The organism is Collimonas antrihumi, from assembly GCF_018304965.1.
GTDB classification, from domain to species: Bacteria; Pseudomonadota; Gammaproteobacteria; order Burkholderiales; family Burkholderiaceae_D; genus Collimonas; species Collimonas antrihumi.
Window position 1 is genome coordinate 1 of the sequence record NZ_JAGQED010000026.1, and the last position, 57,671, is coordinate 57,671.

Genomic DNA, 57,671 nt, shown 5'->3' on the forward strand with positions numbered 1-57,671 from the left:
GGAAACCGATTCAAGCCGTCACGCTCAATCCAGAACGGGATTCAGTCGTCGCAGCTGAATTGGCCAACCTTTCTATAGATCGATTGGCTGCATAAGTCAGGCGACAACTATCTTGACACGCGCCGATACCTAAATGTTCCTTCCCATGCTTAATGAATGCTTATAAAATAAGCACTTATTAAATAAAATATATAACGGCGGCGAGATTGTTGATGTTTATGCAATCAGCTGCCTTTTTTCATTCTGAAATGATAGAAATCAAAGCAGTCACCCAGCGCTTCAACGGCGCGCGCGGTCCGGTCGATGCGGTTCGTGACGTTAATCTGACGATACGCAAGGGCGAGATCTTCGGCATCATCGGCCGTAGCGGTGCCGGCAAAAGCACGCTGGTGCGTTGCCTTAATCTGTTGAACCGCCCTACTTCCGGCAACATTGTCGTCGACGGCAAAGACCTGACCGCGCTGAACGCCGACCAGTTGCGCACCGCGCGGCGGGAAATCGGCATGATTTTCCAGCATTTCAATTTACTGTCGTCGCGCACCGTGTATGACAATATCGCGCTGCCGCTGGAACTGGCGGGCTTGTCTAAAATCGATATCGAGAAAAAAGTCACGCCGCTGTTGGAACTGGTCGGCCTGACCGCACTCAAGGATAGCTATCCGGCACAAATCAGCGGTGGCCAGAAGCAGCGTGTCGGCATCGCCCGGGCGCTGGCCAATGAGCCGAAAGTCTTGCTGTCCGACGAAGCTACTTCCGCGCTCGATCCGGAAACCACCCGCTCCATCCTGGAATTGCTGCGCAAGATCAATCGCGAGCTGGGCCTGACGATTGTCTTGATCACCCATCAGATGGAAGTCATCAAGATGATTTGCGACCGCATGGCGGTGATGGAAGCTGGCGAAGTGATTGAACACGGTGAAGTGCTCGATCTGTTCCGCTCGCCTAAGCACGAAGTGACGCGGGCCTTGATTGGCGACGTGATTGCTCAGGAATTGCCGCAAGGTGTACTGCAGCGCCTGCGCGCACGACTCGCGCAAAGCGATGCCGGCAGCGGCACCGATCACCTGTTCCGTTTTGCGTTTACCGGCTCTGGGGTTGATCAACCTTTGCTGTCGGAAGCTGTCCGCAAATTCGATCTGGATTTCAATATCCTGCACGGCCAGATCGATGAAATACAAGGACAGGCGTTTGGCTCCCTGGCGATTCTGGCCAACGGCACCAGCGAAAACATTAGTGCCGCCATGGCTTACTTAACCGAGCAAGGCGTCACTGTAGAGGAATTGAATCATGTCATCTGAAATGCTCGATCTGTTTTTGTCGTCATTCGGGGAAACCTTGATGATGGTTGGCATCTCCGGCATTCTCGGCGCCCTGCTCGGCGTGCCGCTGGGAATCGCCCTGCACCTGACCGGCCGCGACGGCGTCTTGCCGCATCCGCTATTCAATCGGATCGCCGGCTTGATCGTCAACGCGGTGCGTTCCACACCGTTCATCATCCTGCTGGTGGCCGTGATCCCGTTCACGCGTTTTTTCGTCGGCACCTCGATCGGCACCGCGGCAGCCATTGTGCCTCTGACGATTGCATCCGCCCCATTCATCGCGCGCCTGGTGGAAACCGCGTTGCGCGAAGTCGACCGTGGCTTGATCGAAGCGGCGCAAGCCATGGGGGCCACCACCTGGCAAATCGTCTACAAGGTGCTGGTGCCGGAAGCATTTGCCGGCATCGTCGCCGGCCTGACGATTACGTTCGTCAGCCTGGTGGGCTACTCTGCGATGGCTGGCGCTATCGGCGGCGGTGGCCTGGGCGACCTGGGGATACGCTATGGTTACCAGCGCTTCCTGCCGGAGGTGATGCTGCTGGTGGTAGTGATCTTGATCGTCTTCGTGCAGTTGGTCCAAACCTTGGGCGATATCCTGGTGCGCCGCCTCAGTCATCGCTGATTTTTTTGAATCCTGCGCAGTCTCGTTGTACAGGATCGTCTTGATTTTTGAAAGGAAGAAAATGAATCGTCGTCAATTAGTGCAATTCTTTGCTGGCTTCGGCCTCCTCGCCGGCCTCAGCGCCGCTCCTGTCAGCGCCACCTTCGCGCAGGACAAACCGATCAAGATCGGCGCCACCGGCGGTCCGCATTCGCAGATTCTGGAAGTCGTCAAAAAAGTCGCGGCCAAGGATGGCCTGAATATCCAGATCGTCGAATTCAGCGATTATGTACAGCCCAATGCCGCCTTGGCGGCCGGTGACCTGGATGCCAACAGCTATCAGCATCTGCCGTATCTGGAAGCGCAAATCAAGGATCGCGGTTACAAACTGGTGAATGTCGGCTACACCATCACTTTCCCGATGGGCGTGTATTCGAAGAAAATCAAATCCCTCAAGGATCTGAAAAATGGCGCCCGCATCGGCATCCCTAACGACCCGACTAACGGTGGCCGTGCATTGCTGTTGCTGCAGGCGCAAGGCTTGTTGAAATTGAAAGCCGATGCCGGCTTGAAGGCAACGCCGCTGGATATCGCCGACAATCCTAAGAAACTGAAGATCGTCGAGATCGACGCCGCGCAATTGCCACGCTCGCTGGATGATCTGGATGCGGCGGCAATCAACGGCAACTATGCCGAGTCTGCCGGTCTCGACCCGACCAAGGATGGCATCGCTATCGAATCCGCAAAAGGCCCTTATGCCAACGTCATCGCGGTTCGCAGCGCGGACAAGGACAAGCCTTGGGTAGCCAAGCTGATCAAGGCTTACCACAGCCCGGAAGTCAAACAGTATGTAGTGACTCAGTTCAAGAGTTCTGTGATCCCGGCCTGGTAATTTAGCAATACCGATGCAAAGCCCGCGTTGTAAATGCAACGCGGGCTTTTTTTATTGCGGCTGGCCGGTAGGGTGGGCATGAATGCCCACGCGGAATTGACTCGTGGCAGATGCCTGTTTCGGTAACGCGTAAGTTTGCACTCCGGCTATCGCGGTCACGCGTGGGCATTCGTTTCCACCCTACTTTCTTTCCGCTTTTTACCGTTGTCTATCGGTAATCCGTGAAGAACTTTTTTTTTTGCGGCTGATCGAGTGCAGTTAAAATCGGAGGCAGCCGATAAAGCAGATTTAGCGATATATTTGTTACCTTACGATCAATTATTGATAGCAGCAACACTCTCTTAATTACTCACCTTCACCTGATAAGTCACCACCGTCTGCCCTGTCGGCGCCAGCGTCCCTGCAAAAGTCCATTGCACGGCTCCTTGCCCGCCAGCCGCAGGTTGGCTCGAAACGGTGCATGCGGTCAAACTGGCTGGCAGGCTGGCTGGGCAATTTGCGAGGACATAATTGGTATACGACGGTGTCGCATCGCTGACGACAACGTTGTTGAGCGCCGCGCTACCATGGTTGGTGGCGGTGAGTTGGTATTCCAGCGTATCGCCAGGCAGTGCATTGCTGGCAGTGCCGAAGCTGCCGCTTTGCGTGAGATTGCGAACTTGTTTCAATAAGGCCAGCGCTGCGGGCGTACCTACGGTGGTGATGTCGTTATGTACCACCACGTTGGCCAGCGCCGGGCTGGCGTTGGTGTAAGTGAAATTGGCCGACACCGTGACGGTATTGGTCGCGTTCAGTGGTGCTGTGGCGGGAATGAATTCCTTGACGATCAGGCAAATTGTTTGCCCCGCCGTGACGGTGATGCTGGTCGCCGGTAGCAATATCGGATCGGTGCTGGCGATGGTAGCACTGCAAGCGGTATCGTTATAAATCGCTTCCACCCAGCCTGAGTTGGCGGCATTGACTGGATTGGCGATAGCAGCACTGGAAAATTTTACTGTGCCACCGCTGCCGGCTACAAAAGTATGGGTATAAAACACGGTGCTGCCAGCTGGTGATGTTTGTGCGCCGTCTGTGCTGAAGTTGTTCACCGGGACATTGGCAAAGTTGACGCCGCTGTAGCTGCTGCCGCTGGTGTAGGTGAAACTGGTGCCGTTGCTGGTAGCCGTCGTGCCGCGCGTGTAGGCGCCGCCAGTCGTACCGGCACTGCCGCCGGTGGCTATATAACCGGCCGGAAAAACTTCATTGATGGTGACAGGGTTGGTGACGGTCTGCGGGAGCACCAAAGTATAACTGCCATTGCCGCCCGTGGTGGTGGTGGCAATCACCGTACTGCCAGACATCGCATTGATGGTGACATTGGGTATCCCGGCTTCACCGCCATTTTGTATTCCATCATTGGCGACGCCACTGCCAACGCCAGTATCGGCAAACACCGTGCCGCTTAATCCAACGGTGCTATATAAGCCAAAATTTTGTGCCAACGGAGCGGTCGCGCCTATCGTCAGTTGACGAATTCCACTCACCGATTCACTCACTGCCCAACCGCTGGGAATAGCTGCCGTAGTATTCGGTAACGTGCTTTTATTGGTCAGGATCAAGCAGTAACTACCTTGCGGAACCAGTGGCAAAGCATACGTGCCATCAACGGCGCTGACCGCCGCCACCGCGGCCGGTGCGACACTGCTGCTTTGGCAAACGTTATTCACGGAGGGCGTCAACGTGACATATAAGCCACTCAATCCTGTTCCGACTTCGTTGTTGTCTTTTTGCGCGTTGCGATTCAGGTCGTTGTAAACCGTACCGCTGATGTTCGCCACCACCGCGGTATTAACGGTAGAGATATTATTGGCCGAATCGGTATCGCCAAAACCATTCGGCGGAATCACTTGGCCTGTATTGGTAATCGTCGTACCGATGGCAGTATTGGCAGCGATCGTGCCCGTCACTGTATAGGTAGCAACCGCACCGGAATTTAACGTCACTGTGCCGCTGATATTATTACCGCTGCCACTGGCGGTATTACAAGTGGCGCCGGCCGTGGTCGCCGCACAACTCCAGGTAACGCCGGTGATACTAGCCGGAACTGCATCGATAATCGTTGCGGCGGTGGCTGTGGTACCGCCATTATTGCTGACTTTGAGGGTGTACGTAATCCGATCGCCCGGCAAGCCCTTGGCACCGGTAGGATCGCTCGTGGTTGCTGCAGTTTTAACGATGCCGAGATCGCCGTTGACCATCGTAACAATCACATTGCGTAGCTCATGGACATTGTTGGAGCCGCCAGTGGATCCGGCAAAACCAATCATGGCATTGGCAGGCAATGCCAGACCACTGACCGTCTGGGTAATCAAGTTCGAGAAGGTGCCATTCTGGGTCGTCATCCAATTGACCGTGAACGTATATTTATTGTTACCCAGCGGCGTAATCTGCACCCGGACACGGCGATAATAACTATCCAGACTTGGGCGACTGCTTGACTGGGTTTTATAATCGATAGGGGTTCCCGTCGTCTTTCCGCCCAGATAATCCCAGCCGCTACTGGCTGGCCCACGCAATACTACCGCCTCCGGTGCAGCACCAGGCCCGCCAGTTGTACACTTATCGCCGGGATTACTAAAATTGCCGTATTCATCCAAACCGACAGCGACCATCCCATAAGATAAACCGCAATATCCAAGACCACCACCGTAAAGGCCGTTATTGGCAAATGGCTGGGATGCATCGAACATGAACATGGTAAGGCCATCCGCGCCATTCCCTCCCCAACTCAAGTACTCAAAGTCAGCAATGACGCCGGATGACGTTGGAAAGCTTTGGTTGTAATACGCATATCCCTGTTTGTTGCCTAAGGCATCTGTCAAGCGTAAATAACCCGTAGAAGCGCCGTCGGCACCGCTGGCGCCGGTATTATTATTCGGCCCTCCCGCAGTCAAACGTGCGGCGCCTCCCAAAACCCAGCCGGGGGCGCTGTTGGTCATGAAAGATTGGTTAATGGAGAGGAAGCCGGCATTGGCGGGAGATGAAACAAACAGTAATGCAAATGCCATCCAAAAAATTGAAATCAGGCGCATCAATTATTCCCCAGCGAAGTCAACGGCGCTTCTGCACCACGCTTGGCTTTAAATAGATTTTCATCAAATTTGAAACGCAAGCGCAGGAAAATGCCGCGTTGCGTATAGTCAGCGCCGGCCAGATCTTTATCGGTAAATCCAAGTACGTTGTAACCCACGGATGCCCACATGTTTTTTGTCACCAGATAGCCGACCTCGCCACCTATCGCGTTTTGACGCGAAGTCGAACCGTTACCAAACATGGTGAACGCGGCAACCCCGACATCCCAACGTTTGTTAACGTCCAGGATTGCTCTGCCACCGACAATTTGCGTTGTACCGCGACTTTGCAATCCATTGGAATTGTCGATGACATGTTTGATGCCATAACGTCCCGATAAAACAAGATCAGGGCTGGCTTGATAATTGATATTGGTCGATAAAATGTCAGCCGTTTCATCGACATCCATGCCAGTACCCAAGGTATTGTCCTGGTCACGTTTCAATTCCATCCGAAACAGTGCATTCAAGTCATCGTGTCCGACGGGTCGAAAGGCAAATCCGAGTTGCGCGCGGGCGATACGATGAGCGCCAGGCGTCGTGCCATTTTGCGCCAAATTCTGTTGCAGGCTAATCAACCCCTTACTCAGGAATGTCCAGCTATCGTCTAGCTTAAAGGCTGCGCCGACCGAGCCAAGATAGCTATCGGTAGTAGTCGATTGACGCCACTCAGCGCGCGCGGAACCTTTCCAGTCTGGATTGGCGGTGTAATCAATCGCTGCTGTGAGCGCAGTCGATTTGTCAGTTGCTGCGCCGGCAATCGGCTTGATATTTTCTGCAGTGGTGGTGACACGCACACCCGGAGCGATACGCCACAAATTACGCAAACCCACGGCAGTTTCGGCCGTACGCCCATCAATCGCATCGGCGACGCGATATTCGTTAAAAACATGGCCGTCTTTCATGTAATCGGTATCAATCCCGAATACAGTGGTGTTATTGCGCTCGGTCGACGACAGATCAACGGCACTGACTTGATTGGCTAAAAACTCATGACGGAAATACAGGCGGCCGCCTACCGGCAAATTGTAAGTACCGCCGACAGAGACGATTTCACGGCCGCTGTCATCAATCGCATGTTCATATTCGCCGTAAATGGTAGCCGCTGGCAAAAACGGTACCGGCATCGACAATTTGGCACGCAAACTGGTGTAATGCACATTGCCGTTAAGAGCGCCGCCTAAGGTCGGCAGGCCTGCTGCTAGCGTTTCCGACGATGCGCTACCATTCTTGATACCGGTTTCCAGTTTCATATTGTTAGGCAAGCTGTGTTCCAGCGTCACATTGCCACTTTGCTGTACCGCTTGCGTAGTTTCATTCTCACTGCGAATGGCGTCGAGTACGATGCGATTATTTTCATCGATGCGATACGCCGCCTTAGCGCCATATTCAGCACGGCCATTGTTTAACAGCGCATCGGTATTACTAAACGCAACGTCGGTCTTTCCTTCATACAAACGCACTTGCAGTTGCTGGCTTTCATGCTTGAATTCGACCCGTTGAGCAGTACCGGAGCCTTCAACATCGGCGTCGGTTTTGGCAACTTCACCGGTCAACGCGGTTTTTTCCGAGAACTTATAGGTAAAGTTAGTTGCGCTGAGCGTTTTGCGATCTTGTGGATTGCCGTCGTGGATAGCCACACCGCCAACCGTTAAATCTTGCGTCAACTGATAACTGGCAGCACCGCCACCGACCCAGAATTTTTGACCGCCGTTATCGACTTCATAAATAATCTTGATCGAGATCGGGTTCAGATCGGCATCAAGACTTGGCACTGGCGCTTTGAACAATATCTGACCGGTCAACGGCTCAATTTCATAATCCACAAAGCGCGCCAGCATCACATCGCTGAGGATGATCGCGGTTTGATAACGATCGCGCGTCAAGATATGCACTTGCTCGCTGTTCACCAAGCCGCTGCTGTTACTAAGTTGATACGGGCCGGAAGTGCCATTGCCGCGAATTTCATTGGTGACCTGTGTGGAACTGGTATAGCTGGCAAAACCGTCGGCTTTAAGAGGGCCTTGATCAATATGGCCACGAACGCCGTTGAGCGCCCGATTGTATTGACTCAAGGTACGCGCAGGATCGGTGCTTTGCGTGCTGAAATCACCATACATCGCATACGACATACCGCGATCTAAACGCGCATATAGACGTTTGGTTGATTGCGCGTCAAATGCACGTTCGGACGAATCGCCATACACCGGATAAAACTGCTCCGGCTGAATATCGCGGAACAAAACTTGATCGCCGGGCTTATCGGAGTCGTAGGATAACGTCAGCAAAGTGCTGTCGTTGATTTTCCCTTTAAGGAACATCGCAGCACGCGAAGCTGCAGTGGCTTTGCCGTTATCAAAACTCTGCGAAGACGATACGATTTCGCGTTCAAAGGTGTCGCCGCTTTGGGTCGGCGATAATGCATTCGGATTCAAATTACGCAAGTTCAGCACACCTTCCAGTAAACCTGCCGCCAACATGGGGCGCAGTTCTGGCATGAAGTCCAGCTTGGCTTCATTATGAACGATCCCGCTGCTTACTTTGATTTCGGCACTACCGGCAACGTTCGGCGGCAGCAAGGTAAAACTGGCTTTTCCGCCTTCTACCATCACATTCATCAACTGCAATAGCTGCTGCGACTGCGGCAAATTGGCACTTTTTGTCATCAGGCTGGCATCCTCAACGGCTTGCCATTGCCCCAAAGTACTAGCCAATGTCACCGCGGTTCGCGCCGTCACTGGCGTACCATCTTTATCGGTCAAATGAATCTGTACCGACACCGCGCTACGGCCATCGGCGCTGGCTTGTTTCGGGATGTCTATATTGATGTGCGCCAGATTACCCGGCGCCATCACATGCACGGTCGCGCTACCGCGTTGATTGCCAAAATTATCGGCAGCCGCAACAGTCAGGGTGTTCACGCCCGCTTTCAAATTGACGCCGATATATTCCCATGCGGTGACGCCCTGATGTTCTGCACTGGCAGGTAGCGAACTTTGTTGCCCCACCTGTTTCATCTCCACTGCCACACCGTTGACGGTCAAATGCAACTGCGCGCCCAATGCGCCTTTTACCCGCACCATGGTTTGCGCGGCGGCCAATATTTGGCCTTCTTGTAAATTGATGAAGGCAACATTAGCGTCAAGATTTGGCAACAGACTTTCCAGTGATGCTACCGGATTGGCCGTGTCCAATGCTGTAGATGGCGTCGGTGTCGACGACACTTGCGCCATTTGCTCCGCAGATAATGGCGTCACCAGATTCGAAGATGCTGTCGGCGCATTGTTGCCAGTTGCACTCGAAATTCCTTTTGCATCCAGTTTGCCCGATGCTGGCAAGGTGCGCGGATCAGCAGTTACCGTAGTGGTGGCTGTCAGCAATGCGCGTGCGGCAGAGGTAGTTTCAGTCGGCATATTCGCATCTTTTAGTGCGGCATGGCGGTTGGCTATTTCAGCGCGAATATCATCGGTGCAATTGGACAAAGCGAAATCGGCTTTATGCAGTTCGCCGTTTTTCAGATCAAGGAAACGGCTGCCCGGATCACCGGCATTCCGGTTGGCCAGCACCTCCAGCATTGCGCCGGCAGGTAAGGTAATCGGATCTACTTTAGCCACATGCGTGCGCGCCAGCAAACCATACAAGCTGTACTTACCTTCTTCATCGGTAGTGGCGCTGGTGCCATCTTCTAAAAAAATACGCACACCTGGAATACCGGGTTCATCGCCATCTTGTTGTCGATTGGCGTTACAGTCGGCATAGACCTTACCGATCAGATAAGCACGATCAGAGAACACGCCGCCTTGAGAAATCTGTACCTTGACGCTGGCCTGATTCGATTTGATAACGCTTGCACCAAGGCCTGCGCTCGCTTGTGCACGGTTGACGCCATCGCCTTGCTGCGCGCCGGGACCTACACGCAAACGGTAAGTCAACACCACCTGGGTATTGCTGCCGATTGCACCCACTGCAAAATTCAACGCGGAACCAGATGCGCCGCCGTAACTTACCGGATTGGCCATCACAGCGCCATTCAAGCGCGCGGTTCCGCGCTGAAAGCTAAAACCGGCCGGTAAATTATCGGCCACCTGCACATTCGACACCGGACCTTTTCCGGTATTTTTGATAGTGATGCTGTAATCCACAAAATCACCGATCTCTACCAAACTTTTTGACGCGCTTTTTTCAATAAACAAGCTATTCGTCGTGGCAGCAGCGCCAGGATCAAGTGGCACATCAAAGACCCACGAGGCTTGTGATCTCACCTGGAAATCACTACCAAACGACGCAGTCAGGTTAATCGTGCGCGATGGCGGTAATGCGCTGACAGATACTTTGGATGGGAACGAATAACCAGCTGGCGGCGTCACCACCACTTTGTATGTCACGCCGGCGCTATAAGCTGCTGCCAGCTGCGGAAAGGAGAAACTACCGTCAATGCCGGTGATTACACTATTCGGAACAGATACGCCATTGACGATGACAGAGCTTGCCGCCGAGCCGGCAACGCCACCGGACGGATTGCTGATATCAATTAACTGCACCGTGGCGCCAGAAATAGGCTTGTTGGTTTTGCTATCGAAGATCACGCCGGAAGGTTGCACCAGAATTTCCGCACCGGCCTTGTTACCGCAACCGATCGCAGTCGCAGTGATAACATCGTTTTTTAACGTTTGCAGAATGCCATCGCCAGCAATGATGGAATGCGTTGAAGCATCGATGGTAGGCACATTCGGCATGATGCGGAACACCCCTGTATTGATCCCGGTTTCAGTGGCAATGAAGTTTTCAACGTCACCGGTCAACTTGCTATTCAATTGCACTGCTACGGTGTTTATCTTGTTGGGAATGATCTTGCATTGCGATGCTGTTACCTGCACAAACAAAGGCACACCCAGATCAGATTGGGGTAGCGTGCTGCTATAGTCGGGATTGTAAAAATTCACTGCTGGCGGTTTCGCCGGCAAAGCCAGTTGCACCGCGTTCGATGCAATGCTGGTGGTGACATTGGAAGCAACGCTGGCGTCAACATAATCGGCATAGGCCGTATTGTTGATCGAACCGCTGGCGCTGGTTAAGACCGTGACACTGAAACTGCCGCTTAATTGTGCGCCGCTGGCTAAACTCGGCACGCCCCAGGCGACGACATCGATATCGGCTAGCGCCGGTGCGACTGTGACATAGCGCCCGACAGGGTCGCCCAGCTTGTGATACAACACCGTCGCAATGCCGCTGGCGCCATTCGCAACAATGCCGGCAAAAGTTGTATTCGCCGGAATATGGTCACGCAATAAAAATAGCGCCGTGCTGTTGCCGTCAACGGTTACGGCCACTGGGGCTGCCACCATATTGCCGTTATTCATCACGTGCAAGTCGTAGGTGATAGCACCGCCGGGCAGCGGGGTTGTGGTGGAAGCTCTCTTGTTGACCACCAGCGATGCGCCGTTACCGATGGTGATCGTATCGGTATTGCTGACCGTGACGTTTTGGGTTTGACTGGTAGCCGTCAGTTGCAACTGCGTCGCCAAGCCAAGCGCAATATTAGTGGGCGGTACATTACCGCTGACGAGTATCGCGATACTGGCGCCTGGCGCCAACGTAACCGTGCCGCCATTAGCAATCACGGCTTCACCCGGATCAGGTAGGCCATTGCCATTTTGATCGTTGATCAAATTCAGATTGATTAAATTGAAACTGCCGCCGGCAACAGGCGTCAATTTAATGGTGTAAGTGCCGATGAAATTACTGTTGTTGGTCAAGCGGTGCGCCAACACCACCTGTGCGCCGGCAGAACGCAACAGGCTTTGATCACTGGTCAAACTGATTATTTCTTGCGGCTGTACGATAGCGCGCACACGCAATGAAGTGAGCGTCACCGGTAGCTGACTGGCGCTATCAACGTAAAATGTTTTGGCGTAACTATCAATGACACTTCCCGCAGGCACCATTGACGCCGATGCATTCGCCATACCCGCGCACCAACACCACAGCATCAACAAAATCATCGATACAGTCGTCGATGATAATGCCAGTCTGTGTGCGGTGTTACGCAGCAGTGAACGGCGTGGCGGTTTCAAGGTGAAAACTTTTTCAGAAAATGAGATGCATACAGGTGCTAACGCTTACCAAAAAATCCTTTGCAAGAGTTTCAGGTAAAAGAAAACCCACGACATCAACGTCGTGACGAACATCATGACTAAAGAATCGGGGCAGCACGAATGGCTGCCCCTGTGCGACTTAGATCAAAATCAAATTTGCATCAATATTTCGCATCAATATTTTGCATTGATACTTCACACTGATACTTATTGAGCGATCTTGACTTCAAACGTCACCACTGCCGATGCACCTGGAATCAAGGTACCGACGGTAGCGGAAACAGTGCCAACCGAGCCAACAGTTGGCGCAGTGATGGTGCCGACCGTGGTTGCAGCACCACCCTGATACACGGTGTAAGCCGGAGTAGAGTCAGATACCGCAACGCTGGTGGCGTTAGCAGAACCAACGTTGGTCACTGTGATCTGATAACCGATACATGCACCCGGCACTGCACCAGTAGTGATGTTGGCCGCGGTGTATGTCATGGCAGGATTGGTGCAATTTGCATCCAATGCTTGCTGTTTCACAATCGAGACATTACCGGCGATGACACTGGTCGAATCAGTTGCCGTCGCTGCTGCAGGTATCGTTGTAGTGTACGTACCGTTGCTGGTAGTAACAGTTACTGTCGTCGCATTGATACTGCCAGGCGCTGAACCCGATGGTGCGGTGACTTTTTCCAGAATCGTAATCGACGCACCTGGCGCCAAACCAGCGGCCAATGCAGCGATGTTATTGATGCCGCCTGCAGGAACTATAGGATCGTTAGCCGCAATCACACCGCTGTTGTTGGCGTCGTAATACTGCACCGAAGTCCAGTTTGCCTGGTTATTAGTGCTAGCCAACACGATGGTGCTGAGCGTGCCGTTACCTTCAGTGACGTTACCGGCATTGGTCAATGTGTGCGAGTAAACCACGATGCCGCCTGGATAAACCTGACCCGAATTGTTTGGTGAGAAAGTGAGTGAACGCACTGCACTGATCGTCAAATTATCGTGAATGATGTCAACAGCGCCAGTCGATGGCGATTGTACGCGGAAGTAAAGATCATTCGCGCCAGCAGCTGCGCCGGAACCCGTTGCAGGAACCGTCACTGCAGCACAATACGCAAAACTGGCGCCGGCATTGACTACGCCGGTATTCGTAATGGTAGCGCCTGCAGCAGCACAGCTACCGGCAGTAAAAGTGACAGTCCAGCCAGTTGGCAAGCTTGAAGTGGCAAAGGTTGATGAAGTGCTGGCTGCCAGATTGTAAGTATCCGCAACACCACTGGTGTTGTTCGCATACAGCGTGAAATTGCTCGTGCCATTTGGAGCGATGGTGTTTGTCACCACTGGTGATGCTTCCGGGCCTGCACCGGTACCCAAGGCACCGCCAGAACCTTTGGCCGCATTATTGGTCACATCGACTGTGACTGCTGCGATGGCATTCAAGGTATCTGCGCCAGTGTTGGTCTTGGTTGAATCAAACACGGAAGTCGCCGTTTTGTTGACCGAGAACGGACCAGCGCCGGAAGCATTCGTTGGCAATGTCGCTTTCAAGATCACGTTATAACTTGCGCCTGCCGCCAATGGTCCGGTATCAGGAACGCCATCGCCATTTGTATCGACCAGCGGTGTAACACCATCAGCTTTAAACAGTTGGAAAGTGGTTCCGGCCGGGAAAGCACCAGTACTTGGGTTGGTGTAAGTAATGTTGAAAGTGTCAGTGCCGTTACCAGTATTTTTAATCACGTTGACGAAACTGATGCTTGCCCCCGGATTAGCCGATACCACTGCTGCCGGCGGTGTCAACGTCACGCCACCAGTTTGTCCCACGGTGAAAGGGACTGTGTTGGTATTACCGGTAACCGTTGCGCCAGAACCGTCGTTATACGACACATTGGCGATGTTATTGATCACACCCGGTGGTTGTGAAGCCGCCACATTGACTTTGAATGTCAATGTGCCTGATTGACCTGGTGTCACTTGCGCCAGGGTAGCTGTGATAGTCGTACCTGTGACGCTATAGTCAATCGTGTTCGGTGCCGTACCTTGTACGTCACCGGTAGCATCCGTCAAGACCGTAGCGCCTGTAACCGACCACAAACCAGAACCTGCAACGTAAGTCAAACCGGCTGGAATCGCGTCTGTCAATTTGACAGCCGTCGCGGTGCTGTTACCGGTGTTGGTATAGCTCAAAGTGTAAGTGTAAGGACCGCTGCCCGCTGCACCACTGGCGGCGCTCACCGATTTGGTGACGTTAATGACCGCATTGGTCGACACCGTCGTCACGTCAGTAACCGAAGCCGTTTGCGCTGGCGCAAACGTGCTGGTACCGGTAACGGTCATGGTGTTTGTGCTGGCAGTTGTTGCTGTCGCTGGCACTGTGCCGGCGACCACAAACTTGAATACAGCACCTGCCGCCAGGACGCCGGTTGACGTCAACGCCGGACCGGTTGGTTGACCGGAGCCATTGTCAGCAAAAATCTGTAAATTAGTCAGATTGAATGCGCCGCTGGTGTTAACGTTGGCCAGGTTATACGTATCGCTACCGTTACCTGTATTGGTCAACGTTTGCGGGTAATAAACTGTGCTGCCAGGCGCCGAAGTTTTTGCACCGTTGGCTGTCAAAGTCAAGCTGGCAACCTGTTGCACGATGGTTGACACGGTATTCGATGTCACTGTGCGTGAAGTGCCGGAGCCATCGGTGTACGAAGCAGAAGCCTGGTTACCAATGGAAGTGCCGGCCGCTGGAGCTGCCGCATGGGCCAGATTAGGAATTGTCAGTGCAACAGTCAACGTCGCCAGCGTGGCGAGTGCGGCGAATCGTGAAGAACTGCGTAAAAAACGTTGAGCTTTGGCGACGCTTTGACGCCAAAAAGCCTTATTACTAGGGCTGCTATCAGGGCATGTATTCATGATTGATATGGATAGTAAAATATTGAAATGCAAAGGTATTGCGACTTTTGATTTTTATTGCTGTTTTAACTTTGCGTCGCACCAGATTACAAACATGATCCCCGGCAGATACCCGCAACAGCACACGACACGAAGCCACGAATGGTTCGTGATAGAGGCAGTTTGAATATTGCGAGAACGATTTGCGGTAAAGGTGCAAGACTAGATAACGGATATGCCACGTTTTGCTCCTCTTCCTCGCTTGCGGGAGAGAGAAACTTATCCTTTATTTAGCCGCCAGCGACGCTTCGGGCTTACTTTTGCGCCTGCACCTGCGACGGCACAGGATTGATGCGTACCCGCAAACTCACCAGCATCTCTTTACCAGCTGCCAGTTGTCCCAGATTCCAACGCAGAGCACGATATTCTGCGGTAGGCACCAGTTCTTGCTTTTCCTTACCGTCGGCAGATTTCACCACACGCTTTAACGGCATGGCAGCAAAACTGACGCCATCCAAAGATGCTTGCGGGGTACCGGAATTGGTCGACTTTGCAGTGCCATCCAGATAGGCAGCACCGGCGGGAATAGGCAACACGGCGACGAGACTATTGACCCCGCTATTGCCTTTATTGACGTAACGGGTGCGATATTCGACCACGTCACCAGGACCGGCTTTGTCAGCCGATTTCAGTTGCTCACCGTTAGCGCCGGCTTCAACGCGATTGGCACTTAATTGAGACTCGATTTGAGATTGAGAAGCAGCCGACGATGTCGCTGCGGTGGCATTGACTGCCATTGCTGGTGTAACAAATGCTGACAGAAGTAACGACAGCATCACTGCAGACCACGCATACCAGTTCTTTACGTTAAACATAAAAACTCCCCTCTTTGTTTGACACTATTTTTTAATAAGCTAATTTGTGAAGCTCGCGGAATTTTGTGCCGCTTTTACCACCCTACAAAGTTAACAATGTTTTACTTTAAATAACATTATAAGATGTCTTGAGTCCTTCTTGCTGACCATTTACTTACATAAATATCACCAAATCCACACAGATGTCTCGTCAAGCCGGCCAAGTGTTTGGCGAAAAATGACGACATTTCAATGTGCACAGCATGGATTTTCATTTGAGCGCTTAACTGATTGCCCATTGCAACAATTTGAACGTCAATAAATGTCTAAATCCATATTTTACGAAATGAGGCAAATGTTAATTTCAATTATCATTTATGTCACTAAAATAAGTTCCCCAAAGTCGCTAATAAACAACGAAAAAATTCATATATGACGGCTTATTTTTTTTAAAAAACTCTTATTTTTTACTTTTCTTTCTAAAAAAACCCCCTGAAAAGCCTTATAAGCATTGGGAAAACGTAGTTATATGAAATTTATATATCACAAGAAAAAAGAATCTCAAACTACAAGGTAAACAAGTCACAATTGTTCACATACCTATAGTGAAAACCCTCTAAAGCAAAGCAAGCCTGTCGGCATGTTTCTGCATGGAAATGATAAATATGCCATTTGGAAATTATTGACATGACTACCAACGAAATTTCCAGCAAAAAAATTGACAATCACGATGGCGAGCAGCTGATTCAATGTATAAATGACATTTAATATAGCTATAATTACAATAAATTGAATGGCGCGCGGCAGCCCTTTAGGGCCCGCGAATAGTAAAAATGCGCAGCAATACAGGGTATGTGGGGCAGCTTGAGAAGCGGTTCTGGTTACTTCATTACCAGATGCAGTAATGTAGATAGAAATGTAAAATTAATTGCCAATTAAGCCATCCAGTTGCGGCTCTGATGGATGCACGCAGATCAACTCCAGGCAATAAAAAACCCGCAGCGACATGGTCATTGCGGGTTTATGGCGAAGCTGAGGCGGACTATCTGGAGTTGTCCTGATTGTCTTGGTTGTCGCTTTCCGCCTCTGCTGCGGCGTCAGCCAGACGCTGCGCTATCTCCTCTTGGTGGCGTGCCAGCAAGGCGGCCCGGGTTTGCGGTGTTTCCAGGCTAATCCGGCCAAGCGCGCCGGTACGATAATCTTGCAACAAGGTGTGCGCAGCCTTCTCCAGATCCAGATCGCCGCCCTTGAGGCGAAAGCCACGACGTAGCGCTACGCCTTCAATCACGCTAACGCCATCGATACCCTCCGTCTTGATCCCATAACGCGCCGCCAGCAAGGGCGCGTAGCGAATCAGCAGCTCGTCGGCCAGAAACGTCGCGACTTCTTCCTCGATCAGTGCGTTGGTGCCGATGGCGTGACTGGCAGCCAGCATCAGACCGTCGCTCGGGTGGGCGATCTTGGGCCATAACATGCCAGGAGTGTCGATCAACACCATGTTGTTACCCAGGTACAGGCGTTGCTGAACCTTGGTCACGGCCGGCTCGTCGCCTACGGCCGCCACGCGGCGCTTCAGCAAGGCGTTCATCAGCGTCGATTTGCCGACGTTGGGGATCCCCATGATCATCATGCGCAACGGCTTCAAGGGCGTACCGCGGTGCGGCGCCAGCGTCAGGCACAAGCCTGGTATCTTGGCGACATCCGAAGGCTTCTTGCAGCTCAGCGCCACTGCATGGACGTTTTTCTGGCTGTTGTAATAGGCAAGCCAGGCCTGCGTGACGGCGGGATCGGCCAGATCGCTCTTGTTGAGGATTTTCAGGCAGGGGCGCTGGCGAAACACGCGCAGCTGTTCGATCATCGGATTGCAACTGGCTTGCGGCAAACGGCCGTCGAGCACTTCGATCACAAGATCGACCTTCTCCATAGCTTCCGCCGCCTTCTTGCGGGCGGCGTTCATGTGACCTGGGAACCATTGTATGGACATGCGTTGTCTTGTCTGGCTAAAATAAACCGCTATTGTACGGACTTATTTCGGTTCTACCTTGGGTTCTACCTTATCCTTGACGGCGTTCGCCATATGTCGGAGGGTGGCAAACAGCGGCTGCCCTGACAATTTTCCGACAATTTTCCGAGCATTTTCGCCTCTCGCCCGTGGTCCTGCGGCGACACAATTATTCGAGTTCGGCCAATACTTTCATATGAGCAACCACGCTGCGCCCTAACGCCGACAGGTTGTAGCCGCCCTCCAGGCAACTGACGATACGGCCCTCGGCATGCTGCGCAGCGACTTGCATGATTTGCCGGGTGAGCCAGGTATAGTCGGCCTCGACCAGGCCCATCTGCGCCATATCGTCTTCTCTGTGCGCGTCAAAGCCGGCAGAAACAAAAATCATCTGCGGGCGGTGCGCTTCCAGCGCCGGCAGCCATTGTTCTGTCACCAATTTCCGCACTACGCTGCCATCGCTATACGCTGGCACGGGAATATTGAGCGCATTGCTCCCCTCCGGCTCGGTACCGCTGTACGGATAAAACGGGTGCTGGAAAAAACTCACCATCAGCACGCGCGGATCGTGCGCAAAAATCTGTTCGGTGCCGTTGCCGTGATGGACATCGAAATCGACAATCGCTACCCGCTCCAACCCGTGCACCTCAAGCGCGTGGCGGGCCGCAAGTGCAATGTTGTTGAACAGGCAAAATCCCATGGCGGTGCTCGAGGTAGCGTGATGCCCGGGCGGACGCACCGCACAAAACGCGTTGTCGATGCCACCAGCAATCACCGCGTCAGTCGCGGCCAATGCAGCGCCTGCAGCACGCAATGCGGCTTGCCAGCTATGCGCATTGACTGAAGTGTCGGGATCCAGCGGATAGATGCCGGCTGTGCCGGCCAAAGCCAGGCTATGCTCCCTCACCCGGGCGATCATCGCGGCGCTGTGTACCCGCGCCAGGTCACCCTCGAGCGCCAATGGCGCGCTGCGGTGATCCAGCAACTGGCCGATGCGGCTGGCAATCAGCTGGTCTTCGATCGCCTGTAGCCGCGCTGGCGATTCCGGATGCCCCGGGCCCATATCGTGCAGCTTGCAATCAGAGTGGGTATAGAAAGCAGTAGTCAATTGATCTCGCCAAAAATCTTGCTGAAATGGTGCTGCACTATGACTAGTGTACCCAAGAAACGGGGAAAAAATGAGCAGATGCAGATACTGCGCCCGGATCAACGTCTGGAAATCGGGGTGGCTGTAAGAAAAACCTCACAATTCCTTAAAGGAACTAGGTTAATTTCAGGGAAGTTTGTATGATTCTCTCCCGACTCTCTCCATTATGCTGCCCTCACCAGACAAACCCATGTTCGCAAAAATCCACGCAGTTGCACAGCAAGTCGGTCAGATCGTCGTCGGCAAGGATCACCAGATCCGCCAGGCATTGGTGTGCTTGCTGGCGGGCGGCCATCTCCTGATTGAGGATGTGCCCGGTGTCGGCAAGACCACCTTGGCGCATGCGCTTGCCATTTCCTTAGGGCTGCGCTTCAATCGACTGCAATTTACCAGCGATCTGCTGCCGGCGGACGTGGTGGGAATTTCGGTTTTCGACCGCGAAAAAAGCAGTTTTGTGTTTCACCCGGGGCCGGTGTTCACTCAGGTGCTGCTGGCCGACGAAATCAATCGGGCCACGCCCAAGACGCAGTCGGCGCTGCTGGAAGCGATGGAGGAACGCCAGGTCACCGCCGAAGGTGTCACGCGCGACCTGCCGGAACCGTTCTTCGTCATCGCCACCCAAAATCCGGCCCATCAGGTTGGTACCTTTGCCCTGCCCGAGTCGCAACTGGACCGCTTCCTGATGTGCTTGTCGCTGGGGTATCCGGACGCCACCGCAGAACGCGCGTTGCTGATGGGGGAAGATCGCCGCATCTTGTTGAAATCCATCGCCCCGATGATGCAAGCCACTGAATTAATCGAAGCCAGGCTGGCATTGAAGCAGATCCATACTTCAGCCTCATTGATCGATTACATACAGGCGCTGGCGCATGCTTCGCGCCAAAATGGCTTGTTTGCAGAAGGCATGAGTCCGCGCGCCGCAATCGCATTGCTGCAGGCGGCCAGGGCCTGGGCTGCCATGGAGGGCCGCAACCATGTCATTCCCGAAGATGTCCAGGCGGTATTGGTGCCTGTGACAGCGCATCGCCTGCGCCCGCTGAAAGCGCACGCAGGCAGCACTCTTGGCGCCCGTGATCTGGTCTTGCAGTTGATGAAGTCGGTCGCGGTCTGAACTGCTAATCGCTCTTTTTTTCAATCAGTCTGCGACGGCCACCATGCTGACATCTCTGCGCAAACGATTCCGGGATTGGCTGGATCGCTCCTTGTTCCAGCTGCGCGATGCCGAACCGGGAGAGGTTTTTCTCACTCAGCGGCGCGTCTTCATCGTGCCGAGCCGGCCCGGACTGGCTTTTGCCGTCATGCTGGTATTGCTGTTCTTATGTTCCATCAATTACAACCTGAGCCTTGGCTTTGGCTTGACCTTCCTGCTGGCTGCCTGCGCTGTCATCGACATGCACCTGACTTTCCGTAACCTGGCTTATTTACATCTGACCGCCGGCAAGGTAGCTGCGGTATTTGCCGGCGAAGATGCGCTGTTCGAGCTGCATCTGGCGAACCGGCGCAAGCATACCCGTTATGCCATCTGGCTTGGCTTCATTGGACGTGGCTTGCCTGCCATGGAACGGGCGACCGATGTTTCAGCCCATAGCACCAGCCATCTGACACTGGCGATCACTACCACCCGTCGCGGCTGGCAGCCGGCACCCAGGATACGTCTGCAAACCCGCTTTCCGCTGGGCTTGCTGCGCGCCTGGAGTTACTGGCAACCGGATTGCAAAGCCCTGGTCTACCCGCAGCCGGAAGCCTCGGCATCGACCCCGCCGTTGCCGCTGGCGCCGATCGAAAGAAGCGATGGCAACGGCGTCGCCGGGCATCAGGATTTTGCCGGGATCCGGACCTATCAAAGCGGCGACTCGCTGAAACACCTGGCCTGGCGCCAAATCGCCAGGCTGGATACCGATCTCGACCCCAAGCTGATCACCAAGCAGTTCGAAGGCGGCGCGGTCAGCGATTTGTCGATTGATTTTGAGTCGCTGCCTTACGACATGGCGCTGGAAGACAAACTCTCGCGCATGACGCGCTGGATACTCGAAGCGGAAGCGCGCCAGCTGCCGTATGCGTTCCGCCTGGGCGACACCATCCATGCAGCAGCGCTGGGACCGGCCCATCAGCGCGCCTGCCTGCGCGCGCTGGCGCTGTACCAAGGTGCGCCATGAGCAACCGGCCCATGCAAGTGCTTAAAGAACAGCTCCGAGCCGAGCTTGAGAGCAAACCCTTGTTCCGCATCTCAAGCACGTACATGCATACACTGCCGCGCGACAAGAGCGATACCTTGCTGCTGCTCGGCGCCTGCGCCATGGTGTTGCTGCCGCATTTTTTTCATCTATCCTGGTGGACCTCGCTGATCTGCGGCGGGTTGCTGCTGTGGCGCGCCTGGATCACCTTGCGCGGCCAGCGCTTGCCGCCGCTATGGTTGTTGCTGCCATTGGCGGTAGTCACCATGGCCCGGGTCTATATCGACTTCCACACTTTGCTCGGACGCGATGCCGGCGTGGCGATGCTGGCGTTATTGCTAACGTTTAAATTACTGGAAATGCGTGCCCGGCGGGATTTGTTCGTGGTGCTGCTGTTGAGTTTCTTTTTGCTGCTTACCGGTTTTTTCTATTCGCAATCCATACTGTCCTTGCTGTGGATGATGGCGACCCTGGTGCTGATATTGACAGTACAGCTTTCCTTCCAATATACCGGCCTGGTGCCGCCACTCAAGCAGCGGCTGCGCCTGGGCGCCTTGGTACTGGCCATGGCGTTGCCGCTGATGCTGATTCTGTTTTTGCTGTTTCCGCGAATCCAGGGGCCGTTGTGGGGCTTGCCTGGCGATGCCCACGGCGGCCGTACAGGTTTGTCGGATAGCATGGCGCCCGGGAATATCACGCAACTGGCTTTATCCGATGACATCGCATTCCGCGTCAAATTCATCGATGCGCCGCCCGCCCCTGCCAAGCTGTATTGGCGTGGCGCGGTGCTGAATGATTTCGATGGCCGTACCTGGACGCAGGAACAGGCAAGTCGTGCTGCAGTCGATGCTGCGCCGCATATTCAGGCCGTATCTAATCTTAACCTTGAGCTTCCCTCCAACCTCAATCCCGACCCGGCAACTACAGTACGCCAGCAAGTCACGATGGAAGCGAACGGCCAGCGCTGGCTGTTTGCGCTGGAAACGCCGGAACTGGCGCCGACACTGGAGGGAATCCCGGTGCGGCTGACGGCCGACCATCAGATTCGGGCAGCGCGCGCGATCAATGAGCGCGTACGCTACGATGTTACCTCTAATCTAAAACCCGCGCCGTCAGACTCTATATCAACCAGCGGCATGCAACAGGCGCTGGCATTGCCGGGCAATTTCAATCCGCGCACGCAAGAATTTGCGGCCGGCCTGCGTAAAAAATGGCCCGACGACGCTGCGCTTGTGAACGCAGTACTGAGTTTCTTTCGACATGAAAAATTCAGCTACACGCTGGAACCGCCGCGGCTGGGCAGAGATAGCGTCGACGATTTTCTGTTTTCCAGCCGCGCCGGCTTTTGCGAACACTATGCCAGCTCCTTTGTGGTGCTGATGCGTGCTGCAGGAATTCCCGCGCGCGTGGTGACTGGTTACCAGGGCGGCGAAATCAATACGGTCGATGGCATGATGACGGTGCGTCAGTCCGACGCCCACGCCTGGGCTGAGGTCTGGTTACCGCCACGCGGCTGGGTAAGAGTCGACCCGACCGCGGCAGTGGCGCCGAGCCGGATTGAAACCCAGCTCAGCAATGTGCTGCCACGCTCTTTCTTCGGCAATCTGCTTGGTGGCGCTGCCGGCCAAGCCAACTGGTGGTCCGACTTGAACGACACGGCCGCGCTGCTCCGCGCCAATTGGGAAGCGCTAGGCAACGGCTGGAACCAGTGGGTGTTGAATTACACGCCTGCGCGGCAAATGGGCCTGATGCATTGGCTTGGATTTGATGGATTCGACTGGCGCACCCTGATCATCCTGATGCTGGCCGTCGGCACGGTTGTGGCCGGCAGCGTCACCTTGCCTTTGCTGTTGGCGCGAAACAAGAGCAACCCGCTCGATACTGTATACTCTTCGCTGTGCGCGCAGATGGCGCGGCGTGGCATGGCGCGCAACAAGCATGAGGGACCGGGTACTTACGGTCGCCGGCTGTGTGCAAGTAACTCGCCGCTAACGCCATCTGTCAAAATAGCGGTCAAGCGCTTCATGGCATTGTACGAGGCCCTGCAATACGGCGCCGACTACGGGCCGGACAATAAACCGCCTGCGCCTTTAATGGCACAACTAAAATTACTGCTCTCCCAATGTCGATGAAATCAACTCCCGGTCTCCATACTGTCGTCCAGCTTTGCGCTATCGCACTGGCGATCTCGGCAAGTCCCAATCTGCTGGCGCAGCAAAACAATTCAGGTAAAACAAGGGCAACAAAGGCACAGGCACAGATACAGGTACAGGTACGTAAGGCCAGCAGCAATGCCGACGATGGCGAATTCGCCAATTTCGCCGACTGGAAAGAGGTCTCGGCTTTCATCGATCAGATGGTGGAAAAAAATGGCTTCGACCGGGCTGAGCTGGTCATCATGTTTAACAAGGTACGCTATATCGACAGCGCCATCCAGTTGATGAAACCGGCGCCGGCGAGCAAGCCAAAGAACTGGGCAGCCTATCGCGCCCGTTTTGTCGAACCGGTGCGGATCCAGGCCGGCGTCGATTTCTGGAATACCTATGCCGATGCCTTGAGCCGCGCAGAAGCGCAATATGGCGTGCCGGCGGAAATCATCGTCGGTATCATCGGCGTCGAAACCGTATACGGCCGCAATGTCGGGAGTTTCAGGGTAATGGATGCCATCACCACTCTGGCATTCGACTATCCGAATACGTCTACGCGCGAGGCACGGATGCGGTTTTTCCGCGGCGAGCTGGAAAATACCCTGCTGTACGCCAGGGAAACGGGCATCGATCCATTTACCTTGTTAGGCTCGTACGCCGGCGCCATCGGCTGGCCACAGTTCATGCCGAGCAGCATACGCCAGTACGGCGTGGATTTTGACGGCAAGGGAAAAATCGATTTGCGTAATTCGCCAATCGATGCGATCGGCAGCGTCGCCCACTACCTGGCGGAGCACGGCTGGAAAACCGGCATGCCCATCGTGTTCCCGGCAACGCTCTCGACCGACACCACTTCCGAAAACCGCTGGCAGGCATTTATCGGCCAGGGCCTGGAAGCCAAATATTCGCTGGATGACTTGACCGCGGCTGGCGTGGTGCCCAGCGTGGTACTGCCAAACGACATGCAATTCGGCCTGGTCGACCTGCAAAACGGCCAGGGACCGACCGAGTACTGGCTAGGCACCGATAATTTCTACGCCATCACGCAATACAACCGCAGTTTCTTTTATGCGATGTCGGTGGTGGATCTGGGGCGTGCGGTGCGCGTGGCGCGCGATCAGAATTAAATTCAGGGATTGCTGATGCTAAGTTCGACTTCCACAGTCTGGTCGCCGGCGGTCAGCCAGATCTGCGCATCCTGGATCGTGCATTGCAGCTGCATGTTGCGCTGGGCGAAACGGGTCAAGGCCTCGCTGCTGGCCGCGGCAATATTGATGACGGTCAGGTTACGGGCGCGCGCCACCTTGCTGCTGATCTGATTCCACCAGATGTGGCTGGTGCTGCTGTAGCTGTACACCACCACCTGTGCCGCCCGTCCGCAAGCCTTGAGAATGCGCTTTTCATCGGGTTGGCCGACTTCAATCCAGAGATCAATCGCACCGGTCAAATCCTTGGCCCACAAATCGGGTTCATCGGCATCCGACAGGCCTTTGCCGAATACCAAAGCGGCCGATGCGTGACGGGCGAAAGCCAGCAGGCGCACCATCATGCGCTCGTCGGTTTCCGACGGATGACGCGCCAATGTCAGCGCGTGTTCCTGATAATAATGTCGATCCATATCGGCAATTTGCAGATCGGCTTTGAAAATAGTTGCTTTAAGGGCCATAACGCCTATTGTTATATATAAGTTGAATCGAACCCGGCGTGTCGCAATCACGGGATCGGAAGAATAACCCGATTTCTGCCGGATGGAGTGCGAATGGCGTACGAATCGAGTACGAATCGAGTACAAATCGGGTAGATATATGCACGCCGGCAAGGCTTGATGCCGTCAGGTTCACCTTTGTATTTGTCTTAACACCTTGTAAATATTGATACTTATTTCATGACAACTTCTGCATCAGCAACAATATCGCCACTCTCCAGCGAAGTAATCGCTCACACAAAATTGTGGCTGGAGCGCGCCGTGATCGGACTCAATCTTTGTCCTTTCGCCAAGGCGGTATTTATAAAGGATCAGATTCGCTACGTCGTCAGCACCGCGCAGACGCCGGAAGAGCTGTTGGCGGACCTGGTGAAGGAGTTGCAATTTTTGCATCAGGCGGATCCGGAGGCGGTCGATACCACTTTGCTGATACACCCCGATGCATTACGCGATTTTTTGGACTACAACGATTTTCTTGATGCCGCCGATGCAGCCGTCGATGAACTTGAGCTGGATGGAGAAATCCAGATTGCCAGCTTTCATCCCGACTATCAATTCGCCGGCACCGAGGCAGACGATATCAGCAACTATACCAATCGTGCACCCTACCCGACTTTGCATCTGTTACGCGAAGTTAGCGTCGAGCGCGCAGTCGATGCGTTCCCGGATGCATCCGAGATATTCAACAAGAATATGCAAACCTTGCATCAATTGGGTTTAGATGGTTGGCAGAAAGTATTGAAGGAGGGATAGACAAAAACAGAATTTATTGGTATTTTAATAACGACAGTTTGTTGTAAAAATGGTGTTCCTTGCAATTTTTACGGAAAGTTACTAAATAGTAATAGACATCGTAATAAGAAAATTTTAAATTGAGCTTGTGCAACTTATTTGTATATTTGGTCACTAAACAAAGGTAGGTTGTTTGTTACCAAAATAATATACAACATGCTGTGCAATGTACTTGGCGGTATCAGCTGTACCATGAAGAAAAAGATAGGGAGTTTCTTTATGACAATAATGTGCTCAAAATCAGTATAAAATACGGCAATCTTATAAGGCTGCCAATAAAACTGGGAGGTGCACTTGGTAATAGTTTGGTACATATTGCACAAACACTTTCCATATATCAACTAGGATAACGGAATCAATTGATTATGACTATGAATACTACCCCAGACGCACCAACTAGCAACAAGCTCGATGAGCAGGTGACCTATGACCCGAATCATCTGCTGGATTCACTGATCGACAAGTTGCATTTGAAAAATGATGCGGCACTTTCGCGCTCGCTAGAAGTAGCGCCACCGGTTATCAGTAAAATCCGCCATCGCCGCTTGCCGGTTGGCGCATCGCTGCTGATCCGTATGCACGAAGTTAGCGATCTGACGATTCGCGAGTTGCGCGCCTTGATGGGCGATCGTCGCGAAAAATTCCGTATCAGCGACAAGCAATTCAAGCCAAAGAGCAAGATCGAAGCCGAAAAGCTGAAGTAATCAGCATGTCGGCATCGTCCGAAATTCCTGCCTGAAGCAGTTTGCTTCAGGCAGGGAAAACGCCTGTAGATAAATAACGGTCGCCGCGATCGCACACGACGAACACAATCGTCGCGTTTTCTACTTGCTGTGAAATCCTGACTGCTACTTCGCAGGCGCCGCCTGTCGATATCCCGCAGAAAATACCTTCTTCACTTGCCAGCCTGCGCGCCATATGTTCGGACGCGGCCTGACTGACCGACTCAATCTGGTCTACTCTGGAACGCTCGTATATCTTTGGCATATAGGCTTCCGGCCATTTTCTGATGCCAGGGATCTGCGAACCTTCTTCCGGCTGCGCACCGATGATGCGGATCGCCTGATTCTGTTCCTTCAGATAGGTGGAAACTCCCATGATGGTGCCGGTGGTCCCCATCGCGCTCACAAAATGCGTGATGCGTCCTTCGGTATCGCGCCAGAGCTCGGGACCGGTGGTTTCATAATGCGCCAGCGGATTGTCCGGATTGGCAAACTGGTCGAGGATCAGTCCTTCGCCGTCTTTCTGCATTTTTTCGGCCAGGTCGCGCGCATATTCCATGCCGCCGGTCTTAGGGGTAAGGATAATCTTGGCGCCGTACGCAGCCATGCTTTGACGCCGTTCCTCGCTCAGGTTTTCCGGCATCAACAACACCATCTTGTAGCCGCGCATTGCAGCCACCATCGCCAGGGCAATACCGGTGTTGCCGCTGGTTGCCTCAATCAGGGTGTCCCCCGGTTTGATCTGGCCGCGCGCTTCGGCGTGCTTGATCATCGACAACGCCGGCCGGTCTTTCACCGAGCCGGCCGGATTGTTGCCTTCCATCTTGCCCAGGATAACGTTATTCCGTTGCGCGGCTTCGCTGCCGGGGATACGCTTGAGTTGTACCAGAGGCGTATTGCCGATTGTGTCTTCGATAGTCAGATAAGGCATAGTGTGTGCAGGCGTCTTATGCAAAAGAGTCCATTTTAATATGAGACTTTGTTACGCGTATGAAAGCCTGACAAACTGGACAAAATAGTAGCTGGCAAGCGCACAGGCAGCTTAAGGAAAGCTCGAATAACCCCTGTCATGTCATTGGCGACCCCAGCTCGGTGCCCCCAGTTCGGCACCCCCGTCTCGGCGCCCCCGACTAGGCGTCCCCAGCTCGGCGCCCCCGACTAGGCGTCCCCGACCTTCCCGCGAACGCGGGAATCTATTTTAAATCAGTAAAATGGATTCACCGCCTTGGCGTCCGCGTTCGCGGGGATGACGGAGTTTTGTGCCTGCTCGAACACCCTACTTGCTTTTGGCGGCCGCCGCTGTGACCGCAGCCTTGGCAGGCGCCGTGGTAGACGCCGTTGCGGCCTCTCCGCCTGCCTTCGGCTTACCGTTCACCAGCAAGCCGGCCTGTGACAGCTTGACCGATTTTTTGTCGCCAATGCCTGGCACGCGGCTTTCAAAATCGGCCCAGTCTTTGAAGTTACCACCTTTGCCGCGCTCGTCGACAATACGTTTAGCGGTAGCGGAACCGATGCCCTTGACGCCATCCAGGGCAGACAGATCGCCCTTGTTGACATCGACCTGAGCGAAACTGGCGGTGGCCATCAACATGCCGGCTATCAGCAATAATTTTTTCAGCATTTCGTCTTTCTCCCGTGAGTGTGTTGGTGAACCAAATGATCAATCAGACGCGAAAACGTCCAATTAATTATAATCACCGACACACGGAAAATTGACTTTTAGACCACAAACAAGATTTGACTTAGCCGGGAGCGGCGCTTCGCAAACAATGCAACGCTACCCTAGCAATTCTTCGCGGCTGACGGTTGCCGTACCGAGCTTGCCTACCACGATGCCGCCGGCACGGTTCGCCAGCGCGACAGCATCGGCAATCGGCAATCCGGCCCCCAGCATCACTGCCAACGTGGCTATCACGGTATCGCCGGCGCCGGAAACGTCGTATACCTCACGCGCCATGGCGGGGAAATGGCGGATTTCCTTCTCGGTATATAAGCTCATTCCTTCTTCCGAGCGCGTCAACAGCAACGCTTTTAATTGCAGCGACTCACGCAAGTTTTGCGCTTTGAGCGTCAACTCTTCTTCATTCTTCCAGTTGCCGACAATGTGCTTCATCTCCGATTTATTCGGCGTCAGGACGGTCGCTCCCATATAGCGCGAGAAATCGTCACCCTTGGGATCGACCAGAATGCACTTGCCGGCTTGCCTGGCGGCTGCGATCATTTCGGCGACGTTGACCAGACTGCCTTTGGCATAATCGGACAGCACCACTACCGGGTATTGCGGCAGCAAAGTATTGAAACGGGTCAGCTTGTCGCGCAATACGGCATCGGTCGGCGCTTCCTCGAAATCGATGCGCAGCAGTTGCTGCTGGCGGCCTATCACGCGCAATTTGATGATGGTCGAGATGGTCGGATCGCGGGTCAGGAAACTGTTGACGCCCATTTCCTCCAGCATGCTATCGACGGTATCGCCAGCTTCGTCCTGGCCTACCACGCCCAACAAGCCGGAGCTGCCACCCAGAGTGGCGATATTGCGCGCGACGTTGGCGGCGCCACCGAGGCGTTCTTCACGCTTTTCGACCCGTACGATCGGCACCGGCGCCTCTGGCGAAATACGGCTCACCTCGCCAAACCAGTAACGGTCCAGCATGACATCGCCGACCACCAGAATCTGCACATGTGAAAAAGAAGCCGGCAAATTATAGCTATAGCTTTGCTTAGTCATGGCCTTATCCGCGCGCTAATACCGAACGGCCGATGCCGTAATATTCGAAGCCCAGTTCACCCATTACTTCGGGTTCGTACAAGTTACGGCCGTCGAACACGACCGGCGCCTTGAGCAGCGTTTTTACCTGTTCAAAGTCGGGGCTGCGAAAGGTCTTCCACTCGGTCACGATGACCAGGGCGTCGGCATTTTGCAATGCATCGGTCTGATTGTCGCAAAAGCGGATGCGCTCAAAGGCGCCAGGCGTAGCGGCAAGATCCAGCGCCAATACCCGTTTGGCCTCGGTCATCGCTACCGGATCATGCACCGCCACGGTAGCGCCGCGCGCAATCAGTTCACCCAGCAGCACGCGTGATGACGCTTCGCGCATGTCATCGGTATTCGGCTTGAATGCCAAGCCCCACAATGCAAAGTGCTTGCCGCTCAGGTCCGCGCCGAAACGCTCGCTGATCTTTTGTCCCAGCACGTATTTCTGGTTGTTATTGACTTGTTCAACCGCGCGCAGGATATGCAATTCCTGGCCATACGCGCGTGCAGTACGTTCCAGCGCCTGCACATCCTTGGGGAAACAAGAACCGCCATAGCCGCAACCGGCGTACAGGAAGCTGTAGCCGATGCGCGGATCGGAGCCGATACCATGCCGCACGGCCTCGATGTCAGCGCCTACCTTGTCGGCCAGGTTGGCTAATTCATTCATGAATGAGATGCGGGTCGCCAGCATCGCATTCGCTGCGTATTTGGTGAATTCGGCGGAGCGTACATCCATCCAGAATGTGCGCTCGTGGTTACGATTGAACGGCAAGTACAGTTGCTTCATCAACGCTTGCGCCTGCTGACCGGAAGCGCTTTCGTCGCAGCCGATGACGATCCGGTCAGGCCGCATGAAATCTTCGACGGCAGCGCCCTCTTTCAGGAATTCCGGATTGGAGACGACGGAGAATTGCGGCGCTTCGCCGCTCAACTTACGTGCGTCCAATTCTGCCTGGATCGCTGCGCTCACCTTGTCTGCGGTACCGACCGGCACCGTCGACTTGTCGACAATGACCTTGAAGCCGGTCATGTATTTGCCGATGTTGCGGGCCGCGGCCACCACGTATTGCAAGTCGGCGGAACCGTCTTCATCGGGCGGCGTGCCCACCGCAATAAACTGCACCTGGCCATGCGCCACGCTGGCGGCAATATCGGTGGAGAAATGCAGGCGTCCGGCAGTGCGATTACGGCCGACGATTTCAGCCAGGCCAGGTTCATGGATCGGAATGCCGCCGCTATTGAGCAAGTCGATCTTGCGTTGATCCAGATCCAGGCAAAATACATCGTTGCCCAATTCGGCCAGGCAAGCACCTGTGACCAAACCGACATAACCGGTACCGATAATAGTAATTTTCATGTTATTCCGTGAATGCGCTATGCTATTTTTTACACTTAACCGTCGTTCGTAGGGTGGGCAAGTTTTTTTGCCCACGCGTGAATTCACTCAACGTACATCGTTATGCCAATACCGCGCGGGCAGAAAATCCTGCCCACCCTACCGGTTCATTTAATTCATTACGTTCAATTCTTCAGTACGACGCGGCGGATAGGTTTCCCATCGGCTGCACCCCGGGCATTGCCAGTAGAACTGACGTGCCTTGAAGCCGCAGTGACTGCATTGGTAACGCGCCAGCTTCTGCGTATAGCCATGCACCAGATTCTTGACTACCGACAGCTCGGTATGCATTTCCGGCGTGATTTTCATCAAGCGTGCTTCCAGCAGTTTATCCAGGCCGAGCAAGGTTGGCGTGCGCCGCAGTTCATCGCTCACCAGCTGATTGGTGGCTTCCACGCCATCCAGCTCCAGCACCGCCTTGAACACCACTTCCAGCAGGTCGATGGAAGACGCCTCGGCCAGATAGGAGCGCAGCAAGCTGACGCCCTCATGCGGCCGCCCGACGGCACGATAGCCATCCATCAAACGCTGGGCCACCAGCGCGACATGCGGCACGCTTTGCTGCTCGACCCGGCGCCAGGCATGCAATGCCGCTTCGACGTCGCCCTGGGCCAGATGTACGTCGCCCAGCAGCATGGTGGCGCGTACGCTGTTGCGATCGTTTTTCAGCGCTTTTTCCAGCAGAGACATGGCGGCTTCGGGGTGACCATCCACCAGTTCATCCTGCGCCAGTTCGCAATAAAACTGCGCGATTTCCTTTTGCCGTCCGCCGGCGCCGGATTGCTGCAATGTTTGTGCCGCTTCAATCGCGCGCAGCCATTCTTTTTCGCGCTGATAGATTTCGAGCAGCGCGCGCCCTGCTTGCGCCCCGTATTGACTGCCGGCGAGCAAATTGAAGCTCTCTTCGGCGCGATCCAGCAAACCGGCTTTCAGGTAATCCTGCCCCAGCTCATATTGCGCGTGCAGGCGATGCTCTTGCGCCAGATCGGGGCGCGCCAGCAGGTTTTGGTGCACCCTGATCGCGCGTTCGGTTTCACCGCGGCGGCGGAACAGATTACCCAGCGCGAAATGCAGCTCCGCGGTTTCCGGATCGAGCTTGACGATTTCGATGAATGCATCGATGGCCTTGTCAGGCTGTTCGTTAAGCAGAAAATTCAAACCCTTGAAATACCCGCGGGGCAAACTACGCGATTCGGATATCAGTTGATTGATATCGACCCGTGCGGCGATCCAGCCTAATCCAAAAAAGACCGGGATACCGAGTAACCACCAAATTTCAAATTCCATACGGGCTGTGCTTTATGCGTGACCTGAATCTCAGGTGAGTCTCAGGTGAGTTTCAGATGAGCCTCAGATGAGTTTCAGATGAGTTTCAGGTGTGATTTGCCGGCAAGCTGCTGCTGCAGAGTACAACTTTGCAGCGACGCAGCAAATTAAATACTTAGCGGCATTATATATTCTTGATGCTGTCCGGTTGCGGTGCTTGCGACTCTGCCAGCCGTTGCGCTTCTTGTTCTTTTTGCAGGGAAGTCAGCGCTTTTTTTGTCTTTGAGGCATTGCGGCGGTGACGGAATACAGATGGCGCCATCGCCAGGACGCCGAGGATGGCGCCAAAGACAAAGAAGCCCAGCAGGAACAGTACCAGCGGTCCTTGCATCGTCGTGCCAGGGAAGAACTGAAGATCGACGTTGCCTTTGTTCTGCAGGGCGAATCCAAAAAATACAACGAAGAGCAAGATCGAAAGAATTCGGGAAATGATTTTCATGATGCCTTTCCGTTTGATTGGGTAATAGCAGGTAGTGGCGGGTAGCAAGCGCGCTACTCGAATGTGCAATTGGCCGGCTTGAATCTTGCCATATTGCAAACCAACGACTAATACACAAACAATATAACTTTAAATGATGCGAAATTGTACGTGAAAAAAAACGGCATCCGAAGATGCCGTTTCGATTTGCTCGCGCCTTAACACTAGCTAAGCACTAGCTAAGCACTAACTCAGCAACTACAACTCAGTCCTCTTGAATCGGTTGTCCGACCATCGCGTCGACCCGTTCGCGTAATTCCTTGCCCGGCTTGAAATGCGGCACCCGTTTTTCGGGCACCATCACTTTGTCGCCGGACTTGGGATTACGCCCGATCCGCGGTGGCCGCCGATTCAGCGCAAAACTGCCGAACCCGCGAATCTCGATACGCTGGCCGGTCGCCAAGGCGTCCGTCATTGCATCGAGTATCGTTTTCACGGCGTAATCCGCATCCTTAGCTACCAGTTGCGGATAACGCTCGGCCAAGCGGGCAATCAGCTCCGACTTTGTCATTAGCTTGACTCGCTCAGTTAATATTACTTAGTTCTTGCTGTTATCGAGCTTTGCCTTCAACAGTGCACCCAGGCTGGTTGTGCCGGAAGCAGCATTGGAGTCCGAAGACAGCTTTTGCATTGCTTCCTGGGTTTCAACATTGTCTTTCGCCCTGATCGACAGCTGGATGCTGCGAGCCTTGCGATCGATGTTGATGACCATGGTTTCAACAGTGTCGCCAACCTTCAGGTGGGTACCGGCATCTTCCACGCGGTCGCGGGAGATTTCGGATGCACGCAGGTAGCCTTCGACTTCTTCCGACAACTGGATCACTGCGCCCTTAGGCTCAACCGACTTGACCGTACCGGAAACCAGTGCGCCCTTGTCGTTCATTGCAGCGAAGTTGTTGAATGGATCGCCTTCCAGTTGCTTGACGCCCAGGGAAACGCGCTCACGCTCAACGTCGATTGCCAGAACGATGGCTTCCAGCTCGTCACCCTTCTTGAAGCGACGAACGGCTTCTTCGCCGGTTTCAGTCCAGGACAGATCCGACAGATGCACCAGACCGTCGATGTTACCGGCCAGGCCGATGAACACGCCGAAGTCGGTGATCGATTTGATCGCGCCTTTGACTTTGTCGCCCTTTTTGTGGGTAACAGCGAAATCGTCCCATGGATTAGCCTTGCATTGCTTCATGCCCAGGCTGATACGGCGACGGTCTTCGTCGATTTCCAGAACCATGACTTCAACTTCGTCGCCCAATTGAACGACTTTGTTTGGCGCCACGTTCTTGTTGGTCCAATCCATTTCGGAAACGTGGACCAAACCTTCGATACCTTGTTCGACTTCAACGAATGCGCCGTAGTCGGTGAGGTTGGTGACTTTACCGAACAGGCGGGTGCTTTGCGGGTAACGACGTGACAGACCGGTCCAAGGATCGTCGCCCAGTTGCTTGACGCCCAGGGAAACGCGATTCTTTTCTTGATCGTACTTCAGAACCTTGGCAGTGATCTCTTGACCGACTGTCAACACTTCCGATGGGTGACGCACACGACGCCATGCCAGATCGGTAATGTGCAACAGGCCGTCGATGCCGCCCAGATCCACGAATGCGCCATAGTCGGTGATATTCTTGACGACGCCGGTAACGATGGTGCCTTCTTTCAGGGTTTCCATCAGCTTTTGGCGCTCTTCGCCCATCGAAGCTTCGATAACCGCACGACGCGACAACACAACGTTGTTACGCTTGCGATCGAGCTTGATGACCTTGAATTCCATGGTCTTGCCTTCGAACGGCGTAGTGTCCTTGACCGGACGGGTGTCGACCAGCGAACCCGGCAGGAAGGCACGGATGCCGTTGGTCAGAACGGTCAGGCCGCCCTTGACCTTGCCATTGACAGTACCGGTAACGATCTCGCCGGACTCCATCGCTTTTTCCAGCGAGAGCCACGATGCCAGACGCTTGGCCTTGTCGCGCGACAGGATTGTGTCGCCGAAACCGTTTTCCAGCGATTCGATAGCGACGGAGATGAAATCGCCGACAGCTACTTCGAGTTCGCCATTGTCATTTTTAAATTCTTCAATTGGAATGAAGGCTTCTGACTTGAGGCCGGCGTTGACGATAACGAAGTTATGGTCAAGGCGAACGACTTCAGCAGAAATCACTTCACCAGAACGCATGTCTTGACGTGACAGCGATTCTTCAAACAGCGCGGCGAATTCATTTGCGCCGGCAGATGCAGGGGACAGAACGGTGATTGACATAGTTTTGACTAGTTTGACAGTATTGCCGTCTTATCTACGTAATGTATTCATGTACTTATGCACTTATGCACAAAACGTATCTACTACTAAGATGCGGTCAATATTGGGTTAGGTTTTTCAACGTCCGGCCAGACTTTGCGTCAGGCCGAACACCAAGGTGCTGCAAAAAAACAACGTATTTCTTGATGCTTGAGATAAAACACCTCATTTACCACTCTCTCATACTACTCATTCAGACTGCGTATGCAGTGCCTTCGCAGCGGCATACCAACTGAGCACCTGTTCGACCGCCTGATCGGCAGTCATTGCAGAAGTATCCAGCAAATACGCCCCTTCCGCGGCCTTTAACGGTGCCGAGCTGCGGTTGCTATCGCGCGCATCACGCTCCGTCAAATCCATTGAGAGGTTTTCCATATTAGCAGAAAAACCCTTGTCAATCAATTGCTTATAGCGCCGTTGGGCTCTGGCTTCAACGCTGGCGGTCAAAAACACCTTCAAGCCGGCGTGCGGGAAAATCACCGTGCCCATGTCGCGGCCATCGGCGACCAGCCCGGGATGTTGCCGGAAACTCAATTGCAGGCCAAACAAGGCTTGCCTGACTGTTGGTATTGCGGCAATTTTCGAGGCAAGATTTCCTACTGCTTCCGCCCGGATATCATTCGACACATCTTCGTTCGCCAGGAAAATATGGGCACCGTTGAAATGGCAATGCAGATGCTCGGCAGCCTTGGCCAAGGCATGCTCGTCGTCCAGCGGTGTAGCGCGCCGCATCACGGACAAGGCGGTCAGGCGGTACAAGGCGCCGGAATCGAGGTAATGAAAACCCAGGTGCTGTGCAACTTTTTGTGCCACCGTGCCTTTACCGGATGCCGTCGGGCCATCGATCGTGATGACAGGAATGTGAGAATTAGGCATAGGTAGTTTCGATGGTTATTATTAATTTAATAAAATTATTGCCTGCATGAAATGCAGTGATCACTCGGACAAGGGTGCAAAAATTGCCTGCAGATCGTCTTGCGTCAATCCGACATTCTGGGCTTCACCTTCTGGAGAAAGCATTGCCTGTGCCAGATCGGCTTTTTTCTGCTGCAGCAACTGAATGCTTTCCTCTACCGTACCCTTGGCAATCAACTTGTAGACAAATACCGGCTTGTCCTGGCCGATGCGCCAGGCGCGGTCGGTAGCCTGGCTTTCTGCCGCAGGATTCCACCACGGATCGTAGTGAATCACGGTATCCGCCGCGGTCAGGTTGAGGCCGACTCCGCCGGCCTTCAGGCTGATCAGGAACACCGGCACTTCACCATCTTGAAAGCGGCGCACCGCTTCTGCCCGATCCACTGTGGCGCCGGTCAGCAGGGTATAACCGATATCGCGCTGCTGCAGTTCTGCGGCAATCAGCGCCAGCATACTGGTAAATTGCGAAAACACCAGGATGCGCCGGTCTTCCTGGCGCAGCTCGTCCAGCATTTCCATCAGTTCAAGCAGCTTGGCTGACGGTACGTCAGCTTGCGCCGCCTCGGCTTCAGGCGATTCGGTTTTGAGCAAACGCGGATCGCAGCAAGCCTGGCGTAATTTCAGCAACGCCTCAAGAATCACGATATGGCTGCGCGCTACGCCTTTCTTGGCGACTTCTTCGCGCACTTTCTTATCCATCACCAGACGCACGTTTTCATACAGGTCGCGTTGCGCCCCGCTCAGTGTCACAGAGCGCAGCATCTCGGTTTTCGGCGGCAGCTCCTTGGCTACCTTGTCCTTCGTCCGGCGCAGCAGGAAGGGCTTGATGCGACGGCCCAGCAACGCGCGCCGGGCAGCGTCGCCCTGCTTCTCGATCGGCTGGCGGAAATCCCGGTTGAAAGATTTTTCATCGCCCAGCAAACCCGGCAGCAGGAAATGAAATTGCGCCCACAGCTCGCCCAGATGATTTTCTACCGGTGTCCCGGTAAGACACAGGCGATGCCGGGTATTCAGCAACGCCACGCTTTGCGCCACTTTGGAGCGCGGATTCTTGATGTAGTGCGCTTCGTCCAGGATCAGCAAATGGAAGGCATGTTCGCGCCAGCGTTCCTCATCCCGCGGCAGCAAGGCATAAGTGGTCAAGACCAGGTCGAACTCACCGATCTGGTCGAATTGTTCCAGCCGTTGCTTTCCTTGCAAAACCAGCACCCGCAAATCTGGCGTGAAGCGCGCGGCTTCCTGCTGCCAGTTGTCCATCAGGCTGGTGGGCGCAATCACCAGGGCCGGTGCCGTCAGGCGGCCGCTTTGCTTCTCGATCAGGATATGCGCCAGGGTCTGCACGGTTTTGCCCAAACCCATGTCATCGGCCAGGATGCCGGCCAGATCGTATTCACGCAGGAACTGCATCCACGCCAATCCTTCCAGCTGATAATCGCGCAATGTCGCTTGCAGCCCGGGTGGCGCGGCAATCTTCTGGATGCCGCCGAAGGTACTGAGCTTCTGGCCCATGCTGCGCAGGCGATCGCCGCCGACCCAGCGTAATTTGGCGCCGGCATCCAGTTCAGCCAGGCGTGCCGCGTCGAGCGCAGATAAGCGTATCGGAGCGTCCGGCTTTTCCGCGAAATACAGCTCGCCCAAGGTGTTCAGGATCGGCTTGATCCGGCCCCAGGGCATTGCTACATGGACGCCATCCGGCAAGCGCACCAGCAATTCATCCTGGTCGTCGCGCTGGGCCAGCGTGCGCGGATCGAAATCCTGCGGCGCCTGACGAATCAGATTGACCAGCAACGGCAACAGCGGCACGCGCTGGTGATTGACCACGATGCCCAGTTCTAGCTCAAACGGTGTATTGGCGGCCAGGTTGCCAGCCGCATCGGCCGCGTCGGCAACCTCGGCATACCAATCTTCGACCGCTGCGACATCCAAACGGTATTCGGCGCGCTTGTCGATCAGCCAGCCCTGCGCTGCAAGACTTGGCAAACCTTCTTTCGCAAAGCGTATCCAGGACGACTGGTCCGGCTGCATGAACATGCCTGGCATCATGGCCAGCGGATGTTGCGTGCCTTCGAGAGGCTGCATGCCAAGCGCCATCAATGCCTGCCCAAAGGCGGCTTCGGCATCCTGGTCGCGCACGATCTGTTCGATACCTGCGGAGGTGTTACGGCTGAGTGTCGGTGTAAAACGGGTGGAGACGATTTCACCGTCATAACGAAAATGCAGCTCTGCAAAATCCTGCATCAGCGGATTGCTGACGCTAGGCAAACTACCCAATACCAGCAACGGCTGCGGCGCAATATTCTCGCGAATCGTCTGCGGCACTTGCGGCGGGAATGGAATCACATCGTTCAAGCCTTGCGTCAGCAATTGCTGAGCAACGGCCAGGCGGTCTTTCGGATCGAGCAAAGGTGCTTGTATCACCAGATCGTTGAGCGCCTTGCTGGTGATCCTGGCGTTGCGATGCGAGAGCTGCAGCTCGCCGCATGACAGATTATCGATATACCAGGGCGGCTCGGTGGGCAGCAGGTAATCGACGTTTTTCCGTGATTGCCCTGACGCGATGCCGGATCCAGGCTCGGATTCTGCTTCCGCTTCAAATTGCCAGCCCAGCTGCCACTTGTCGCGTGCGGCGTCGCGGCTGTCGTCCACGGCTTCATACCAGGCCAGGCTGGCGCAACGCGTAGCGGCAAGTTGCAACGGATAGGCGGTGCCTTTGGCCAGGTCAGCCAGGGAATTGGCCCATAACAAACGCTGCTGCTGCAACAACGAACGCAGCAATTGCGCACCGAGCTTGCCGCTCAGCTCGCATGCCGCGTGTTGCGCATGGTTGCCGTCATTCTGGGCGACAAACAAACCGATCAGATCACGGTCTTCCGGCCCCAGGAATACGGCAGGATCGGATAACAGGCGCGGCACGTCCGTCACTGGCTGCGCCGATGAAAACTGACCGTTCGGGCGTTGCTGCGCCTTGCATAAATGCAGCGCAGCTTTCTTGCCGTTATAAGCGGCGGTCAAGACAAAAACGACTTGATGCGTGGCGACCTTCTGGCGCAATCCGGACGGCTGCACCGGCGCCGTTCCGACTGCGGCGATTTCACTTTCGACCCGTGCCAGCCAGGCCTCCATCGGACGCGCAAGTGGTGCATGAGCGTTGGACTTGGCGACAGGTTTTGCCGGTGTCGCCGATGTCGCCGGTGTCGTCGGTGTCGCCGGCGGAGCTTGCGGCTGCTGTAGCGACGGCTTGCCGGCAGGGAGCGTCAGCTGATCTGAGGAAGACCGCTGCAGATATTCAATCAAGGCTGCCGCAACGTGCTTGCAATTGGAACCAACCGGACAGGAACAGACGCTATCGATATCCGGCGTATCGCGAAATACGGATAGCGTGATTTCCTGTTGATAGATGTTGCTGCCGCTGCCCTGCACCGTGGCGTTGAGGACGTCGCCGTCCTGCTCCACCGCAAGGACGCGGCGCTGACGCACGTATTCCTGACCGCGGTCATAGGTTTTCTGGTGCAACACGTCGCGCACATCAGCAAGTGTCAAATTCATGCGCGGCCCACTACCTTACAATAAAGTCTGCTCGGCGATTTGCGCGAACACGGTGAAATAATCGGGGAAAGTCTTGGCGACGCATTGCGGGTCATTGATGCGTACGGTGGTGCCGCGCAACGCTGCACCGTCCAGCGAAGCCAGCGAAAAACACATCGCCATACGATGATCGTCATAAGTATCGATAGTCGCCGGCTGCAATTGCGAGGGCGGCGTCACTCGCAGGTAATCGCTACCCTCTTCAATCGTCGCGCCGAGTTTCCGCAACTCGGTCGCCATCGCGCTGAGGCGGTCGGTTTCCTTGACGCGCCAGCTGGCGATATTGCGCAAGGTGCTGGGACCGTCGGCGTATAACGCAGCCACTGCAATCGTCATCGCGGCATCCGGGATGTGATTGAAATCGGCATCGATGGCTTTTAACACGCCGCTCGACGATGCTTCAATCCAGTTGTCACCCATCGTGATGGTGGCACCCATCTGTTGCAAGGCTTCGACAAAACGGACATCGCCCTGGATGCTGTTGTTGCCGACACCCTCAACCCGCAACGGTCCGCCGGCAATCGCGCCGGCTGCCAGGAAATAAGATGCGGAAGATGCATCGCCTTCAACGTGGATGACCTTCGGGCTTTGATACTGCTGGCCGGCGGAAATGGTAAACGACTGCCAGCCATCGCGCTCCACGTTCACGCCGAAACGCCGCATCAGGTTCAGCGTGATTTCAATGTAGGGCTTGGAAATCAGCTCGCCGATTACCTCAATCGTCACCGCTTCATGCTTGGCCATCAACGGTGCCGCCATCAGCAAGGCAGTCAGGAACTGGCTGGAAACGTTGCCACGCACCTGCATGCGCTGGTTATGCAACTGGCCCCGCTGGATATGCAATGGCGGATAACCGGCAACGCCGGTGTAGGCGATGCGGGTACCGACAGCATTCAAGGCGTCGACCAGATCGCCGATCGGCCGCTCGTGCATACGCGCCACGCCGTGCAAGGTGTAGTCGCCGCCGATCGCAGCCAGGGCTGCCGTCAGCGGGCGAATCGCAGTGCCGGCATTGCCCATGAACAGGTCGGCCTGATGCACCGGAAAACTGCCATTGCTGCCTTGTACGGTATAAGTCTGCGTGCCTTCCGCCTGCTCCCAGAGCACGCCCAATTGCTTGAGCGCCGTCAGCATGACCAGCGTATCGTCGGATGCCAGCAAATCAAGAATCTGCGTGGTGCCATTGGCTAACGCCGCCAACAGCAAAGTGCGATTGGAAATACTTTTGGAGCCGGGAAGCCGGACCGTACCCTGCACTCGTGCCACCGGATGCAGATCTATGTACTCGGGATAGTGCTGCTTGCGTTGCGTAGTCATTAATCTCCACCTTCCTTGTTCTGTTGTTCCGCCGCCTCGATGGCGCTGATCCAGCTGTGCCTGGCTTGTTGTGCGTTGCTGTAGATGGCTTCCAGTGCGGGGCCGTCGCCAGCCGCCAGCAAGCCGCGCAAGCGCGTCAGTTGCAGCAGGTAAGCATCCAGCTCGCTCAGCAAGGCGCTTTGGTTTGCCAATGAAATATCACGCCACATTTCCGGCGATGAACCAGCGATACGGGTGAAATCGCGAAAGCCACTGGCGGCGTATTGAAACAGCGAAGCCGCGTGCGGCTTGTTGGCGATATCGTCCACCAGCGCATACGCCAGCACATGCGGCAAATGGCTGACCGCTGCAAAAATCGCGTCATGCTGCTGTGCCGACAAGCGATGTATCAACGCTCCGCACTGTTGCCAGGCAGCGGCGACCCGGGCTATATCTTGCTCGGCATTTTCCGGCAATGGCGCCAATACCACTTTCTTGCCGACGTACAGCCCGGCCAGTGCTGCCTCGGGACCATTCTGTTCGCGGCCCGCGATCGGATGGCCCGGCACAAACTGCGCAATCTTGTCGCCCAGCGCCGCGCGCGCAGCAGATACCACATCGGATTTGGTGCTACCGGCATCGGTCACGACGGTGCCGGACTGGAGATGAGGCGCGATGCTGGCCAGGATAGCGCCAGTCTGCGCGACCGGCGCCGCGATCAGGATCAGGTCGGCGCCAGTGACAGCGTCGGCTACCGAGGTGGCGATGACGTCGATAACGCCCAATTCCTGTGCGCGCTGCAAGGTCGTGAGATGACGACCTACACCGACCAGTTGCTCCACTACTCCGGCCTTTTTCAACGCCAGGGCAAAAGAACCGCCGATCAATCCCACACCAAATATTGCGATTTTCTTGAACACCATTGATGCTTCAACTCAATAAAGATAGAACAGCACTGGTTAAGGATAGCTCTAAACTTGCGTCATCCCCGCGAACGCGGGGATCCAAGGTGAGGAATCCAAATTGCTACGTAAAATGGATTCCCGCGTTCGCGGGAATGACGGGGTCGCCGAGACGGGGGCGCCGAGACGGGGGCGCCGAGCTGGGGTCGCCAATGACGCAGCAGAAATTATTCCAATCCCATCAGCCCAGCAGTTTTTTCAGCGCTTCGATGAAAGCGGCGTTTTCACTTGGCAAACCAATGGTGACGCGCAGCCATTGCGGCAAGCCATAGTTGGCGACCGGCCGCACGATGATGCCCTGCTTCAGCAATGCCAGGTTGACACGCGCGCCCGCAGCCTCGTCCTCGCCGACCTTGACCATGACGAAGTTACCGAACGAAGGCACATATTCCAAACCCAGCTCATCGAAAGTCTGCGTCAATTGTTTATATCCGTCGCGATTCAACTGCGCGCTACGCTGCAAGAAAGCGGTATCGTTCAGGGCCGCCACCGCTGCGGCCTGCGCCAGCGAGTTGACGTTAAACGGCTGGCGGATGCGGTTCAGCAAATCGGTAATCACCGGCTGCGCGATACCAAAGCCGATGCGCAAGCCGGCCAGGCCATAGGCCTTGGACATGGTGCGTGAAACCAGCAAATTGGGGTATTTACGCACCCATGCAATCGAATCGTATTGCAGTTCCGGCGCCAGGTATTCGTTGTAAGCCTCGTCCAGCACCACCACGATGTGCGCCGGCACCCGCGCCAGGAAAGCCTCGAGCTCGGCGGCCGGGATGAAGCTGCCGGTCGGGTTATTCGGATTGGCGATGAAGATCAGCTTGGTATCGTCGGTGATGGCGGCCGCCATCGCTTCCAGGTCATGGCCGTATTCCTTGGCCTTGACCACGATCGCACGCGCGCCGACAGCCTGGGTGGCCAGCGCATACACCACAAAAGAATATTCCGCATACATCGCGGCCTGGCCTGCTTGCACGAATGCGTGGGTGGCCAGCTCAAGGATATCGTTACTGCCGTTGCCCAGCGTGATCCACTCTGCCGGTACATCGTATTTGGCAGTGATGGCGGCTTTCAAATCGAAGCCGTTGGCATCCGGATAACGGCCGATATCGGCGACTGCCTTTTCCATCGCCAGCCGTGCCGATTCCGGCATCCCTAACGGATTTTCGTTGGACGCCAGCTTGATGATATTGGCTTCGTCCAGGCCGAACTCGCGCGCAACTTCAGCAATCGGCTTGCCGCCTTGATATGGGGCGATAGCACGCACATACTCTGGACCAAATTTAATTGACATTGTCTGCTCTCAAAACAAAAAATTAAGTTGAATGCTTGCTCGGTACTGCGTTGTTCAAAAACTACGCGGATACGACCCCAGCAGCTTGTAGAACGCGGCGTTTTGCTGCAGTTCTGCCAGTGCCTTGGCTACCTTGTCGTCTTCTGCATGGCCTTCGACGTCGACATAGAAATAGTATTCCCATGCGCCCATGCGTGCCGGCCGCGACTCGAAACGCGTCATCGAAACGCCATGCTTGGCGAGCGGCGCCAGCAACTTGTACACAGCGCCGGCCTTGTTCGCCACCGACAGCACCAGCGAAGTCTGGTCCTTGCCGCTGGCGCCGTTTTTCAGGCGACCGACGACAGCGAAACGGGTGCGATTGTGCGGATCATCCTGGATATGGGCGCTGACAATTTCCAAGCCATACTTTTGCGCGGCGATCTCACCGGCAATCCCCGCCACCGTAGCATTTTCACTAGCCATGCGTGCCGCTTCGGCATTGGAAGCAACCGCCTGCCGTTCGATATTCGGGTAATGCTGGTTGAGCCAGGCATTGCATTGCGCCAGCGCTTGCGAGTGCGCGCAAATACGGGTGACGGCATCCATGCTGCCGTCTTTGCTCATCAGGCTGTGATGCACCGGGATCGATACTTCGCCGCTGATGCTGAGCGTGGTCTGCAACAGCAGATCGAGGGTGCGATTGATCACGCCTTCGGACGAATTTTCGATAGGCACCACGCCGAAATCCGCCGTGCCTGCTTCCGCCGCACGGAATACTTCGTCAATCGATACGCAAGCCAAACCCTCTACCGCGTGACCGAATTGCTGGTACACCGCCTGTTCGCTAAAGGTGCCGGCCGGGCCCAGATAGGCGACCGTGACGCGCTTTTCGAGCGCGCGGCAAGCCGACATCACTTCGCGGAAAATGGTTTGCACGTCGCTGCCTTGCAGCGGGCCGGGATTGCGCTCGGCCACTTTTTGCAAGACTTGCGCTTCGCGCTCAGGACGGAACACCGGCGCATTGGTCTCAGCCTTGACGTGGCCGACCTCTTGCGCAATTTGCGCACGGCGATTCAGCAAGGCCAGGATTTCTGCGTCAATTGCGTCGATCTGTTGACGCAGGGGGAGGAGTTTATCTTCGCTCATGTTTACTGTATTTCTATCTCTGGTTCTAATACTTGGCTAAGCAGATCATCGCCAACCGCAGCAGTCCGTACCGATGTCCGACCTGACTAGCCGCGCTGCTTTTCGAATTCTTTCATGTATGCCACCAAGGCTTGCACGCCGGCCAAAGGCATCGCGTTGTAGATCGACGCACGCATGCCGCCGACCGACTTATGCCCCTTCAATTGCAACAAGCCGCTTTCTTTGGCGCCGCTCAGGAAAGCCTCGTTCAGCGTTTCATCTGCGAGGAAAAAAGGCACATTCATGCGCGAGCGGCTGTTGCTGGCGATTTTGGTCCGGTAGAAATCGGTGGAATCCAGATAGTCATACAGCAGCGCCGCCTTGGCGATATTGCGCTGTTCCATCGCGGCGACGCCGCCCTGCTTCTTGATCCACTGGAACACCAGCCCGGCGATATAAATCGCATAGGTCGGCGGCGTGTTGTACATGGAATCGTTGTCGGACACGGTTTTCCAGTTGAACGCGGAAGGGCAAGCCGGCAACGCATGGCCGAGCAAATCTTCGCGCACCAGCACCAAGGTCAATCCGGCCGGGCCGATATTCTTTTGCGCGCCACCGTAGATCACGCCGTATTTAGAAACATCCACCACGCGCGACAAGATATGCGAAGACATGTCGGCAACCAGTGGCGCGTTATTGGTTTCAGCTGCGATATCGGGCGTGAATTGATATTCAACGCCGTCGATGGTTTCATTGGTGCAGATATGGACGTAAGCCGGATCTTTGGACAACTGCCAGCTGTCGCGCTCAGGAATTTGCGCGAAATGGCTATCTTCAGAAGATGCGGCAACGTTGACGTTGCCATAGCGCCGCGCTTCCTTCAGCGATTTGGTCGACCAGGAACCGGTATTGATGTAATCGCTGATGGCCGGCTGGGATCGACCGTCGCGGCCCAACAGGTTAAGCGGAATAATCGCGTTCTCGGCAATCGCGCCGCCTTGCATGAACAGCAGTTTGTAGTTGGCCGGAACCGCAAACAACTCACGGAAATCGTGCTGCGCCGCCGCCAGGATCGACATGAATTCTTTGCCGCGATGACTCATTTCCATCACGGACATGCCACTGCCTTCCCAATCCAGCATTTCGGCGGCAGCTTGCTGCAACACCTCTTTCGGTAACACGGCGGGACCAGCAGAAAAATTATAGATAGGCATGATGAATATCGTCAGATAAAAAACCAGAAGCGAGAATAACTACGAACCAACAGATGGCGTTACTGTGCTTTTACAACCTTGCTTACAACCTTACTGCGTAAAGCCATGCGCGACTCAGCTAACGGGCTGAGTCGCGATACTCTTTTTACTCTGCCGCCGGGTCGGCGCCGCCACCTGTGTCGGTATCGCTGCCAGCATCGGTACCGGCGTCAGTCTCAGCAGCCTCAGCAGCCTCAGTAACGTCAACCTCGGCATCAGACTCGACCACACGCTGCAAACCGCTCAGCTTGTTGCCGTCTTCCACCGCGATCAGTGTCACGCCCTGAGTCGCGCGGCCCATTTCACGGATCTCTGCAACGCGGGTGCGAATCAGGATGCCACCGGTGGTGATCAGGATGATTTCGTCGCTAGGCTCAACCAAGGTAGCGGCAACTACCTTGCCGTTACGTTCGCTGGTCTGGATCGCGATCATGCCCTTGGTGCCACGGCCATGGCGGGTGTACTCGGTGATCGGGGTACGTTTGCCGAAGCCGTTTTCGGTTGCTGTCAACACCGATTGCTGTTCGTTTTCCGCGACAAGCAAGGCGATGACCTGTTGGCCTTCTTCCAGATTCATGCCGCGCACACCGCGTGCCGTACGGCCCATCGGACGTACATCGTTTTCGTCAAAGCGTACTGCCTTGCCGGAATCCGAGAACAGCATCACGTCATGCTGGCCGTCGGTCAGCGCGGCGCCGATCAGGAAATCGCCCTCATCCAGATCGACCGCGATGATGCCGGCCTTGCGTGGATTACTGAAGTCCGACAATGGCGTCTTCTTGACGGTGCCAAGGCTGGTCGACATGAAGACATAGCGGTCTTCAGGGAAGGTGCGGTTATCGCCGGACAACGGCAACACCACGGTAATCTTCTCGCCATCCTGCAGCGGGAACATGTTGACGATCGGCTTGCCGCGCGAGTTGCGCGAACCTTGCGGCACTTCCCAGATTTTCAGCCAGTACAAACGGCCGCGATTACTGAAGCACAAAATGTAATCGTGGGTATTGCCGACGAACAGCTGGTCGATCCAGTCGTCATCCTTGGTGGCCATCGCTTGCTTGCCGCGGCCGCCGCGTTTTTGCGCGCGGTATTCCGAGACTGGCTGCGATTTCATGTAACCGGTATGCGACAACGTCACCACCATGTCTTGCGGCGTGATCAGATCTTCGGTACCGAGATCGGTAGGATTCAACTCGATCTGCGAACGACGCTCATCCTTGTTGCCGATACCGTATTCGTTTTTGGCCGCGGTCATTTCATCAGTGATGATGATGGTGACGCGTTCCGGCTTGGCCAGGATGTCCAGCAAGTCGGCGATCTGCGCCATCACGTCTTTGTATTCGTTGACGATCTTGTCTTGTTCCAGACCGGTCAGGCGTTGCAAGCGCATTTGCAGGATTTCCTGCGCCTGGTCGTCCGACAGACGGTACATGCCGTCAGTTTGGATGCCGTAATGCTTAGGCAGATTCTCAGGGCGGAAGGACTCGATGCCGCCGATGTTTTCATCGCCGGTACGGGCCAGCATTTCACGAACCATGGAGGAATCCCAGGCACGCGCCATCAGCTCGGATTTCGCTACCGGCGGGGTCGGTGCGGCTTTGATGAGAGCGATGAAATCGTCGATATTCGCCAGCGCTACCGCCAGGCCTTCCAGCACGTGGCCGCGTTCGCGCGCCTTGCGCAATTCGAACACGGTACGCCGTGTGACGACTTCGCGGCGGTGCGACAGGAAGCATTCCAGCATCTGCTTCAGGTTCAGCAGTTTCGGCTGACCGTCCACCAACGCCACCATGTTCATGCCGAAGGTGTCTTGCAGCTGCGTTTGCTTGTACAGATTGTTCAGCACCACTTCGGCTACTTCGCCGCGCTTGAGCTCGATCACTACGCGCATGCCGGATTTATCCGACTCGTCGCGCAGATCGGAAATGCCTTCCAGCTTCTTGTCGCGCACCAGTTCGGCGATACGCTCCAGCAATGCCTTCTTGTTTACCTGGTACGGCAATTCATCGATGATGATCGCGGTGCGGCCTTCACGTCCGAATTCTTCGAAGTGGGTCTTGGCCCGCATCACTACACGGCCACGGCCGGTGCGATAACCATCGCGCACGCCGGACACACCGTAGATGATGCCGGCGGTCGGGAAGTCCGGCGCCGGGATGATTTCGATCAACTCGTCGATCGTGCAATCGGCATTGCGCAATACGTGCAATGCGCCGTCGATCACTTCGGTCAGATTGTGCGGCGGAATATTGGTCGCCATACCGACCGCGATCCCGGACGAACCGTTGATCAGCAAGTTCGGAATACGCGTCGGCAACACCGACGGTTCTTTTTCCTTGCCGTCGTAGTTCGGCACGAAATCGACGGTTTCCTTGTCCAGGTCGGCCAGCAATTCACCGGCGATCTTGTCCAGGCGGCACTCGGTGTAACGCATCGCTGCCGCGCCGTCGCCGTCGATCGAACCGAAGTTGCCCTGGCCGTCGACCAGCATGTAGCGCAGCGAGAAAGGTTGCGCCATACGCACCAGCGTGTCATAGATCGAGGCGTCGCCATGCGGGTGGTATTTACCCATGGTCTCACCGACCACGCGCGCGCACTTCACGAACGGGCGATTCCAGACGTTGTTCATTTCATGCATCGCGAACAAGACCCGACGATGCACCGGCTTGAGGCCGTCACGCACATCCGGCAGCGCACGGCCGACGATCACGCTCATCGCGTAATCGAGATAGCTCTTGCGCATTTCTTCTTCGAGGGAAATTGGGATTGTTTCTTTAGCGAATTGATCCATTTAGCGAGTCGGCCAATCTTTACTTGGGTTGATCAATGTAGAACCTGCGATAGAACCAGCGTTCGCAACCGATCTGCCAGCTGGTGGCGAAACGCGATTGGAAACAAAGGTATAACCGCGTGATTTTAGCACGCGAGAGAGGCTATTCTGGCTTTTCAGGCAAGGCGGTACAGGCAGAAAACCTGCCTCTCGGAAAAAATATGTTTAAATGCCGCCTTGCCCGACAATCCGGCGATCTTAAAAACAATCTCGCCATTGTTATTTCTTTCAGGAAACAATTTATGCGTTCTTCAATTGCGCTCTGCCTATTGTTAGGCTCGGCCCTCGGTTCTGCGTCCAATTCGGGCTTCGCCCAAACCACTGCTGTTCAGGCTCCTGAAAAAAGTGCTTATTTGCAAGATGGAAGCGGTCCGATCGTTCGCAGCCAGGATGGCTTGTGCTGGCGCTCCGGTTATTGGGAGCCGGACGACGCGGTTACCGGCTGCGATGGCGCATTGGTATCGCCGGTAATGAAGGCCAGCGCACCGGCATTGGTCGCCGATCCGATGATTGCCAACAAGGAAGTCGCGCCGGCAACTGTCAGAGCGCAATGCAACATCAACGTGACCCTGGCGAGCGACCAGAATTTCAGTTTCGGGAAGGCAACACTGACCAGTGCAGTCAAGCAACGCATTGATCAGGAAGTAGTTGCCAAAATGACAAATTGCGCCAGCGCCGACCTTATATTAGTTACCGGCCATACCGATCGCCTTGGAAACGAAAAAGACAACCGGAAACTGTCAGTGCAACGCGCCACCAATGTTGCCAATTATCTGAAAAGCAAAGGCATCACAAATAAAATGGAAATCGTCGGCGCCGGCGCATCCGACCCAGTATTGAACTGCAGCAATAATTTGAGTCGCAAAAAGCTGGTTAGTTGCCTGAGCCCTAATCGTCGAGTCGTAATAAAAGTACAAGTAAATTAAAATAAAATAGATAGTTTTCTTGCGCCGATGTAAGATGTTGCCCGTGGTACTGTTTTCATATTGTTATGTTGTATGAAAACAACGAAGCAGGCGAAACGTGGGCTGGATCATTTGGCATCCTTCGCTAGCGCTTGAAGCCTGTGGCAGAATGGTGGTCAAGTTCATTGCGTGTGGTCAAACCCACACGTAACGGCCTGAACCACGTGGTACTATCCAATTTTTGATGTCGTATATTAGTTGCGCAGTTAATCTGCGGATATCTCAACCGAGAGGAGAAACATGAATAAATTAGCAAAACTCGTCTTCGCTGCGTCCGCAGTCGTCGCACTCTCTGCCTCTGCGCAGGAAATCAAAGATATCCAGGCAAACACTCCTAACAGTGCTTATGTGCAAGATGCACGCGGTGTAATCGCACGTGACCCGTACGGTCTGTGCTGGCACACTGGCTACTGGACACCAGCTGATTCGGTTCCAGGTTGCGACGGCGAAATCGCTCAAGCTGCACCTGCTCCAGTTGCTCCAGCTCCAGCACCAGTTGCTCCTGCACCAGCACCAGTTTCGCAAAAAGTTACTTTTGCTGCTGACGCATTCTTTGACTTCGACAAAGCTGTCCTGAAGCCGGAAGGCAAAGCCAAGCTGGATGATCTGACATCGAAACTGGGCGCAATCAACCTGGAAGTCATCATCGCTGTTGGTCATACTGACTCCGTCGGTTCAGTTGCTTACAACCAAAAATTGTCGGTTCGCCGCGCTGAAGCTGTCAAGGCATACCTGGTACACAAGGGTGTCGAAGCTAACCGCGTCTACACTGAAGGTAAAGGCAAGTCGCAACCGGTCGCTGATAACAAGACCGCTGCTGGCCGCGCTAAAAACCGTCGCGTTGAAATCGAAGTTGTTGGTACAAGTACCAAGTAATCGATTCAGACTCGATCAGAACCCCGCCTTGGCGGGGTTTTTTTTCGCATTGTGATTCACTGAGACAATGTAGGGTGGGCAAGATTTTTTGCCCACACGTTGCCGACCGCAACCCAATGCCGCCTGCGATAAGCGCGGTAGTGAATTTGAGGTCATGCGTGGGCACCGGTACCCACCCTACGCGATGGTTTTTAATCAGACAACAAACCGCAAAACCGTACTTTCCAGCTATGATTCAACCTATGAACGCAGACCCTTCAGAACTCAAGAAATTCAGCGACCTGGCTCACCGCTGGTGGGACCCGGAATCCGAGTTTCGCCCTCTGCATGAAATCAATCCCTTGCGCCTGGAGTGGATCAACTCACGCGCACCGCTTGCCGGCAAGAATGTGCTGGATATCGGCTGCGGCGGCGGCATCCTGGCTGAGTCGATGGCACGAAAAGGCGCGATCGTTACCGGCATCGACCTGTCCGACAAAGCCTTGAAGGTTGCCGACCTGCACAGCCTGGAGTCAGGCATCGAAGTCCGTTATGAAAAAATCGCCGCCGAAGAAATGGCTAGCCGCGAAGCCGGGCAATTCGACGTCGTGACGTGCATGGAGATGCTGGAGCACGTCCCGGATCCGGCATCCATCGTGCGCGCCTGCGCCACCTTGGTGAAACCTGGCGGCCAGGTGTTTTTCTCGACCCTGAACCGCAACCTGAAAGCCTATCTGCAGGCGGTCCTGGCAGCTGAATACCTGTTGCGCATGCTGCCCAAAGGCACGCATGACTACGACAAGTTCATCACGCCGGCGGAACTGGCGCAATTCGCTCGCAACGCCGGGCTGACGGTCGATGTGATGCGCGGCATGAGCTATAACCCGCTCACCCTGATCTATTCGCTCAACCAGGATACCAGCGTCAACTATCTGATGGCTTGCACCCGGCCCGACTAGCCGTGTTGCGTGGGCGGGCATTGCACTGTCCGCTTGTCTGCTTGCTTGTTAGCCTGCTTGTTGGCCTATTACTCGTACTTTAGGAATTACCATGCCCTTGCCAATGCCGCGCGCCATTCTGTTCGATCTTGACGGTACGCTTGCCGACACCGCCCCGGACCTGGCCGCCGCGCTTAACCGGCTGCGCAACGATCGCGGTCTGAGCAGCACACCCTACGAACAACTGCGGCCGCACACGTCAGCCGGTGCGCGCGGCATGATCGGCGCCGCCTTCGGCCTGAAACCGGGCGATCCCGACTATGAAGAATTGCGGGTCGGCTTCCTTGATCATTACGCCGCCGCGCTGGCGGTCGACAGCACCCTGTTCGACGGCATACCGGCGCTACTCGACGATCTGCGCCAACGCAATCTCGGCTGGGGAGTGGTGACCAACAAGGCTGCCAAGTTTACCGATCCCCTGGTTGCACAGATCGGCCTGGCAGATGCCGATTGCGTCATTTCCGGCGACACCACCGCCCATTCGAAACCTCATCCGGAGCCGCTGCTGGAAGCCGCGCGACGCCTCAATCTACAGCCGCAGGAATGCTGGTATGTCGGCGACGATCTGCGCGATATTCAAGCCGGCCGCGCGGCCGGCATGGCTACCGTCGCCGTGGCCTGGGGCTATTGCGGCGAGAGCGCGCCGAACACCTGGGAAGCAGACGCCCTGATCGATACACCACGCCAATTGCTGGCCCTGCTACCGCAGCAGTGACTGCCATGTACGGCATCAGCGCACACGCCTGCGCGTGATTGAACATTGTTGATTGATCGATTGAGCGGCAGCCTGCCGCCAGCCGGTTCGAAAAATTGCATAAATTAGCGGGCAAGGCTGTCTGGCAGTATATTGTGGACATCCTTGCCCAAAGGAATAAAAATGGCAAACTTCCCACGTCCTTCCTGGCTGCCGCGCGCCCTGCGCTGGACCGGCATCACCGTCATTGTCTTGCTGGTATTGGCACTGATCAGCTGGCTGGCGGTGCCGCCGGTCGCCAAACACCTGGTCGAACAACAAGTCGAAGCCCAGATCGGCCGCAAGGCAACGGTCGGCAAGATCGCCTTCAATCCTTTCACCCTGACGCTGACGGCATCCGATTTCACGCTCTATGAGCAGGACAAAACCACCGCGGCATTCTCGGCAAAAACGTTGCTGGTCAACGCCTCGTCGGCTTCGCTGTTCCGGCTGGCGCCAGTGCTGAACGAAGCCAGGCTGGTCAATCCCAATCTGCATCTCGTGCGCACCAGCGCCGACGGCATCGGCCGCTACAATTTCTCCGACGTCATCGACCGCATTCTGGCGATGCCGAAGAGCGATAAGCCTACCTTGTTTTCGGTCTCCAACATCCAGCTCGAAAACGGCACCATCAAGTTCGACGACAAGGTGACCAACAAACTGGTTGACATAGAAGCGCTCAACATCGGCCTGCCTTATGTATCGAATTTCCCCAGCAAGGTCGACACCTTCGTGCAACCGCATGTCTCGGCCAAGGTCAACGGCACGCCGTTCGATTTGAAAGGACGTAGCAAACCATTCGCCGGCAGCATGGAAACCGCGCTGGCGATCGATATCGAACAGCTGGACGTCGCCAGCTTCGTGGCGTTTTCTCCGGTGGCGCTACCGCTGGCCATCCAGAGCACAAAACTGTCGACCAAGCTCGATCTGACGTTTGTGCGTAACAAAGACAAACCTGAAGTATTGCTATCGGGAGCGATCAAACTGGCCGACGTCGCAATGGCTGACAAGAATGCAGCGCCGCTGCTCAAGGCGCAGGCGATCGACGTCCAGATGAATAAGCTCAATCTCCTCACCGGCAGCGCCGCACTCGATCAGATCGAGATCCGGCAACCGGAAGTCTGGGTTAACCTGAACGCTAATGGCAGCCTGAACTGGGCTGCCTTGAGCACGCCGGCCGCCAAACAGGAAATCGTCAAGGACGCGCCGAAAAAAACTGCGAGCCCGCCACCGCAAATGACTCTGGCCAAGCTCGCTATTCATGATGGCACGGTCAATTGGCTGGATGCAGCCAATGCGTCACCGGCACTGAACCTGCAGGTCAAGAACGTGGCGCTGAATGCGACCGGGCTATCGATGGCGGCCGACGCAAAACCTGCTACCGTGACGCTTTCCAGCGGCACCGAAAATGAGCAGCACATCCAGTTCATCGGCCAGATCACTCCCGCCAAAGGAATCGTCGCCGGCAAGGCCAGCATCAACGCCTTATCCCTCGCGCAGTACCAGCCCTACGTCAATCGCTCTCTGGCAGCGGTGCTATCCGGTCAGTTATCGCTCAATACCTTGCTGGCGGTAGATGGCAGCCGCGTCCGGTTGCATCAACTAGGCATCGATGTCGACGATCTCAAAGTGGCGGCAAAAGCGAGTGCAGGCGGCAGCATCGGCGCCAAGAAGATCAGCCTGGAAAACGCCAGCGTAGATACCGAAGCGCACACTTTCAATGCCGATGCATTGCGCCTGACAGGTATACAGGGTGACGTGCGCAGGGATGCCCAGGGCAAACTCAATCTGCAGCAGTTTGTCGCCAACAATGGTGGCGCAAACAAGGCGGCCGCCAACGCATCTGCCAAAAAAGCCGGACCGGGATGGGTCGCCACCCTGAGCCAGTTTGCCGTCAGCGACAGTAGCCTTGCTTACCTGGACGACTCGGTAAAACCGGCGGTCAAGTTGCGCGCCGACGGTCTCAACCTGAGCGCCGAAAATATCTCCAGCAAGCTCGACAAACCTATCAAGGTTGCCCTGCGCACGCAGCTCAATAAAACCGGAAAATTATCGGTCGACGGTAGCGTCGCGGCGCAAATGAAATCCGTCGCGCTCGATCTCGACGCGCAAAATCTGCCGGTCGCCGCACTGCAACCCTATTTCACCGATTACCTGAATGTGGTCCTGACTTCGGGCCTGGCCAGCAGCAAAGGCAAGTTGGCGCTGACGCTGCCTGGCGGCCGCCAGGAACTCGCGACCAGTTATAACGGCAACCTGCGCCTGGCGAATTTCCGCGTGCTGGATAAAGAAAATTCAGTGGATTTCCTGAAATGGAAACTGCTCGACGTGAGCGGCATCAACGCCAATATCGGCGGCGCCCAGCAACAGCACGTGACGTTGGCAAAAGTCGCGCTAAACGATTTCTACGCACGTATCATCTTGTCCGACAAAGCCAAACTCAACCTGCAAGATATCGTGGTATCGAAGAACGCGCCGGCGGGCGCACCTGCGCCTTCGCTGACTTCGGCCGAAGCAGGCAGCCCGGCGCCGCAGAAGGTCACAAAAACCACTTCCGAAGGCACCACCACGGTGGCGCCGATCGCCCCTGCCGCACCCAAGGCAAATGCGCCGGTAATCAAAGTCGGCCAGGTCGTCATCAAAGGCGGCAACATCAACTACACCGATAACTTCGTCAAGCCGAATTACACCGCCAACATGACTGGCATGAACGGTACCGTCGGCGCTATCGCCTCCGACAAGCCGCAACCGGCGCCGATCGACTTGAACGGCAAGATCGATAACGATGCGCCGGTCGCCATTTCAGGCTCCCTGAACCCCCTGTTCAAGCCGATGTTCCTCGACATCAAGGCCAGCGCTAACGGCGTCGAACTGCCGCGCCTGACACCGTATGCCGCCAAGTACGCCGGCTACGCCATCGAAAAGGGTAAATTGTCGATGGATGTCAGCTATCACATAGAAAACGACAAGCTGGTAGCGCAAAACAGTGTGCGTATCGACCAGTTAACATTCGGCAACAAGATCGACAGCCCGACCGCGACCAAGCTGCCGGTACTGCTGGCGGTAGCGTTGCTGAAAGACCGTAACGGCCAGATCAACATCAACCTGCCGATCTCCGGCACCTTGTCGGACCCGGAATTTTCGATAGGCGGCATCATCGTCCGCATTTTCATCAACCTGATCGTCAAAGCCGTCACCTCGCCATTCGCGCTGATCAGCTCGGCGTTCGGCGGCAGCGGCGGCGACGAGCTCGGCTACGCTGAGTTCGCTCCTGGCTCGGCCACTCTCACCGCGGCCACGCAAAGCAAGCTGGATACCATCGCCAAGGCGCTGATTGACCGTCCGGCGCTGAAGCTGGACCTGACCGGCCGGGTCGACCCGAAAACCGATACCGACGGCGTCCGTCAGCAAATGCTTAACCGCAAGCTGAAAGCGCTGAAGCTCAAGGATTCGGTCGATCAAAGCGACGATGCCGATTCGGACGATGTGACCCTGACCGATGCCGACAAAGAAAAATACATGGGCAAAGTGTATGGTTCCTCAAAATTCGACAAGCCCCGTAACATCGTCGGCCTGGCAAAATCGCTGCCGACCGCGGACATGGAAAAATTGATTGTTGCCAACACCCCGGTGACCCAGGACGCCTTGAGCGCGCTGGCAACCCGACGCGCCGAGGCGGTCCGCAAATACCTGGAAACCAAGGGCCAGATCCCGCTCGAACGAATCTTCCTGATAGCGCCCAAATTGACTGCCGACGACATCAAAGACAAGGGCCAGCCGAATCGGGTCGACTTTGCGCTGAAATAAGGGTTAAGGCCCTGGTTTCAATACTGGCAAGGTCCTGACACGAAGACTCCAAGTACGCTACAATAGCAGTCTGCTTGGGGGCGACCTGGTTTCGACGTGGGTTACAAAGCAGCGCAGGGCATACCGAGGACCGACTACCTCGTAAATACAATCGGAATAGATCTAACTGCAAACGATAACTCGTACGCACTAGCCGCTTAATAACCGGTTAGCTCTACACCATCTCGTCCCTGGGGTGGGCTGGTAAAAACAGCAGTAGAGTCATTTACAGGGAATCGCTTTTAGTCGGGTTACTTGGCTAAAAGTTAAATTTAGGTGACTCGCCTGAACGAAGCGTGTGCGTCCGCGTCGGCTGGGTTAAATCAAATGACAGCGCTAAGTATGTAGAACTGTCTGTAGAGGATTTGCGGACGCGGGTTCGATTCCCGCCGCCTCCACCACCAATACAAAAGGTCATCCTTCAGGATGGCCTTTTTTATTGGTATTGATGCATCGGAGATCGAATCCGTGTCCGGCACGGACGCGGGGCGAAGACAGGGTTTTGGCAAGCATGCTTGCCGCTGTCTGAGCGGTTTTCGCTTGCAAGCGAAAACCCGGGAGATTCCCGCCGCCTCCACCACCAATACAAAAGGTCATCCTTCAGGATGGCCTTTTTTATTGGTATTGATGGATCGGAGGTCGAACCCGTGTCCGGTACGGACGCGGGGCGAAGACAGGGTTTCGGCAAGCATGCTTGCCGCTGTCTGAGCGGTTTTCGCTTGCAAGCGAAAACCCGGGAGATTCCCGCCGCCTCCCCTTCCCCTGACCTACCCTGATGCCGCGTTCAGCTCGTAGCTGGTACTACGCCCACCCGCATCCGATTTCCGCAACACGTCATGTGCCAGCAGATCGGTGATGTCACGCAGCGCCGTGTCTGGCGAGCACTTGGCGATCGCCGCCCATTTGCTGCTGGTGAGCTTGCCTTCAAAACCGTCGAGCAGCAGGTTGAGCAGTTTCACTTGTCGCTCGTTGAGCGGCGTCGTGGCCCAGCGCTGCCTGAACCGCGCCTTGGCCAGCACCGCGTCGAGTGTGTGCTGCGCCTGTTCGATGGCGCGATGCAGGGTATCGAGAAACCAGGCAAGCCACTCGGTGACATCAAGCGCCCCCTTTTGGGTCCGCTCCAAGATATCGTAGTAGGCCTTGCGCTCCCGCTGGATCTGCGCCGACAGGCTATAAAAGCGCTGCGGACTACCATCTGTGCGCGCCAGCAACAAATCGCCGATGGCACGGGCGATACGACCGTTGCCGTCGTCGAACGGGTGCAGGGTGACGAACCACAGATGGCCAAGTCCCGCCTTGATCAGCGACGGTTCGGTCGTTGTGTCATTGACCCAGTCGAAAAAACGACTTGTTTCCGCTTCCAGGCGATCGGCTGGCGGTGCCTCGAAATGCACCCGCTGGCGGCCGATAGGGCCAGATACGACCTGCATCGGGCCGCTGGCATCGTCACGCCAGGTGGCGACGTTGAGCTTGGATAGACCTGAATAGCCGGTTGGAAACAGCGCGGCGTACCAGCCGAACAAGCGCTCCCTAGTCACCGGCGCGTTGCAGTTGGCGGTGGCGTCAATCACCATCTCGACCACGCCTTCGACGTGACGATCGACCGGGGCCAGGGCGCCGATGTCCACGCCCAGACGACGGGCGATGGATGATCGCACGGATTCGACATTGAGGGTCTCGCCTTCAATCTCACTGGTCTTGACCGCGTCCTCGGTGAGCGCCGCCAGGCTGGCCTGATCGCGCAGCACCATCCCGACATCGGCCAGGCGGCCCATCAAGAGGCCTTGGGCACGACCCACTTCCACCATCTGACCCGCTAATGCCGCCAGGTCGAAGTGCCAGTTCGGCCAGTCGTTGTCCAGCCAGATGTATTTGTAATCGCCGCTATTCATGCGGAGATTATGATCCCTATTCACCGCAAGCACAAGTTAATCACCGCATATTGTGCGGTGATTGTTAGTGACATTCTCCGCATCTTTGGTGTTGCGAATGCGGGCTAACTCCAAAAATGGGGGATTGAACCGGCGCGGTGAAATCACGCAGATTTGAAGCAACGCGGCGGGAACCATACATGCACCATGAAATGGCATGCGCACCGCACAACTAGTGTGCAATACGCTGCGCCATGAAACTCTGAATAGATATTTTCCTTTAAATACAATAACTTAAAAATCTCACCAAAATGGAATGATTTTTGCTTGTGCACAGCGACGCGATTTTTTTTGCACAACTATTGGGAGATTTTTGCTTGGACGATCATAAAAACGGTGCCGATGCCTTGTTCATCTTGCTAGGCGCTATCATGATTTTGGCAATGCACGCCGGTTTTGCCTTTTTGGAACTGGGCACG

General features: G+C 55.3%; 40 protein-coding genes and 1 other RNA gene (1 of these 41 running past the window's edge). 17 read left to right on the forward strand and 24 right to left on the reverse strand.

Features of this window, described 5'->3' with window-relative positions; genetic code table 11:
• Window positions 1–248: 248 nt before the first annotated feature.
• From KHU29_RS17895 to KHU29_RS17905, 3 genes are all read left to right on the forward strand, one after another.
• Window positions 249–1,298 carry a methionine ABC transporter ATP-binding protein gene (locus tag KHU29_RS17895; protein ID WP_211454358.1) on the forward strand — a complete coding sequence of 350 codons (1,050 nt, stop codon included), beginning with the start codon at window positions 249–251 and terminating at the stop codon, window positions 1,296–1,298.
• On the forward strand, window positions 1,288–1,941 hold the full coding sequence (locus tag KHU29_RS17900) for a methionine ABC transporter permease (protein ID WP_092360165.1): 654 nt from the start codon (window positions 1,288–1,290) through the stop codon (window positions 1,939–1,941). Before KHU29_RS17895 ends, KHU29_RS17900 begins: the two co-directional genes overlap by 11 nt.
• 61 nt (window positions 1,942–2,002) lie before the next feature.
• Window positions 2,003–2,812 (forward strand): MetQ/NlpA family ABC transporter substrate-binding protein, encoded by an 810-nt coding sequence (locus KHU29_RS17905; RefSeq protein WP_211454360.1) that lies wholly within the window; start codon window positions 2,003–2,005, stop codon window positions 2,810–2,812.
• Window positions 2,813–3,153: 341 nt separating this feature from the next.
• On the opposite strand, the gene KHU29_RS17910 is transcribed toward KHU29_RS17905, so the two are convergent.
• Complete coding sequence (locus KHU29_RS17910) at window positions 3,154–5,790, reverse strand: DUF7507 domain-containing protein (protein ID WP_211454362.1); 2,637 nt, start codon at window positions 5,788–5,790, stop codon at window positions 3,154–3,156.
• A gap of 92 nt (window positions 5,791–5,882) precedes the next feature.
• Window positions 5,883–11,738 carry a DUF11 domain-containing protein gene (locus tag KHU29_RS17915; RefSeq protein ID WP_211454363.1) on the reverse strand — a complete coding sequence of 1,952 codons (5,856 nt, stop codon included), beginning with the start codon at window positions 11,736–11,738 and terminating at the stop codon, window positions 5,883–5,885.
• A gap of 106 nt (window positions 11,739–11,844) precedes the next feature.
• Between KHU29_RS17915 and KHU29_RS17920 the strand changes: the two genes are divergently transcribed.
• On the forward strand, window positions 11,845–12,075 hold the full coding sequence (locus KHU29_RS17920; protein ID WP_211454365.1) for a hypothetical protein: 231 nt from the start codon (window positions 11,845–11,847) through the stop codon (window positions 12,073–12,075).
• Between the two features lie 149 nt (window positions 12,076–12,224).
• Here the strand turns inward: KHU29_RS17920 and KHU29_RS17925 are convergent, their stop codons facing one another.
• From KHU29_RS17925 to KHU29_RS17940, 4 genes are all read right to left on the reverse strand, one after another.
• Entirely contained in the window at window positions 12,225–14,918 is a 2,694-nt protein-coding gene (locus tag KHU29_RS17925; protein WP_211454366.1) for a beta strand repeat-containing protein, read from the reverse strand.
• A 293-nt stretch (window positions 14,919–15,211) separates the two neighbouring features.
• The gene (locus KHU29_RS17930; RefSeq protein WP_211454368.1) at window positions 15,212–15,772 is read right to left on the reverse strand and encodes a hypothetical protein; all 561 of its coding nucleotides are present in this window, start codon (window positions 15,770–15,772) and stop codon (window positions 15,212–15,214) included.
• A gap of 1,021 nt (window positions 15,773–16,793) precedes the next feature.
• Window positions 16,794–17,735, reverse strand: coding sequence for a ribosome biogenesis GTPase YlqF (gene ylqF, locus KHU29_RS17935; protein ID WP_211454370.1), 942 nt, complete (start codon window positions 17,733–17,735; stop codon window positions 16,794–16,796).
• Between the two features lie 187 nt (window positions 17,736–17,922).
• Window positions 17,923–18,861 (reverse strand): histone deacetylase family protein, encoded by a 939-nt coding sequence (locus tag KHU29_RS17940; protein ID WP_211454371.1) that lies wholly within the window; start codon window positions 18,859–18,861, stop codon window positions 17,923–17,925.
• A gap of 229 nt (window positions 18,862–19,090) precedes the next feature.
• On the opposite strand from KHU29_RS17940, the gene KHU29_RS17945 reads away from it, so the two are divergent.
• The 4 genes from KHU29_RS17945 (at window position 19,091) to mltB (ending at window position 24,348) form a co-directional block, all read left to right on the forward strand.
• Window positions 19,091–20,011 (forward strand): AAA family ATPase, encoded by a 921-nt coding sequence (locus KHU29_RS17945; protein ID WP_211454373.1) that lies wholly within the window; start codon window positions 19,091–19,093, stop codon window positions 20,009–20,011.
• 43 nt (window positions 20,012–20,054) lie between these two features.
• A complete protein-coding gene (locus KHU29_RS17950) occupies window positions 20,055–21,056 on the forward strand; it encodes a DUF58 domain-containing protein (RefSeq protein ID WP_211454374.1) in 1,002 nt (333 codons plus the stop codon).
• Between the two features lie 83 nt (window positions 21,057–21,139).
• On the forward strand, window positions 21,140–23,206 hold the full coding sequence (locus KHU29_RS17955) for a transglutaminase TgpA family protein (protein ID WP_246542221.1): 2,067 nt from the start codon (window positions 21,140–21,142) through the stop codon (window positions 23,204–23,206).
• Entirely contained in the window at window positions 23,197–24,348 is a 1,152-nt protein-coding gene (gene mltB / locus KHU29_RS17960; RefSeq protein ID WP_211454378.1) for a lytic murein transglycosylase B, read from the forward strand. Before KHU29_RS17955 ends, mltB begins: the two co-directional genes overlap by 10 nt.
• 2 nt (window positions 24,349–24,350) lie before the next feature.
• Here the strand turns inward: mltB and KHU29_RS17965 are convergent, their stop codons facing one another.
• Entirely contained in the window at window positions 24,351–24,887 is a 537-nt protein-coding gene (locus KHU29_RS17965) for a YaeQ family protein (RefSeq protein ID WP_211454380.1), read from the reverse strand.
• Window positions 24,888–25,106: 219 nt separating this feature from the next.
• Here KHU29_RS17965 and KHU29_RS17970 point away from each other — a divergent pair, with 219 nt between their 5' ends.
• Together KHU29_RS17970 and KHU29_RS17975 are read left to right on the forward strand one after the other, a co-directional pair.
• The gene (locus tag KHU29_RS17970) at window positions 25,107–25,679 is read left to right on the forward strand and encodes a DUF1415 domain-containing protein (RefSeq protein WP_211454381.1); all 573 of its coding nucleotides are present in this window, start codon (window positions 25,107–25,109) and stop codon (window positions 25,677–25,679) included.
• A 410-nt stretch (window positions 25,680–26,089) separates the two neighbouring features.
• Window positions 26,090–26,422, forward strand: coding sequence for a hypothetical protein (locus KHU29_RS17975; protein WP_092359910.1), 333 nt, complete (start codon window positions 26,090–26,092; stop codon window positions 26,420–26,422).
• Window positions 26,423–26,468: 46 nt separating this feature from the next.
• Here the strand turns inward: KHU29_RS17975 and cysM are convergent, their stop codons facing one another.
• From cysM to gyrA, 16 genes are all read right to left on the reverse strand, one after another.
• Window positions 26,469–27,371, reverse strand: a complete 903-nt coding sequence (cysM, locus tag KHU29_RS17980; RefSeq protein WP_211454383.1) for a cysteine synthase CysM — start codon at window positions 27,369–27,371, stop codon at window positions 26,469–26,471.
• A gap of 345 nt (window positions 27,372–27,716) precedes the next feature.
• Complete coding sequence (locus KHU29_RS17985) at window positions 27,717–28,061, reverse strand: ComEA family DNA-binding protein (RefSeq protein ID WP_211454385.1); 345 nt, start codon at window positions 28,059–28,061, stop codon at window positions 27,717–27,719.
• A gap of 156 nt (window positions 28,062–28,217) precedes the next feature.
• Window positions 28,218–29,165 carry a D-glycero-beta-D-manno-heptose-7-phosphate kinase gene (rfaE1, locus tag KHU29_RS17990; RefSeq protein WP_211454387.1) on the reverse strand — a complete coding sequence of 316 codons (948 nt, stop codon included), beginning with the start codon at window positions 29,163–29,165 and terminating at the stop codon, window positions 28,218–28,220.
• A gap of 4 nt (window positions 29,166–29,169) precedes the next feature.
• Window positions 29,170–30,552, reverse strand: coding sequence for a UDP-glucose dehydrogenase family protein (locus KHU29_RS17995; RefSeq protein ID WP_211454389.1), 1,383 nt, complete (start codon window positions 30,550–30,552; stop codon window positions 29,170–29,172).
• A gap of 150 nt (window positions 30,553–30,702) precedes the next feature.
• Window positions 30,703–31,878 carry a lipopolysaccharide assembly protein LapB gene (gene lapB / locus KHU29_RS18000; protein WP_211454391.1) on the reverse strand — a complete coding sequence of 392 codons (1,176 nt, stop codon included), beginning with the start codon at window positions 31,876–31,878 and terminating at the stop codon, window positions 30,703–30,705.
• Between the two features lie 163 nt (window positions 31,879–32,041).
• Window positions 32,042–32,356, reverse strand: a complete 315-nt coding sequence (locus tag KHU29_RS18005) for a LapA family protein (RefSeq protein ID WP_092359916.1) — start codon at window positions 32,354–32,356, stop codon at window positions 32,042–32,044.
• A gap of 244 nt (window positions 32,357–32,600) precedes the next feature.
• On the reverse strand, window positions 32,601–32,906 hold the full coding sequence (locus KHU29_RS18010; RefSeq protein ID WP_092359917.1) for an integration host factor subunit beta: 306 nt from the start codon (window positions 32,904–32,906) through the stop codon (window positions 32,601–32,603).
• Between the two features lie 27 nt (window positions 32,907–32,933).
• Window positions 32,934–34,649, reverse strand: coding sequence for a 30S ribosomal protein S1 (gene rpsA, locus KHU29_RS18015; protein ID WP_211454393.1), 1,716 nt, complete (start codon window positions 34,647–34,649; stop codon window positions 32,934–32,936).
• Between the two features lie 228 nt (window positions 34,650–34,877).
• The gene (gene cmk / locus KHU29_RS18020; protein WP_211454395.1) at window positions 34,878–35,564 is read right to left on the reverse strand and encodes a (d)CMP kinase; all 687 of its coding nucleotides are present in this window, start codon (window positions 35,562–35,564) and stop codon (window positions 34,878–34,880) included.
• A gap of 60 nt (window positions 35,565–35,624) precedes the next feature.
• Entirely contained in the window at window positions 35,625–39,149 is a 3,525-nt protein-coding gene (locus tag KHU29_RS18025) for a DEAD/DEAH box helicase (RefSeq protein WP_211454397.1), read from the reverse strand.
• A gap of 15 nt (window positions 39,150–39,164) precedes the next feature.
• On the reverse strand, window positions 39,165–40,505 hold the full coding sequence (gene aroA / locus KHU29_RS18030; protein WP_211454399.1) for a 3-phosphoshikimate 1-carboxyvinyltransferase: 1,341 nt from the start codon (window positions 40,503–40,505) through the stop codon (window positions 39,165–39,167).
• Window positions 40,505–41,407, reverse strand: coding sequence for a prephenate dehydrogenase (locus KHU29_RS18035; RefSeq protein ID WP_211454401.1), 903 nt, complete (start codon window positions 41,405–41,407; stop codon window positions 40,505–40,507). Before KHU29_RS18035 ends, aroA begins: the two co-directional genes overlap by 1 nt.
• 220 nt (window positions 41,408–41,627) lie before the next feature.
• The gene (hisC, locus tag KHU29_RS18040; protein WP_211454402.1) at window positions 41,628–42,734 is read right to left on the reverse strand and encodes a histidinol-phosphate transaminase; all 1,107 of its coding nucleotides are present in this window, start codon (window positions 42,732–42,734) and stop codon (window positions 41,628–41,630) included.
• Window positions 42,735–42,788: 54 nt separating this feature from the next.
• The gene (gene pheA / locus KHU29_RS18045) at window positions 42,789–43,862 is read right to left on the reverse strand and encodes a prephenate dehydratase (RefSeq protein ID WP_211454404.1); all 1,074 of its coding nucleotides are present in this window, start codon (window positions 43,860–43,862) and stop codon (window positions 42,789–42,791) included.
• An 86-nt stretch (window positions 43,863–43,948) separates the two neighbouring features.
• Window positions 43,949–45,055: a 3-phosphoserine/phosphohydroxythreonine transaminase gene (serC, locus tag KHU29_RS18050; RefSeq protein ID WP_211454406.1), complete on the reverse strand. Its 1,107-nt coding sequence runs from the start codon at window positions 45,053–45,055 to the stop codon at window positions 43,949–43,951.
• Between the two features lie 145 nt (window positions 45,056–45,200).
• Window positions 45,201–47,885: a DNA gyrase subunit A gene (gyrA, locus tag KHU29_RS18055; protein ID WP_211454408.1), complete on the reverse strand. Its 2,685-nt coding sequence runs from the start codon at window positions 47,883–47,885 to the stop codon at window positions 45,201–45,203.
• Window positions 47,886–48,004: 119 nt separating this feature from the next.
• Here gyrA and KHU29_RS22470 point away from each other — a divergent pair, with 119 nt between their 5' ends.
• The 6 genes from KHU29_RS22470 to ssrA all read left to right on the forward strand — a co-directional run bounded on the left by KHU29_RS22470 (window position 48,005) and on the right by ssrA (window position 55,722).
• A complete protein-coding gene (locus KHU29_RS22470) occupies window positions 48,005–48,850 on the forward strand; it encodes an OmpA family protein (protein ID WP_211454410.1) in 846 nt (281 codons plus the stop codon).
• Between the two features lie 279 nt (window positions 48,851–49,129).
• Window positions 49,130–49,765, forward strand: coding sequence for an outer membrane protein OmpA (gene ompA, locus KHU29_RS18065; protein WP_211454412.1), 636 nt, complete (start codon window positions 49,130–49,132; stop codon window positions 49,763–49,765).
• Between the two features lie 242 nt (window positions 49,766–50,007).
• Window positions 50,008–50,703 carry a bifunctional 2-polyprenyl-6-hydroxyphenol methylase/3-demethylubiquinol 3-O-methyltransferase UbiG gene (ubiG, locus tag KHU29_RS18070; RefSeq protein WP_211454414.1) on the forward strand — a complete coding sequence of 232 codons (696 nt, stop codon included), beginning with the start codon at window positions 50,008–50,010 and terminating at the stop codon, window positions 50,701–50,703.
• A 91-nt stretch (window positions 50,704–50,794) separates the two neighbouring features.
• Window positions 50,795–51,457: an HAD family hydrolase gene (locus tag KHU29_RS18075; protein WP_211454416.1), complete on the forward strand. Its 663-nt coding sequence runs from the start codon at window positions 50,795–50,797 to the stop codon at window positions 51,455–51,457.
• A 162-nt stretch (window positions 51,458–51,619) separates the two neighbouring features.
• Complete coding sequence (locus KHU29_RS18080) at window positions 51,620–55,282, forward strand: DUF748 domain-containing protein (RefSeq protein WP_211454418.1); 3,663 nt, start codon at window positions 51,620–51,622, stop codon at window positions 55,280–55,282.
• A 76-nt stretch (window positions 55,283–55,358) separates the two neighbouring features.
• Window positions 55,359–55,722: a transfer-messenger RNA gene (ssrA, locus tag KHU29_RS18085) on the forward strand.
• Between the two features lie 366 nt (window positions 55,723–56,088).
• Here the strand turns inward: ssrA and KHU29_RS18090 are convergent.
• Complete coding sequence (locus tag KHU29_RS18090) at window positions 56,089–57,213, reverse strand: Fic family protein (RefSeq protein WP_211454432.1); 1,125 nt, start codon at window positions 57,211–57,213, stop codon at window positions 56,089–56,091.
• Window positions 57,214–57,569: 356 nt separating this feature from the next.
• On the opposite strand from KHU29_RS18090, the gene KHU29_RS18095 reads away from it, so the two are divergent.
• Window positions 57,570–57,671, forward strand: partial view of an ammonium transporter gene (locus tag KHU29_RS18095; protein WP_211454420.1) — the beginning only. The gene runs 1,101 nt beyond the window's last position; only the first 102 of its 1,203 coding nucleotides appear in the window; it begins with the start codon at window positions 57,570–57,572; its stop codon lies off the right edge, out of view.

Bases quoted from the DNA above. Each gene is read 5' to 3' on its own strand.
- KHU29_RS17895 (WP_211454358.1), top strand. From the start codon at position 249: ATGATAGAAATCAAAGCAGTCACCCAGCGCTTCAACGGCGCGCGCGGT.
- KHU29_RS17900 (WP_092360165.1), top strand. From the start codon at position 1,288: ATGTCATCTGAAATGCTCGATCTGTTTTTGTCGTCATTCGGGGAAACC.
- KHU29_RS17905 (WP_211454360.1), top strand. From the start codon at position 2,003: ATGAATCGTCGTCAATTAGTGCAATTCTTTGCTGGCTTCGGCCTCCTC.
- KHU29_RS17910 (WP_211454362.1), bottom strand. From the start codon at position 5,790: ATGACCAACAGCGCCCCCGGCTGGGTTTTGGGAGGCGCCGCACGTTTG.
- KHU29_RS17920 (WP_211454365.1), top strand. From the start codon at position 11,845: ATGACACTTCCCGCAGGCACCATTGACGCCGATGCATTCGCCATACCC.
- KHU29_RS17925 (WP_211454366.1), bottom strand. From the start codon at position 14,918: ATGAATACATGCCCTGATAGCAGCCCTAGTAATAAGGCTTTTTGGCGT.
- KHU29_RS17930 (WP_211454368.1), bottom strand. From the start codon at position 15,772: ATGTTTAACGTAAAGAACTGGTATGCGTGGTCTGCAGTGATGCTGTCG.
- ylqF (WP_211454370.1), bottom strand. From the start codon at position 17,735: ATGTCCATACAATGGTTCCCAGGTCACATGAACGCCGCCCGCAAGAAG.
- KHU29_RS17945 (WP_211454373.1), top strand. From the start codon at position 19,091: ATGTTCGCAAAAATCCACGCAGTTGCACAGCAAGTCGGTCAGATCGTC.
- KHU29_RS17950 (WP_211454374.1), top strand. From the start codon at position 20,055: ATGCTGACATCTCTGCGCAAACGATTCCGGGATTGGCTGGATCGCTCC.
- KHU29_RS17955 (WP_246542221.1), top strand. From the start codon at position 21,140: ATGCATACACTGCCGCGCGACAAGAGCGATACCTTGCTGCTGCTCGGC.
- mltB (WP_211454378.1), top strand. From the start codon at position 23,197: ATGTCGATGAAATCAACTCCCGGTCTCCATACTGTCGTCCAGCTTTGC.
- KHU29_RS17965 (WP_211454380.1), bottom strand. From the start codon at position 24,887: ATGGCCCTTAAAGCAACTATTTTCAAAGCCGATCTGCAAATTGCCGAT.
- KHU29_RS17970 (WP_211454381.1), top strand. From the start codon at position 25,107: ATGACAACTTCTGCATCAGCAACAATATCGCCACTCTCCAGCGAAGTA.
- KHU29_RS17975 (WP_092359910.1), top strand. From the start codon at position 26,090: ATGAATACTACCCCAGACGCACCAACTAGCAACAAGCTCGATGAGCAG.
- cysM (WP_211454383.1), bottom strand. From the start codon at position 27,371: ATGCCTTATCTGACTATCGAAGACACAATCGGCAATACGCCTCTGGTA.
- KHU29_RS17985 (WP_211454385.1), bottom strand. From the start codon at position 28,061: ATGCTGAAAAAATTATTGCTGATAGCCGGCATGTTGATGGCCACCGCC.
- rfaE1 (WP_211454387.1), bottom strand. From the start codon at position 29,165: ATGACTAAGCAAAGCTATAGCTATAATTTGCCGGCTTCTTTTTCACAT.
- KHU29_RS17995 (WP_211454389.1), bottom strand. From the start codon at position 30,552: ATGAAAATTACTATTATCGGTACCGGTTATGTCGGTTTGGTCACAGGT.
- lapB (WP_211454391.1), bottom strand. From the start codon at position 31,878: ATGGAATTTGAAATTTGGTGGTTACTCGGTATCCCGGTCTTTTTTGGA.
- KHU29_RS18005 (WP_092359916.1), bottom strand. From the start codon at position 32,356: ATGAAAATCATTTCCCGAATTCTTTCGATCTTGCTCTTCGTTGTATTT.
- KHU29_RS18010 (WP_092359917.1), bottom strand. From the start codon at position 32,906: ATGACAAAGTCGGAGCTGATTGCCCGCTTGGCCGAGCGTTATCCGCAA.
- rpsA (WP_211454393.1), bottom strand. From the start codon at position 34,649: ATGTCAATCACCGTTCTGTCCCCTGCATCTGCCGGCGCAAATGAATTC.
- cmk (WP_211454395.1), bottom strand. From the start codon at position 35,564: ATGCCTAATTCTCACATTCCTGTCATCACGATCGATGGCCCGACGGCA.
- KHU29_RS18025 (WP_211454397.1), bottom strand. From the start codon at position 39,149: ATGAATTTGACACTTGCTGATGTGCGCGACGTGTTGCACCAGAAAACC.
- aroA (WP_211454399.1), bottom strand. From the start codon at position 40,505: ATGACTACGCAACGCAAGCAGCACTATCCCGAGTACATAGATCTGCAT.
- KHU29_RS18035 (WP_211454401.1), bottom strand. From the start codon at position 41,407: ATGGTGTTCAAGAAAATCGCAATATTTGGTGTGGGATTGATCGGCGGT.
- hisC (WP_211454402.1), bottom strand. From the start codon at position 42,734: ATGTCAATTAAATTTGGTCCAGAGTATGTGCGTGCTATCGCCCCATAT.
- pheA (WP_211454404.1), bottom strand. From the start codon at position 43,862: ATGAGCGAAGATAAACTCCTCCCCCTGCGTCAACAGATCGACGCAATT.
- serC (WP_211454406.1), bottom strand. From the start codon at position 45,055: ATGCCTATCTATAATTTTTCTGCTGGTCCCGCCGTGTTACCGAAAGAG.
- gyrA (WP_211454408.1), bottom strand. From the start codon at position 47,885: ATGGATCAATTCGCTAAAGAAACAATCCCAATTTCCCTCGAAGAAGAA.
- ompA (WP_211454412.1), top strand. From the start codon at position 49,130: ATGAATAAATTAGCAAAACTCGTCTTCGCTGCGTCCGCAGTCGTCGCA.
- ubiG (WP_211454414.1), top strand. From the start codon at position 50,008: ATGAACGCAGACCCTTCAGAACTCAAGAAATTCAGCGACCTGGCTCAC.
- KHU29_RS18075 (WP_211454416.1), top strand. From the start codon at position 50,795: ATGCCCTTGCCAATGCCGCGCGCCATTCTGTTCGATCTTGACGGTACG.
- KHU29_RS18080 (WP_211454418.1), top strand. From the start codon at position 51,620: ATGGCAAACTTCCCACGTCCTTCCTGGCTGCCGCGCGCCCTGCGCTGG.
- KHU29_RS18090 (WP_211454432.1), bottom strand. From the start codon at position 57,213: ATGAATAGCGGCGATTACAAATACATCTGGCTGGACAACGACTGGCCG.